The organism is Ruegeria sp. L12 (assembly GCF_056531745.1).
On the sequence record NZ_JBQFMH010000003.1, the window covers coordinates 449,442 to 493,281 of the forward strand.

Here is a 43,840-nt window from a genome sequence, read left to right on the forward strand (position 1 = left end):
TCCACACGCAAAGCGCGTGCCAGACCGATTTTAGCGATTAGCGTGTACATTGCCCACCAATTCACGGATTTAAATCGATTAATGGGTTCAGCTTGCCCTTACGTCAGATGGTTGGTCAACTTTGAATTGAATTCGGTCGGATTGAGGCCGAAATCCGCGCATAGCAGGATGTCGTCTGATCGATATGTTCCCACCGAAACATGCCTGATAACCTGTGGCACCGGCACACACAGGTTGATTTTCCCGGCACCGCCATTTTACGCTGTTTCATAATCCAAAGCCTGCTGAAGACGTATCATTTCCAAGAATGAGATCGCGGAATTCACTGTGGAATCAAAACCCGCCACCACGATAATTGCCGATATCTCGGACAGCACTCCGTTCTACATAGAAATGGGGGACGATCAGGCGCAGAAGTTCATACAACTCGAAATCGACCGCCTGAGAGACGTCGCCACGTCCTTCGGCGGCACCATGGTGGGACAAAAGGGCGACGACGCCCTATGCTACTTTTTTGATCAAGATGCTGCAGTGAGGGCGGCATTGGAAATGATAAGCCGTCCGCATGGCACTTTGTTGTCCGTTCACGCAGGTGTGCACCATGGCCCGATCGTTTTTGCAGAGAATGGCATATTCGGCGAAACCGTTAATCTGACGGCCAGACTGGCGGCTGCCGCGAACCCGGGCGAGGTTTGCATCAGCGAGAGTGTTGCAAACAACCTGAGCGCCGAGTTGAAGCAGATACTTACGCCAATTGGACCGCTTCGCCTGAAAGGGGTGAGCGATCCTGTGAGAGCCTATTCCATGCAGGTGCCCACAGATGGGCTGAGCACCGTTTTGCACCCGCCAACTCAGGTGGGCCGCGGCGCAAACTCGGATGATCAGAGCGATAACTTTGCCCTGATCCTGTATCACGACGACCGTTCGTGGCGTTGCCGTGAGGGAGGTGAGCTTAAAATCGGCAGGTCGAAACAATGCGATGTGGTTTTGCCTCAACCGTGGGTATCGCGGCTGCACGCGGTACTGAGCATGAAAAATGGCAAACTCATGCTGACAGATCGCAGCTCATCGGGGACCTATGTAAAGTTTGAAGACGCAAGGGAAATTCAATTGAAGCGCGAAGCGATTATGTTGGCAGGCAGCGGTCTGATTTCGCTGTCTCTGCCGTGCCAGCACGCAGACGCCCGACCCTTGGAATTTGAAATCGTGCGTCGATAGCTGCTTTTTTGGAAGCAGGTTTCCGGGTTCTGTGGTGAAAGTCTCAGAAAGATATATCCGTTTCGTGCTAGGATCGCCCTGCAGTCTTGATTTCAACAAGTTCAGGAGGGAAGCATGCCATTTGTTTTTTCGAACCAGTTGTGTCGCGGCGGTTTGATCCTGGGGGCGGCCGCGTTGCTATCCGGGGTGGAGGTTGCGGCGCAATCGGATATGCCAAATGCCTGCCCGGTAGATGGGTGCGAAGTTCGTATCGCATCTGTTGTAAAAAATGGGGATGAACTTACAATCACTTATGAGGCAAACTTCAACCCCGATGTCTCGAAGAACCACCTTCATGCGTGGTGGGGCGAAAGCTATGATGTCAAGCAGGTGGGCCGGAATGCTCAGAGTGAGTTTGATGTCGAGCAGGGCCGATGGCACCGGCACGACGATTATCCCACCTATGTGACCAAGGAAGCGGCCTCAACATCCGCGCGGGAGGGGGCTACGACAATGTGCGTCACCGCCGCCGACAGAGACCACAATATTCTGGACGCGACCAAGTATCATTGTGTTGACGTGCAGGAGCATCTCTGAAGCAAGGGTCCTGTCATGAGTTTCCCTGCTTTTATAGGCCGTTATGCCGTAGAACGGGAAATTGCCAGCGGCGGCTTTGCGGCCGTCGTTCTGGCGCGGGACGAAGAACTGGAAGTCCCCGTCACACTCAAGATCTTGCACGCCAATCTTGCTGCCAATGACAAGGTCATAAGTCATTTCCTTGAAGAAGCCCGGTTGCTGAGGCGCATTCGGTCTCCGCGTGTCGTGTCTGTTCACGATGTGGGTAGGCTGGAAGATGGGCGCCCCTATTTTGTCATGGACTATGCGGACAGGGGCACTTTGGCCGAACGCCTCAAACGTCTTGAACCGGCGGTTTTGGCGCGACGCGAAGGCGTGGGTGTTTTGATTGACGCGCTCGCCGATGGTCTGGCCGCGGTCCACGATGCCAATGTCGTGCATCGCGACATCAAGCCCGCCAATGTGCTTTTACAACGTATCAAGCGCCCGGTGGATCATGAGACTACGGACATCTTCACTGCGCTGGTCGAGCAAGACGAAAGAGTGTTTCTGGCCGATCTGGGGATCGCAAAGGACATGGCGATCGGTGTGACCGGGGCAACGATGATGGCCGGGACGCCGCTTTATCAAGCGCCGGAACAGGTTGAAAGCGGACAACCTGTTACTCCGATGACCGATATCTATTCGGCGACGGCGCTGATGTGGCATGTGTTAACGGGCCGCGCGCCGCCGCCATTTCATCGTATTTCCGAGAACCTGCCCGGACTGCCCGAGATGTGGCGCGATTGCATCGAACACGGAATGGCGCTGGACCCCGAAGCGCGGTTTCGGGAAATGGTTTCCTGGCGCGATGCGATGAACGACGCGCTGGACCGGGATCGGCGGGAGGCCGAATCCGAGGCGGTCACGCAGATATCGGAAAACCGGGTCGAGTGCCCCTACAAAGGATTGGCGGCTTTTCAGTCCGAAGACGCGGGCTATTTCTTCGGTCGCGAAGATCTGGTCGAAGAACTTGTCAGCAGGCTTCAACAAAGCAGAATGCTGGTCTTGGGCGGCTCTTCGGGCAGCGGCAAGTCATCGGTTCTGCGCGCCGGGCTGCTTCCTGCCGTGGCCGCAAACGCGATTCCCGGAAGCGAGAACTGGCGTGTTTGCGTATTCACTCCGGGTCGGGATCCGATGACCGATTTGTATTTCCAACTCATCGGGGACAATTCGCATCTTACCGCTCAGGTTTCATTGAATGATTTTATCGCCTATCCCAGCGCCGCGCGTCGTCTTGCCATGGCCAATGAAGGCGAGCTGCTGATTTGCATCGACCAGTTCGAAGAGCTTTTTACGCTGGTCACACAAGAGCGCCGACTGAAATTCATAGAAGCACTGTCCGCCATGACCGATCCGGCGGACAGTCGGGTTCGGACCGTCATCACAATTCGTGCCGATTTTTATGCGTCTTGTGCGGAAATTCCCTGGCTTGCGGACCGGATATCGGAAAACCAACTGTTGGTGGGGCCGATGACGCGTGCGGAACTTCGTCGCGCCATCAGCGAGCCTGCCCGTGCGGTTGGCCTGCATATGGACAGGTCCCTGATCGACGCGATTGTCGACGAGGCGGGGAAAGAGGCCGGTTCGCTGCCTTTGGTGGCGCATTCGCTTTATGAAACTTACATCCGGCGCAAGGGCGCGACCATGTCTCTGGACGGTTACCGTGAAGCAGGTGGCGTGACGGGTGCGATAAGTCAGACAGCGGAAACCCTGTTCTCGAACAGTTTTGACGACGACCAGCAAAACGCCACGCAGCGATTGTTCTTGCGTCTGGTGACCCCCGGAGAAGGCACACCGGATACACGCCGGCTGCTTCCGATAGATGAGGTCGAACAGGACATCGCACCGGATACCACACGGAAGGTTGTCGAGGCGCTGACAGACGCACGGCTGCTGACGGTGGATGAAAACACGGTCCAAATCGCCCATGAGGCCCTTCTTCGCACATGGCCGCGATTGCACTCGTGGATCGAGGACAGCCGGGACGATCTGCGCATGCGCCAGCGCATTCAGCATGACGCCAGCGAGTGGGACAGCGACAACCGAGAGCCCGACCTCTTGTATCGCGGTACGCGGTTGCTGGCGGCAGAGGAGTGGTCGGCCAAAAACGAAAACGTTCTGGGCAAGCTCGAGCGGGAGTTCCTGGGGCAGGCGCGTGATGCGCGCGAAACGGCGCTGGCAGCCTCAGAGCAGCGCAGGCGGCGGCGTCGGCTGTACTATCAGGTTGCTGCCGGGGCGCTGGCGGTGCTGACCATCGGGGCAACGGCGGCTTCATTTCTGGCCATTCGTGCCTCCAATCTTGCCGAGAGCAACCGCAAGATGGCTGTTGCGGCGACCGCCGAAGCGAATGAGCGTTTTGCGCGTGCGCTGGGTGCGGCGGCGCATGGTTTGTCCCAGTCGGACCCGCTGCTTGCACTTTCCCTTAGTGCCGAAGCCATCGTTCGGGCCAAGTCTGCCGGTTCAACCTCGGATGCGCGCTCTGCAATGCTGTTGGCGCGTCAAAGGTTAAGCGAGCCCGGTCTTATCCCATTGGGCAGCCCTCTGACAGTGGGCGACGCCCAGACCATGGACATCGATCCGGCAGGCCAGCGGGTCGCAGTGGGGCTGCGCGACGGGCGAATTGTGATTCACAGTGTCAGGGCGGATGAAGGGATTCTGGCAGAATTGGTCGGCCATTCCGGAGGTATCCGCGATATCGCGTTTTCGCCGGACGGCACCAAATTGTTGTCGGCTGCAACGGACGGGGACATACGATTATGGGATGTTGATCCCACCCGGTATGGTCCGTTGACGACGCTGTTTTCCGGCGACGATCTGGCGTTCGGCGTGGCTTTCGATTCAGTTGGTAAACGCGCCGCTTCGGCGACAGGCGACGGCACCGTTCGCCTGTGGAATCTGTCCGACGGAATGCAGATCGGCCCGCCCCTGGCGGAGCAACCGCTTGGCTTTAAAAGAGTGGCCTTTTCCCCGGTGTTGGAGGGACTGGTCGCAGGCAATGTTGACGGTGGCATTTTCGGCTGGGTGGATCGAGACGCGAGGGCCGCTTTTCCGACAATTCCGGGCGGCCCGCTCGGGCCTGATCCGGACCACCTTTCCTTCAGCCGGGACGGCAGCTTTTTCGCGGTATCTCATACAAACGGAAAGGTTACATCGATCGGTTTCCCCTCGGGCAGCCCGATCGTCGAGCGCTTTGCCAATGCGGATGATGTTGTTGCGGCGACGTATACCCGTACCGACGACATTCTGGTGGGTGCCACAGCGACGGGGGCGCTTCTTCTGGAGGATTCTGATCTGCAGCCTGTTGGATCTGTGGTGCAGGCGCATAGCCAGAGTATCGTGGATATCGATAGCGCAAGTCAGGTTCCCATATTGGCGACACTTGGACGGGATCAGCAGGTCAGGCTGTGGCGGATCGCGGCTGAGCCCAGCGAGGGCGACGCCCTGACCCTTGCGGGTGGGGCCAAGGCCCTTGGAGTTGCATACAGCCCTAATGGGACCAAGGTCGCCGTCGGAGACAGTGATGGCAATGTGTGGGTCTGGAATGTGGGCTCGACCATGAAACCCCTACGGCTGAAGGGGCACAGAAATCAGGTTTGGGCCATAGCGTTCTCGCAAGACGGTCGGCATCTCGTCTCGGGGGACCGGGATGGCGATATCCGGATCTGGGACGCAAGCGCACTGCAGATTGTGGATCAGTTCAATCTGGGGCAGACGCCCGTCTGGAACATTGCTCCGACCGCCTCATCGGTGTTGTTTGCGGCAACGGGGAATGGGGTTCACAGGATTGACGCGGCGGATACAAGCATCGTCCACACGATTGATCTGCCCGAGACGGCCATAAACCGTGTGAGCGTATCCCCTGACGAATCCAGATTGGCGGCAGCGTCCGCCGATGGAAAGGTCTATGTCTGGAGCATTGAAGATAACAGTTTGGAACGAGTCATAGACGCAGACGACAACACACTGTGGAGTGTTGCGTTCTCGGTCGATAATTCAAGACTAGCATCGGCGTCAAGCGACGAGGTGGTGAAAATCTGGGATTTGGAAACCGGCCAGGAACTTGCCTCTTATGGCGGACATAAAGGGGGCGCCACGGATATCGCTTTTCTGGCGGATCAAGCAACTCTGGTCGCGGTGGACAGATCCGGAGAATTGCATTGGTGGGATACGGTGGCCAATCGGCGGCTCATGCCGGTGCAGAAAGTGCATGCCGCCCCAAGCTGGAGAATTGCCCTTGCGCCCGATGGCCAGTCCTTTGCGACCACAAGCGAAGAAGGCGTGACCCGCGTCTGGAACAGGCTGAGCCTGGCGATTGCCTGCATGTTGAGCGCGCCATCATTCGATGCAGAGAGACGTGTTCAGTATCTGGGCAGCGAAAAGCCGACAACCAGCTGTGATCGCTTTCTTGAGTAGCGCCTGTCGCATTGTCAGCCAGCCTGTCGCCGCAATGCCAGTCAGATTGATCGTTCGGACCGCTGGGGACGTCACCAAATGCAGAAATTGCATTTGCCTGCAGTGGAATCGGCCCTCGGCCTAGATTTTCCACTTCGTTTCCGACAGTATATTAGTCACAGCTGCGGTGTGTTTATGGTTTGTAAGACTGCTGCTTATTGATGTGGGGATTTCGAGCGTTTCGACATTGGCTTTCTGCCTTGAAGCCATCAGGCTTGGGTCTTCGAGTTGATGAGGGCCATTGCACTGAACCGTCGGCGTGAACTGCGAGTTTGGGGGTTATGGAAGGCAACAGGGCGCAACCATCAGATTCTTCGGAAAGGGCGACCGTATCGGAACCGTCTGGCGCCATTTATTGGAGCCAGGCGCATGAGCTTGCGCGCGAGCGGCTGAATTTCGCGACGGCCAGCCGGGTTCCCGTGACGCTGTTTGTAGGCCGCACCGGAACCGGGCGGACCCTGTTGGCGCAGGAACTGATCGCGACAAACACTTCGGCCTTCGTCGTTCGGATGCTCGACAGTCTGGATCACTTGTCGGGCGAGGTGTTCTCGGATGTGTTGACCGCGTTCAACCCGAAACGAAGCCCCACCGTGACCCCCGCGCAAAGCCGCGAAAAACTGATCGCTCTGCTCGGCTCGCTGCATGCGGCGCGGAGGTTTCCGGTGCTTGTGGTTGATGACGCCGAGCAATTGTCGAACCTCTATCTCGGGGGGCTTTGTGACCTCTGTGATCAGGCTGTGGAACAGCGCCCACTGATGAAGCTTGTCCTGGTCGGGCGTCCGGATTTGGCCGATATCCTGTCCGGCGTAAGACCGGATCTTGTTGGCCCGGCATTTACTCTGGATTGCATGAGCGAGAAGGACGTTGGCGGTTATGTTCCTGCGCGTCTGGCAAGGATCGGCCTGCAGGATCGTAAATTGGACAAGGGTGCAGTACGCGAATTGTTTGTTCTATCAAATGGTATTCCGGCAAAGTTGAACGCCATTTGCGATGCGCTGAAAGAGCACGGACCAACAGACGGACCAGCAACAATCGACAAGGCTCAGGTGCGCCGGGTCGCCGCTTTGGTCAGAGCTTCCGATTCAGCGGGGCAGGGCAGAGGCGATGCCGAAGGGCAGCGCCACACACCCGCCAACGCCGAGCTTATGGCGCGGGCGAACCAGGTCGCAGGCATTTTGCAGAACGCTTCGGACACCGACCGGAGCGAGCCTGAGGTCTCTGAACAGGGTAAACGCCCGCTTGGCCGCGCTGCAGCGCTTGCAGCAGGGGCGCTGGCGCTGGTCGGGGGCGGGGCCTATCTGTTTGCGACGGGAGGGTTTTTGACTGATCGGGCCGAGGCACCGTTGAGTGAAGTGATCACCGGTACGACCAATGTGAGTGGTAATGTTCCGACACCGCGCAGCTTTTTGCCCGGCACCGCAGCCGAAGCCGAGGCGCGTGTCGCGCGCATTGCCAAAGCGCTGGGCGGGGCCGAGACCACGGCAACGGGTCAGTATCTGGCTGCGCTCGATCTGGCGGAAACCGCACCTGACGCAGCCGCGGTTGGATACGCACGCGCGGCGCTTTCAGGGCATGAGCGATCAGCATATTACCTCGGGCAGATTTATGAGACCGGAGAAGGAGTGCCTGTAGATCATGCTCTTGCGCGGATCTGGTACAACCGGGCCGCCTCTCAGATCGCGGGAGCCGCTGCACGTCTTGAGGACCTGCAGCCTTCGACGGAAGGTGGCGTGATCACCGTGCCGATACCTCTGTTCTCGCAAAAGATGCCGGATGGTACGGTCGAACTGGTCTGGACCAGCGGCGAAGGGGCCGATCCGATGGCCTACCGCGTCGAACTGTCATCTACGTTCAGCGACACCGCCCTCTATTCCGGGCGGGTCAGAACATCGGCCATACGGCTGAGACCTCCGCAAGCGGCGCGCACATGGCGGGTGATCGCATTGGACAGAAACGGCAGGGAAGTCGCCTCGCCCTGGATGGAGATCAGGCTGAGATAACCTCAGCCTGAACTGGTTTCAGCATCCGATAACTGCACAGATACGGGCGCGGTAGGCGGCGTTTGCCTCGCTTTCGATATTGGGTTGAACAGCGGTTTCGACCGGCCCGCACTCAAGCTGATAGTTCTCGCTCAGACCTAAATTCACGCATTGCGAAATATTCCAGCCGGGCGGAATGTCGTTGAGGTCGACATCATTCCACTTGGGGTGGCCCGATTGCTGAAGCGTTTGAAACTCTTTGGCGATCAGATGCGCCACATCGGCCACCGCATTGCAGCTGGCCCGATGATAACCGTTCCGTTCCGGCGTATATTCATAGGTCATCAGAACCGCTTTGACCGCCACAACGTCGATGGTCTCCTGCTGGAACGGATAGGTGCCCGCTTCGATCTTGGACGGGGTATAAACGGCAGACAGGGTCGGGTCGGTCACCGACAGCAGATGCAGCTTTTCCGGGTCGATCTGGTCGGTCTGGAACAGCTTTGTCGGTGCGCCTGCAACATAGAAGAACGCATCGATGCTGCCCTCCTGCAGCATTTGCAGCGATGTATCCGCATTGATTGTCAGACGTTCCGCAGGATTGACACCCGCCAGATCCAGAACCAGAGACGCGGTCAGGAAGGTGCCGCTGTCCTCGACCCCAACGGCGACCTTGCGGCCGGTCAGATCCGCCAGCGAGTTGATGTCGCGCTTGGCGAGAATATGCACCTCTTCGTTATAAAGCGGGAACGCGATGCGAACGCCGTAAATGGCGCGCGCAATTTCCGGGTCTTCGCTGGAATAGGTCTTGAGATATTCCAGCACATCACTTTGTACGATACCCAGCTGGGTGAAACGACGTTGGCGGACGCCCAGGAAATTCTCAAGCGATCCGGCGCTTTCGCGAACGTTCAGGTCGATCCCGCAGGCCGAGGCCAGCCCGCTCAGATCCCCTCCGATCTGGATGTAGGTTCCCGTTGGCCCCCCGGTCAGGATATTCCGCTCGAATGCCGAAGCGGTCGCGGGCAACATAAGGCTCAGGCCCGCCAAAAGGACGGTTCTGGTCAGCAGCTTCCCCAGCCTGAACAAACGCATGTCTTACCTCCCTCTCAAACAACAATAAGACTAACAGAACTCTCCGGACCGCACCAAATGGAGCAGCATGTGACGGTTGACCTCTCCGGTGGCGGTCTGCAGTGCGTCTACGGCGCACGCCCCGCTTGCCAGTTCGGCGGCCAACGTGTCGATGACATCACTTGAAAGACTGCCCAGACCCGGTGCGCCAATCAGCGCCGCGCGCACAACCTCGATTGGTTTTTGCGGCCCTGACACGGAACCGGTTGGCTCATCGGTCGGAGTGACTTGCGGGTCGTCCGCGACGGGCTCTTCCCCGCGCTGGATAACGGACGGGGCAGGTTGCGTCGCCACTTCGACGGACGGGCCTTCCAGCGCCTGAAGGCTTGCGGCAAGGTTCGACAATTGGTTCCGATACAATGCGGCCTGCTCGCGCAGCGCCTCCAACTCGGCCCGGGCTTCTGCCGTCTGCACCTCAGCCTCCTGCAAATCGGTTTTCTGTTGATCAAGCGCCGCTTCCGTTTCCTGCGCCGCTTGCGTTCTGGCCTCGGCCAACTCTTCCAGCTCTGATCGTACCGCGTCGCGTTGCGAGGCCAGTTCGGCGGTTTCCGAGGCAGCGCGATCCAATTCGTCGCGCGCAAGGGCAATCTCATCCAGTACCGCGTTCAACTCGGTCTCGGCTGTTGCCGCCTGTTCAAGCAACTCCAGCGTCCTGTCGCGTTCCTCGGTCGCCGCTGCAGTCTCGGCGGTCAGCGCATCGCGCTGGGCCTCAAGCTCGGCGATCTGAGTGCTGATCGTGTCGCGCTCACTGGTCGTTTCCGCAAGGCTCGCAGTAACGGTCTGCGCTTCGGCGCGCAGGCTTTCAAGCGCGGCGGCCTCTTGCGCGCCCGCCTCCCGGGCGGTCTGGATCGCGGATTGTAGCTGTGCAAGCTCTTCTCCGGTCGCGGCCAGCTCAACGGTCTTTTGCTCGCGCTCCTGACGCAAATCGTTCAGCGAGGCATAGAGGTCCACCTTGCTTTGCTCACCCTCTCTGATCTCTTCCGACAGGGATTGCCGCGATGCGTTCAGCTCGGCCAATGCCGTCTCTTGCCGGGTCAGGTCCTCCTGGGCCGCTGCCGTCTGGGTCTGCAGCGCCGCAAGTCCCTCGGTTGCAGCGGCGCGCTGGGCCTCCGCGTCTTCGATATCGGTCCGAACCGCATCAAGCGCCTGCCGAGCTTGCGTCAGTTCACCTTCGATCACGGATCTGTCGGTCAACAGTTGTTCGGTCGCGGCTTCCTGATCTCTCAACGCAGCAAGTCGACCTTGAACATCGGACAACGCGCTTTCTGCGGCGGCCTGCTGTTCCTGCGCAGTCTGTGCTGCGGTTTCAGCATCCGTACGTGCAGCCTGCAGCGCGGTGATTTCTTCCGACATTGCCGCACGCGAGACGCTGAGTTGGGCATTAGCCTGATCAAGCTCGCCTTGAGTTGCTTCTAGCTGCTGTCGAGCCGTGCTCAGTTCTGCTTCGACGGATGATTTTTCGCTCAGGGCAGCCTGCAGCGCGGCTTCCGTCTCGGCGACACTGGTGCGTAATTCGTCCAGTTGATCGCTGTTGCGCGCAAGTTCGGTATCAAGAGCGGACTTTTCCTCGGCCAGTGTCTGAAGCGCCTGTTCCGCTGATGCGATTTCGGCGGCGTTCTGGATTTTGTCGGTATTCTCCGCAGCCAACGTCTCCAGTTCTCCGCGCAGCGCCGCTTCCTGCTGTTGCAGCGCGCTCAGCGAAGTTTGGAGTTCACTTTCGCGTTCGGTCGCGGTCGCAATGGCGGCGGTCAGGGTTTCTTCCTCGGTGCGCCGGGTATCGACGGCTTCCTGAAGGCGGGTCAGGTCATTTGTTACGCCGGTTATACTCTGCTGCAGCGCTGAAAGGTTGGTCTCGGCCTCACTCAACTCTGCTTGCCGTGCGCTCAATGCTGTTGTGGCTTGATCCAGCTCGCTTTGTTTGGTGGCAATTTCAGCGGTCACGCTGTCCAGGGCCGACCTGTTTTGCGCCAGAGTTTCGTTCAGCGCGTCCAGTTGGGTGTTGGCTTCAAGCTGGCTGCGGGTCAGGTTCTCAACATCTGTGGCAAGCTCGGATGCAAGCATACGATCCGCGTCCATCTTGGTCTGAAGGTCTCGTGTCTCAAGCTTCATTTGCTCAAGATTGCCGACCTCGGCGGCGGCGGTTTCGATCTGCACATTCAGATCCGCAAGCCGAACTTCGGCCTGTTGGGTGGAGGCTTCAAGCCGACCCAGCTCTTGCCGCCGCTCGGCAATCGCAGACTGGCTGGCCTGACTTTCCTGTTCCAGCTGGCCACGTGCTTCTTCGAGCTCGGCAAGGCGCGAGGCGTTATCGCGCCGCTCAGAATCCACCGAGGTGATTTGCGCCTGCAATTCCGAAAGCTCGGTTTCGGCCTTCGCAATATCCGCCACCAGCGTGTCGCGGGTGGATTGTGCGCGGGTTATTTCCTCTTCCAGAAGGGCCAGAATTTTCCGAAGCGTCGCGGCGGTTTGCGGCGGCTCTTCGGTATTGGCTGAGGGATCTTCGGTGTCTTGCGCCAGAATAACCGGCGTCCAGGCTCCAAAAACCAGAACGAATATCATTAAACGAAACAGCCGAAACCGGACCATACACTCACTCTCCAATAGAAAGCTGCAGGGTAAATGTTCCACAGATTTATTAAAAAGTCTAACCCCAGCCCTGATGGCAGCCCGGAATTGAGATCACTGAATTCGTCTTTTTCGCAACGTGAGCATCCGATGGGCAGATTCGCCTGATATGAGAGTATTCGACCAGAGTCGAATAGGTGCCACGGATCGTGAGTTGGCCTGTTGTCGGCAGACGCATATTGGCCTTCTGCTTCGCCATCGTTCGCAAAGGCTTGTCAGTTCGCCGCACCTGCTTGGACAGAAATGGCCCGATCCTCAATATCTCGGCGGTGTCAGCCCTGATTGGAACCAGCTGACAAGCGAGACAATAGAAAAAACCGGCAGTCCCGTCGCCTGCTGAATATCTGCGGCATAGGGGCACATATTGGTGCATTCCAGAACAATCGCGCCCAGTTCGGGATGGTTTGATTGCAACGCAAGCGCGGCCTCGACATTGTCCGCGCGGGCCTTTTCCACGTCCATCGTTATTTCATTGTCGAGGATGGCCCGGGTGAACTCGCGCCCCCCCTCGGTGGTGCCGATAGGTGTGTCCTGCGGCACCTGCGCGCCCAGCAGGTGGTCCTGGGTCAGGGTCGAGGCCGAGATCGTCAGAATCCCTGTGCGTTTGCCTGCCGGAAGGGTGCGGTTCACCATGTCGACCTGCATCAGCGAGGAGGTCACGACCGGAACCGGAACCGCCTCAGACAATTCCTTCTGGAACAGGGACAGGAATCCGCAATTGGTGGTGATCCCGTCCGCCCCGTCTTTGACCAATTCCTGCGCGGCGTCGATGAAGGCCTCCAGCATGCCTTCGGCCTTGTGCCGGACGACCCGGTCGGGCGAGGCATCGCGGACAATGCGATAGAGCACCGGGAATGGCCATGTCAGCGCATTGCCCATATCGCCAGGAATACGGGGAAAGCGCGCATCCAGCATCAGAATGCCAACGGACGCGCCGTAGATGGATTTTCCGCCCCGAACGATCATGCCTGCGCCTCTTCGATGATGCGGGCCGAAATGACGTCGGACCCTTCCATGTAGATGCTGGATATCCCTTGCCGCACGGCCTCTTGCACCTGATCCATGCGCTTGGCGATATGGTTGCCCAAGATATGCGCAGCGTCGTCTGCGTTGCGATCCAGAAGGGCCTGCATGACCTGTTTGTGCTCGTCTTTCGAACGATGAAGCCGATCCATGCTCATCGAGATCCAGCGAATATAGCGGATGCGTTCGTTGATCCGGGTCAGGGTCTGCAACAGCTCGGCGTTGCCGGACAATTTTGCGATACCCAGATGGAAGGCCTCATCCCGGTTGACGGCCTCTGCGACGGTCAGGCCCGTGATGTCGATCCCGGTGGCATAAAGTTCATCTTTCAGCGACCGCAGGTCTTCGTCTGTGGCCTTGGCACAGGCTGCACGGACGGCTGCGACTTCGATGATCTGGCGTAGTTCGAACAGATCAAACACGCCCTGCGCGTCCAATGGGCGGCAGAAAAAACCCTGGCCGGGGCGGAAATCGAACAGCCGCTCGGCCACCAGCCGGTTCAACGCTTCGCGCAGGGGGGTGCGGCTGACGCCCAGCTCTTTTGACAGGGCCACCTCGTTCAGGCGGTCCCCGGGGCGCAGGTGGAAAGAGACCGCCATCGCCTTGACCTGATCATAGATGTCATCGACGCGCGGGCCCGCCATGTTGTCTGTCCTTTCGATTGCGATTCACAGGTGCCACAAGTGGTTCTTGAAATCAATATACAAAACTGTATACAGACATGTGTGCAATTTTGATCTGAAGGAATCGCAGGCCATGACGGGAACGAATTATCTGACCGGGGCAGAGGCAATGGTGCGCATGCTCGAAGCGCATGGCGTGACGCATATGTTCGGGCTGTGCGGTGATACCACGCTGCCATTCTATGACGCGCTGGCGCGTATGGATCATGGCATTCAGCATATTTTGACCCGGGATGAACGGCACGCGGCCTATATGGCGGACGGCTATGCGCGCGTGACCGGCAAGCCGGGCGTGTGCGAGGGCCCGTCCGGTGGTGGGGCGACTTATATTTTGCCGGGGGTGGTAGAGGCGAACGAAAGCTCGGTTCCCATTCTGGCGATCACGTCCGATGTGGCGACGTCCAGCCGAGGCAAATATCCGTTGACCGAACTGGACCAGCCCGCGCTGTTTCAGCCACTGGCGAAGTGGAATACCTCGCTGGATGATGCCACACGACTGCCGGCCATGGTGCGCGCCGCGTTCCGGGCGATGACCACTGGCACGCCGGGGGCAACGCATCTGGCACTGCCGTTTGACACGCAGAAGGCGCAGGTGGACGAGGCCGAGATCTGGGCCGACGCGCGGCATCGCAGCTATCCGGCCGAACGTGCCGGACCCGATCTGGACGCAATCGAAGCTGCGGCAGAGATACTGGTACAGGCAAAAAACGCCGTGGCCGTTTGTGGCGGCGGGCCGGTTCTGTCCGAGGCCGAAGGTGCGCTGCGCCGCGTTGCCGGTTTGCTGGATATGCCGGTTGCCACCACCGTATCGGGGCAGGGGTCCATCGCCGAAACCGATCCGCTGGCCCTTGGTGTGGTCGGATCAAACGGAGGCGTTCCGGCGACACGCGCAGTTGTGGATCAGGCCGATGTAGTCCTGTTCATCGGTTGTCGCGCCGGGTCGGTCACCACCGAACGTTGGCGCAGTCCGGGCCGCGACGCCACCGTCATCCATATCGATAGCGACCCGATGGTGATCGGTGCCAACTATCCCACCGAAGTGGCGATCTGCGCAGATGCCCGGCTGGCGCTGGAAGCTTTGGCAGACGCACTGGAAACACGGCAGGACTTGCCCAGCCTCGGCGGCACCGCCAAGGCGCGTGCAGCGTGGGAGGCTAAGCTGGCCGCGTTCGCGCCACTCGCGGCGAGCCGCGAGACCCCGATCCGCCCCGAGGCGGTCATGGCCGCGCTGATGGACATCCTCGATGATGATGCGATTGTCGTGGCTGATCCCGGTACGCCATGCCCCTACTTCAGCGCGCATTATCGCTGGCGCAAACCGGGGCGCCAGTTCATCACCAACCGGGCGCATGGGGCGTTGGGGTATTCGCTGGGCGCCGCCATGGGGGCGCATATCGGTCGCCCGTCGGTCAAGACTCTGTCCGTCATGGGCGACGGATCCTTCGGGTTCACCTGTGGCGAGTTCGAAACCATGGTCCGGCACAATATGCCGATTACCTCGATTGTGTTTTCGAACTCGGTTTTCGGCTGGATCAAGGCCGGACAGAATGCCGGGTTCGGCCAGCGGTATTATAATGTCGATTTCAACCGCACCGATCACGCGGCGGTGGCGTCGGCCTTTGGCGTGAAGTCATGGACGGTCAAAGACCCCGAGGAACTGCCCAAGGTTCTGAAACAGGCCATCGAACATGACGGCCCGACGCTGGTCGACATCCATTCGCAGCAGCTTCACGATGCGGCAGCGCCAGTTTCGGAATGGGTGGCGTAAGCCGCGATGGATTGGCTCAGCTGGTCCAGAAACGCCTGCGCGATGGTCGATAGGGGCCGCCCCTTGGCGGTGATGATTGCCAAGTCCAGCATGACCGCTGGCCGGAAGGGGCGGGTCTGATATCCGCTCTCTCCGTCGAAAGTGACGGTAAAGGGATCGATCATCGCCACGCCCATGCCCTGTTTGACGAAACTCAACAGGTTTTCGGACAGGTGCGTGTGGATTTGTGTCCTCCACGTGCGACCTGCGGTTTGAAAAATGTCACGAGTCCGGCGGTGGGTCTGGTGCTCGGGGCCCATGACGATGAAGGGTTCGTTTTCCAGAAGGTCCGGCGTCAGAACGTCATGTTTGGCCAGCGGGCTGCCTTCAGGGAAGGTGGCCAGCGTTTCGAACTGAAACACCTGATAGTTCAGTGTGTCGTGCAGGATCGGCATCTCGACAACGCCGATCTCGAACAGGCCCGAGATCACCCATTCTTGAATTTTGGATGAATATTGCGACTGAAAACTGACCGACAGGTTCGGGCGGCTTTTGGCAAAGCGCGCGATTTCTCGCGGCATGAAGCCGAATGACAGCAGATGAGGGGCCGCGACCTGCAACTGTCCGGGATGTTTGTTCTGCAGGTCGGTCACCGCCTGCGCCACATGGTCCAGCCCGCGCACGACCGTGTCGACCTCACGGTAGAGCAGCTCGGCCTCGGGCGTCGGCAGCAGGCGGCCCTTGTTGCGTTCAAACAGCGGCAATCGCGCCTCGCGTTCAAGCTGCGCCAGCAGGTTGCTGATCCCCGGTTGTGAAATGCCAAGAACCGAGGCCGCGCCGGTCACGGTTCCGGTTTCCATAATGGCGTGAAAGGCTTGTAACTGACGAAACCGTAGGGACATCTTTAAGCTATCATTTTTTCTGATGAATTCTCAAAGATATAGTATTTGAAATGATATGGGGGTCAAGGCAGGCTAGCGCTCGGCAACAGAGGGTGAAATGAGCGACCTGGACCAGAAAATCATTGGGTACGATTTGTGGCACCTGAAGCTGCCGGTCACGTCCCGTCGCGATCATGGTATCGGGTCTGTCGAAGGCGCGTGCGAGGTTGTGATCCTGCTGTTGCGGTCCGAAGACGGCACCGAGGGGTTTGGCGAAGCCTCGCCCTGGTCCGTGTTCACCGGCACGCCCGAGGCCACCTATGCCGCGCTGGACCGGTATTTGCGCCCTGTCGTTGTCGGGACCCGTGTCGGGGACCGGGCCGCGATCATGGCGCGCGCAGCCAATGCCGTGGCCCACTGCACCGAGGCCAAGGCGGCGCTGGAGACCGCACTGCTGGATCTGGCGGGCCGTCTCAGCGGTGTTCCTGTCTGGTCTCTTCTTGGCGGAAGATGCCGCGACAGCATCCCGCTGAGCTGTTCCATCGCCAATCCGGATTTTGCGCAGGATATCGATCTGCTGGCGCGGCTGCACGAGGATGGCGTCCGCATCGTCAAGCTCAAGACCGGGTTCCGGGATCATGCCTTTGATATCATGCGGTTGGAATATCTGGCGCAGAACCATCCCGAATTCTCGGTGCGCGTGGACTATAATCAGGGGCTCAGCATCGAGGACGCCCCCGCACAGGTACGCGACGTGGCGCAGTTCGCCCCCGATTTCATCGAACAACCGATAAGGGCGCATCACTTCGCGATGATGGCCCGGCTGCGGCAGATGATCGACGTACCGCTGTTGGCGGATGAGAGCGTGTTTGGCCCCGAAGACATGGAACGCGCGGCGCGTGAAGGGATCTGCGACGGGGTGTCGGTGAAAATCATGAAATCCGGTGGTCTGGCACGTGGTCAGACCGTTGCCCGCATCGCGGCAGCACATGGTCTGACGGCCTATGGTGGCGACATGTTCGAGGCCGGTCTGGCACATTTGGCAGGCACCCACATGATCGCCGCGACCCCTGAGATTACGCTGGGCTGTGAATTCTATCAGGCCTCCTATTTCCTGCACGAAGATATTCTGGAGCAGCCGTTTCGGATCAAAAACGGCCAGGTCATTGTCCCGACTGAACCGGGGTTGGGCGGCAGGCCGGATGTGGGCAAGCTGGACCACTATGCTATTGCCAAGGCGGTGGCGGCATGAGTGACAAGAAGACCATCGCCATCATCGGAGCGGGCATCGTCGGGGTGTCGGCAGCAGTCTGGCTGCAACGCGATGGTCATGATGTGATCCTGATCGACAAGGCCGGGCCGGGCGAAGGCACCTCGCACGGCAATGGCGGCGTTCTGGCCTCGTGTTCCATCGTGCCGGTGACGGTTCCGGGGCTCTTGCGCAAAGCGCCGAAAATGTTGTTGAGCCCGTCACAGCCGTTGTTTCTGAAATGGGGCTATCTACCCAGGCTGATCCCATGGTTGACGCAATATCTGAGCCATGCCAATGCAGACGATGCCGCACGGATTGCGGCGGCCCTGACCCCCATCGTGGGCGACAGTCTGAACGATCACCAAGCGCTGGCCGCCGGTACGGGTGCCGAGAAGTGGATCGTGCCGTCGGATTATCTGTTTCTTTACAATGACCGCGCTCATTTCGAAAGCGACGCCTTCGGCTGGAACCTTCGGCGCAAGCACGGGTTTCAGTGGGAAGAACTGGAAGGCAACGCATTCCATGCATACGATCCGGTGTTCAGCAAAGAGATCGGATTTGCCGCCAGATTGCCGGACCATGGCCGGATCACCGATCCCGGGCGCTATGTGAAAGACCTCGCCGCGCATGTGGAAGCAAACGGAGGCCGGATACTCCGAGCAAGCGTCGAAGATGTCGTGCGCGAAAACGGTCGCGTCATCGGTGTGCGCGCGGCCGGAGAGACCGTGCCTTGCGATACAGCCCTTGTGACCGCAGGGGTCTGGTCCGGGCCATTGGCGAAACGGTTGGGCATTTCTGTCCCGCTTGAAAGCGAACGTGGTTATCATCTTGAATTAGTAGAACCTTCTGCGATGCCGCGCAGTCCGGTCATGGTGGCCTCGGGCAAGTTTGTTGCCACGCCTATGGACGGGCGGATACGCTTGGCGGGAATTGTGGAGTTTGGTGGACTGGAGGCTTCGCCCTCGCGTGCGCCGTTCGAGTTGATGCGCAAGAATGCCCGGGCCGTGTTCCCCGGTATGACATGGAAGGAGGAGGTGGAATGGATGGGGCATAGGCCCGCCCCAACTGACTCGATCCCGATCATTGGCGATATTCCGGGAGTCGACGGGGCGTATATGGGCTTTGGCCACCATCACATCGGCCTGACAGGTGGGCCCAAAACGGGGCGCCTTCTGGCGCAGATGATCGCGGGCAGAACCCCGAATACGAATATGGGCGTCTATGCGCCTTCACGTTTCGCAACATAAAAATGCCGGTGAAAAACACCGTAGTTACGAAATTCAATTGGGAGGAAATGATGAAGAAACTAGCAACACTTCTGGCGGCAACCGCTTTGACGGCAACCGCTGCTGCACCAGCACTGGCCGAAAAATGGGACATGCCGATGGCCTATTCGGCATCGAACTTCCATTCCGCCACGGGTGCGGAATTTGCCAAATGCGTGACCACCGGAACCGGTGGCGAGATCGAGATTGTGACCCACCCGTCGGGTTCACTGTTCAAGGGTGCCGATATCAAACGCGCGATCCAAACCGGGCAGGCGCCAATTGGCGAGCGTCTGCTGTCCGGCCACCAGAACGAAAACGCGCTGTTCGGATTTGACTCAATCCCGTTCCTTGCAACCTCTTTCGATGACAGCGCCAAGCTGTGGGACGCTGCCAAACCGTCTATCGAAAAGCTGCTGGCTGAACAGAATCTGACCCTGCTTTATGCCGTGCCATGGCCGCCGCAGGGACTGTATTTCAAGGACGAAGTGAACTCGGTCGCCGATATGAAAGGTATCAAGTTCCGCTCTTACAACAACGCTACCTCACGTCTTGCTGAGCTGACGGGGATGCTGCCGGTGACCATCGAGGCGGCGGAAATCAGTCAGGCCTTCGCGACGGGCGTGGCGGATTCGATGGTGTCGTCAGGCTCCACCGGGTACGACCGCAAGGTCTGGGAAAGCCTTAACTATTTCTACGAAGTCGACGCTTGGTTGCCGCGCAACTACGTGATGGTCAATTCCGATGTCTGGTCGGGCGTCTCGGATGCCAACAAGAATGTCATCAAGGGCTGCGCCGAGCTGGCCGAATACGCAGGCAACTGGCGCGCCAAAGAGTACACCGGGTTCACGCTGCAAGGTTTGCGTGATGGCGGCATGACTGTCGGTCCGGCGTCCGAGCAGATGACAAACGAGCTGAAAGAGATCGGCGTCACCATGACCAATGAATGGCTTGAGGCCGCCGGGGACGAAGGCAAGGCCATCGTCGATGCGTTCAACGCGTCACAGTAACCTTCCGGATACGGGCGGCGGATCATGCCGCCCGTTCCACATCCAATCATAACACAGCGGGGACGGTATGGCGGTATTGCGAGGGCTTCGGTCCGTACTGGATTTCATCTATCTGGCAGCAGGGGTTCTGGCGGCGCTCAGCCTGATCGCCATTCTGGTGCTGATCGTGGTGCAGATGCTGGCTCGCTGGACCGGCGAGGTGTTTCCGGGTGCCCCGGACTACGCCGGATATGCCATGGCCGCAGCGTCCTTTCTGGCCTTTGCCAATGCCCTGAACCGGGGCAGCCATATCCGGGTCTCGATCCTGCTGAATGCGGTTCCGGACGGGGTGCGGCGCATTCTCGAAGTCTGGTGCTTTGCCATCGCAACCGCCGTCATGTGGTATTTCTGCTGGTACGCCTACCGCTTTGTCTTCTGGAGCTGGAAGTTCAACGATATCAGTCAGGGACAGGACAAAACCGCCCTGTGGATTCCACAATCCGCCATGCTGATCGGCGCGGTCATTCTGGCTATCGCTCTGACCGATCACCTGTTCCACGTCCTGTTCAAAGGCGATCACCGCATCACCCGCGATCTGGCCGATCAGAGCCACGGAGAGTAAGAGCATGGAAAACCTGTCCGTCATCATCCTCTTCCTCTTTGTTCTCTTTACCCTGCTGGGCACTGGCGTCTGGGTTGGGCTGGCCCTGATGGGCGTTGCATGGGTCGGGATGGAACTGTTCACGACCCGCCCCGTCGGCGACGTGATGATCACGACCATCTGGTCGGCCTCCTCATCCTGGACCCTGACCGCGCTGCCGATGTTTATCTGGATGGGTGAGATCCTGTACCGAACGCGATTATCCGAGGACATGTTCAAAGGTCTGTCGCCCTGGATGGCCCCGCTGCCCGGCGGGCTGGTGCATACGAATATCGTGGGCTGCACCGTGTTCGCCGCCGTATCGGGCTCGTCTGCGGCCACATTGACCACGGTCGGCAAGATGTCGATCCCGGAACTGCGCAAACGCAACTACCCCGAGCGTATGATCATCGGCACCCTGACCGGGGCCGCGACGCTGGGCCTGATGATCCCGCCCTCGCTGACGCTGATCGTCTATGGCGTGACGATCAATGAATCGATCACCAAACTGTTCTTTGCGGGCATCCTGCCGGGCCTCGTGCTGGCTGCGATGTTCATGGGCTATGTCGCGATCTATTCGAAGCTGGGCAAAGACTGGAACCCGAATGATGAGGGTAAGCTGAGTTTTTCAGAAAAGGTCAAAAACTCTCGCTTCTTGCTCCCGGTGATCCTGCTGATCGTGGTGGTGATCGGGTCGATGTATCTGGGCTATGCCACAGCGACCGAGGCCGCCGCCTTTGGTGTGATCGGGGGGTTGCTTCTGGCCGCAGGGCAGGGGTCTTTGAACTGGAAGACCTTCACCGAAAGCCTAATGGGTGCGACACGCACCAGCGCCATGATCGCGCTGATACTGGCGGGCGCTGCGTTCCTGTCCCTTTCCATGGGGTTCACCGGCCTGCCGCGCGGTCTGGCCGATCTGATTGCCGGATGGGAACTGACGCGGTTCGAGTTGCTGATGGTCCTGCTGGTGTTCTACGTCATTCTTGGCTGTTTCCTCGATGGCATCTCTTCTGTCGTGCTGACCATGGCGGTGGTCGAGCCGATGATCCGCGATGCCGGAATTGATCTGATCTGGTTTGGCATCTTCATCGTGGTGGTGGTCGAAATGGCGCAGATCACTCCACCCATCGGCTTCAACCTGTTCGTTATGCAGGGCATGACCAATCACGAGATGAGCTATATCGCCCGCGCCGCGATCCCGATGTTCCTGATCATGGTGTTGATGGTTTTTGTCCTGATCTGGTTCCCCGAACTGGCGACATGGCTGCCCGAAAATCTGCGCGGGACCCCGGGCGGGTAGGGCGGCCCTCGTGAGCCCGCTGCTCTGGGCAGCGCGCAACGGCCCTTATGTGCTGGTCTCTGGTCTGGCGGCAGGCTTGCTGCTGCCCGGACTGGCCGAGCCGATGCGGCCCTTGTTGCCGCCGCTTGTCGCCCTGCTGCTGTTCGTGACCATTCTGAGGATGGAGCCCAAAGCCATTCTCGGCTCGCTCGCCGATCTGCGTCAGGTCATGACAACGGTGATCGGGTTTCAGGTCCTCACGCCGCTGGTGGTCATATCGGTGGCATTTGCAGGGGGATGGGCCGGGACTGCGGTTGTGCTGTCTCTGCTGATCATGACGGCGGCGCCGTCGATCTCGGGCAGTCCGAACCTTTGCATGATGATGGGCCATCCCGCCGAACACGCAATGCGTCTGGTCGTGGTCGGGACGGCGTTGTTGCCCTTGACGGCTCTGCCTATCTTCTGGCTCATGCCCGAACTTGGCGATCTGTGGGCGGTTCTGCGGGCTGCAATCAGCTTGTTCCTGACGATCTCTATCGTCACACTTGGCGCGATCACGCTGCGCCAGACGCTGCTGCGCAGCCCGACCGAGACAACATTGCTGAAGCTAGAGGGGCTGGCCTCGATCACGTTGGCGGTCTTTGTCATTGGCCTGATGCCATCGGTCAGTGCTGTGGCGCTGAGCGATCCATGGCGCGCCGGGTTCTGGATCGCCTTTGCCTGTCTGGTGAATTTCGGCGCGCAGATCGTGACCTTCCGGATAACGCGCAAGCGTCTGACGCCCGCGAATGCGACGGCGGTGTCTTTGATCGCAGGGAACCGCAACATCGCGCTGTTCTTCGTGGCCCTGCCGCCAGAGGTCACCGCGCCGATCATGGTATTCATTGGCGCGTATCAGATTCCGATGTACCTGACACCTTTGGTCATGCGCCGGATGTACCGCGCCTGACAGTGGCCCGTGACGCTTCAATACAACAGATTGAGCATGACCAGTGAAACGACGAGAAACAGCAGCGTCATGACCCCGCCAGAGCGGACAAAATCGGTCACCTTGTAACCCGCAGGCCCCATGATCAGCGCATTCACCTGATGGGTCGGAATGATAAAGCTGTTCGAAGTCGAAATCGCAACGGTCAGTGCGAACAGCGCCGGGCTTGCCCCCGCCGCCGCAGCGATTGAAACCGCCAGCGGAACCAGCAGGACTGTCGCACCTACATTCGACATCACCAGCGAAAAGGCGGTGGCGAGAATGGCCACACCGGCCTGCAGCGACCAGATCGGCCAACCGTCCAGAATGGTCATGATCTGCTGGGCGATCCATGCCGCCGTGCCGGTGTTCTGAACCGCCTGACCCAGGGGGATGAGGCAGGCCAGCAGAAAGACCGTATTCCATCCGACGGCGCGATAGGCTTCATCGACGCTCAGCACCTTCGACAGCATCATCCCGGCGGCTCCGGTCAGCAGGCAAAGCGACAGGCGAATATCGGTGAACAGGATCATCGACAGCGAAATGGCAAAGAAGGCCAGCGCCCAGCCCACTTTCTGCGGGCGCAATTCATCCTGCGGAAAATCCGAGGTCACCACGACAAAATCAGGGTCCCGTTTGATCCGCATCAGGTTGTCCCAGCGGGTATGAGCGACCAGCATGTCGCCCGCCTGAAACTTCTCAAGCCCGATCTGCGTGGACACGTGATCCTCGGTCTCGACATGGCTCAGCGTTTCTTCGCCCCGGTGGATGGCCAGAAGGGACATTCCATAGGTCTTGCGAAACAACAGCTCGCGCGGGCATTTCCCGATCAGTTTGCTGTCCGGCGTCACGACAACTTCGGCGATACCGGCATTTGTAGGGGCGAATTCTTCGACAAAGATGTCCAGATCCGGCAGCACCGTCAGCCCGTATTTCTGGGCAAACTGCTCGACCACCCAGCGGCTGCCAACAATCGCAAGCCGGCAAGGGGCCGCAATTTCGGCGGTCAGAACCTGCACCATCGAGGTTTTGCCGCGATAGAAGGTCGAAATGATATAAAGGTGATCTTCGTGATTGATATCGGCCAGAATATGACCGACCAACGGGCTATCCGCCGGGACCACCACCTCAAAAACATCCGCTTTCAGCCCATAGACCCGCTGCAGATACTCCTGCGTTCCCTGGCCCGTGCCGGTACTTTCCGAGCCCGCATCGCCGGGCAGAACCCAGCGCCCCAGCAACAGGAAATACGCGATACCTGTCAGGATCAAAGCAGCCCCGATCGGTGTGACCGAGAACAATCCGAATGGCTGCATTTTCAGATCGTCCGGCAGGCCGTCATTGGCCGTCAGGATCAGGTCGTTCAGCAGAATCAACGGCGACGATCCAACCATCGTCATGGTGCCACCAAGGATCGCACAGAACCCCATTGGCATCAGCAAGCGCGACAGAGGTATGCCCGAGCGCGACGATATCCGGCTGACGACCGGCAGGAACAACGCCGCCGCACCCACGTTCTGCATGAAGGACGAAATCACACCCACGGTGCCCGAAATAATCGGCAGCACCCGGTTTTCAGCCGTGCCGCCATATTTCAGAATAACCGCAGCGACTTTGTTCATGATCCCGGTCTTGTCCAGACCAGCGCCAACAATCATCACAGCGATGATCGAAATAACCGCGTTCGACGCAAACCCGTCAAACAAATGCGGGACATCCGCCAGATTGCCCAATCCGGGCAAATAGCTGAGCAGGCCGATCAGAACGAGAACAAGAATGGCCGAGAGGTCTATCCTGACAACTTCCGAAACGAAGAGAAAAACGGTGAACGCCAACAAGGCGCAAACAACGCCCATTTCGTAAGTAAAAGTCAGTTGTTCCACGCGGTCCCCTAAATCCTTTCGTCCAGAGCGTAACTTGTATTTCTAGGTGATGACCGGCAACTTGTCATGGATTTTCGGAATCGTCCGCAGCTGCGAACGACTGGCACTTCGCATGTCACCCACGTGCGAATGGCGATACTACATCGTCGAATGTAGCCGGAGAACGATCCAAGAGATGCACGAGGGAGCTAAGTATTTGAAAACAAGTGGAGGCGAGTACCGGAATCGAACCGGTGTACACGGATTTGCAATCCGCTGCGTCACCACTCCGCCAACTCGCCTTTCTTAGTGAAATCAATCACTTGTCGTGGTGTGGTCGGCGTTCTAACAGCTTTCAATATGAAGGTCCAGAGGTTAACGCGCGATTCTGGGGTCTTTGGCTGGAAAATTGACGCCTGGCAGGCAGGACTTTTTTGCCGCGGACGGAATTGCACTCTGGCCCGTTGCCGCAGGGGGGCGGATGTGGCACAAGCCCGGTAACTGAGCGAAAAAGAATGAGCGATCACATGACAGATTTCGCGGCCCGACGCCTTACGATGGTTGATACGCAGGTCAGACCCTCGGACGTGACCAAATTTCCCATCATCGACGCTATGCTGACTGTGAAGCGCGAGAATTTCGTGCCGGATTCCCAGCGCGAGGCTGCCTATGCCGACGATTTGATCGATCTCGGTACGGGACGTTGCCTGCTTGAGCCGCGCACGCTGGCTAAGATGCTGGATGCGGTGAATATTTCAAATGACGAGGTGGTGCTCGATATCGCACCGGCATTTGGGTATTCGACTGCGGTGGCCGCGCGTATGGCGGAACTGGTGGTTGCGGTCGAAGCGGATGAAGATCTGGCGGCAGAGGCGCAGACCCTGCTGATGGAGTCGGATGCCGACAATGCGATCGTGCACACCGGCCCGTTGGAGCAGGGCGCGGCTGAGCACGGGCCTTATGATGTGATCATGATCCAGGGCGGGGTCGAGCAGGTGCCGGACGCTTTGCTGGATCAGCTGAAGGATCAGGGTCGGATCGTCTGCCTGTTCATGGACGGTGATTTGGGTACTGTCCGCATCGGCCATAAATCATCGGGCCGCGTGTCCTGGCGCTTTGCTTTCAACGCCAGTGCTCCGGTTTTGCCTGCCTTTTGCGCTGAGTGTGCATTTTCGCTATAGTTGAGAAACAGAAGTTTTTTGACGCCTTGATTACTTGAAAACAACGGCGCAAACTGCCTTGGTGGTTGCGTAATTTCGATTTGAGAGGATTTGGTGATGCGCGGGACAGCAACAGGAAAGCTGGTCAAAGGATTGGCTTTGGCGGCTGGCATTGCATTCAGTGCGGTGCCCGAAAGACCGGTTTGGGCTGACAATCTGACCGATGCGTTCATCGGTGCATACAACACCAGCGGCCTGCTTGAACAGAACCGTGCCCTGTTGCGTGCGGCTGATGAAGATGTCGCGATTGCCCTGTCTGCATTGCGTCCGATCATCAACTGGACGGTGCGGGTGAGCCAGGATTACACGCGGTCCCGTACCAGTGGCATTGTCACCACGAATGAGCCTTCAAACTTTTTCAGCGGTCTGACCCTGAACCAGTTGATCTATGACGGTGGTGCCTCGGTTCTGGGCAAACAGTCTGCGCAGGAAACCGTCCTGTCCACACGCCAGTCACTGATTGATATCGAACAGCAAGTCCTGATCCGTGCGACAAATGCCTATCTGGGCGTGTTGCTGCAGGAGGAAACCGTCGCGATTCGCGAGAACAACGTCGAAGTATCGGCTGAGGAACTGCGCGCCTCGCAGGATCGTTTCGAAGTTGGTGAGGTCACCCGGACCGACGTCGCGCTGTCCGAAGCGCAGCTTGCCAGCTCGCAAGCGGATCTGGCGGTTGCGCGTGGTAACCTGAGCATTGCGCAGGCCGAATATGTGAATGCAGTCGGCAAGGCGCCGGGGCGCACTGCGGGGCAGCCGAGATTGCCAAACCTTCCGCGCTCGGAAGGAGATGCGATCAATCTGGCGCAACGCAACCACCCTGCCATTCTGTCCGCGCAGCATCAGGTGCGCGCTTTGGACCTGATCGTCCAGCAGCAACGCGCCAATCTGGGCCCGAATGTCAGCCTGAATGCGGATGCGGGCATCACCGAAAGCTATGACAACGACAATTATATCAACGACGCCACGATTTCACTGAACTTCAATCAGCCGATCTATTCTGGTGGCGGTCTGGCCGCAGCCGTGCGTCGGGCGATGGCCACACGCGATGCATCGCGCGCCAATCTGCTGAACGTCCAGAAGGACATCACTCAAGGTGTGACCGACCGCTACGCGGCTTTCCAGGCCGCCTCTGCCAGTTTGCGTGCATCGACCGAGCGGGTTCGCGCCTCGCAGGTGGCGTTCGACGGTATCCGGGAAGAGGCGACACTGGGCGCACGGACCACATTGGATGTCCTGAACGCACAGCAGGATTTGCTGGATGCCCAACTGGCCGAGGTTGCGTCACGCACAGAACGGTCTCGTGCCGCGTATGAGCTGCTTCAGGCACAGGGCCTACTGACGGCCGAGCGGTTGGGGCTGGCGGTGCAGATCTATGATCCGACCCTGTATTACAACCTGGTAAAGAAAGCCCCGGCGCGGGTCAGCAAGCAAAGCCGGGATCTGGATCGGGTGCTCAAGGCGTTGCGCCGCGACTGAGTGACATCACTATCGGTTGTGGTGTGGGTCCGGATTGGCTACAATCGGACCCAAGGTTAGAGCGGTAGTGAATTATGTCAGATAGTGTTGTAAATACCGGTTCTCAGGACGTTCTTTCGTCGGTCAAGCGATTGGTCAAGGAAGAAACCCACGAGGAATCAGAGTTTATTTTTATCCCGACCGCTCCGGCGCCCAAGCCGGGTCGGCTGGTTTTGACCGATGCGCTGCGGGTAAGCGACGAACCGCTGAGACCGGAAAAGCTTGCACCTCTCAAACTGACGCCGCAGCACAGCGCCCGCGATAGTGCACCTGCGGTGGCGGCGAATGCACCCAAGTCCCCTGACGAACCGATGCGCCTGCAACCCAGTGACGCGGTGCGTCCAGAGGGTGCTAAGGCGGAGACACCCAAGCGCGATCTGGCCGGCAGTTTGAGCGCCAAGATCGAAGCGCTTGAGGCCGCGATCGCGCGGACCGAGGATCAATGGGAACCCGATGGCGAAAGCGACGACGCATATTCGGGAACCAAGACAAAGGCCGTGGAGTGGCCGGTAGAGAACGGGTTCACCCAGGCTAAATCTTCCGAGCCCGAAGCAGAGCCGGTCGCGACCTTCGTGCGCGACCCGGCAGTTGCCGGTGGTCAGGCCAGTTCGTCCGCAGCGCTGAACCTGAGCGAAGACGAGTTGCGCGAGCTTGTGGCCCAGATCGTTCGGGAAGAGTTGCAGGGCGCGCTCGGGGAACGGATTACGCGGAACCTGCGGAAAATGGTCCGGCGCGAAATCGCCCGTGCGCTGGCAGGGCAGGGAACCAGATAACCGCTAGCCGCGCCGGGGTTCCTGTGCCAGCGCCAGCAGCAGATCCAGATCCATGTGCTGTTCCAGGTGATCGGCTAGGTCGTCCAGAACCTGATCGACCCCGTCCTCGTATGCGTTCTCCACGGTCACGCCCAATTGCGCCAGATAGCTGGCGCGAAACGCATCCGATGCAAAAATTCCGTGCAGATAGCTGCCGCGTATCCGGCCATTGGGGCTGGCCGCACCCTCGGGGCGTCCTTCGACCTGCAGCCAGGCGCGGGCACAATCCGGCCCGTCGGTGCGCCCCATGTGGATTTCATAACCGCTTACCGGTTCACCATTTGGCAGGGCGGTCGCGCTGCGCAGCGTAACCTGTTTCTGACCGGCCATGGTGGTGCTGACATCCAGCAGACCCAGCCCTTCGACGGTTCCAGGGCGACCGTCCACGCCATCGGGGTCCGAGATCGTTTTGCCCAGCATCTGATATCCGCCACACAGCCCCAGCACATGACCACCCCGGCGCACGTGGGCATAGAGGTCGATATCCCAGCCCTGAGCGCGGAAATAGCCGAGATCACCGATAGTCGACTTGCTGCCCGGAAGCAGCACCAGATCCGCGTCGCCGGGCAGGGGGCGACCGGCGGGGATGATCTCGACGGTGATGCCCGGTTCTGCCGAAAGCGGATCGAGATCGTCGAAATTCGCCATACGCTCCAGCTGCGGCACTGCGATTTTGCAGTCACCGCCTGCATGTGAGCGGATATCCATCATGTCCTCGGCGGGCAGTTTCCACGCGTCATGGAACCACGGCACCACTCCAAGGCAGGGCCAACCGGTCCGGTTGGCAATGTCGTCCCGCCCTTCATCGAACAGCGAGACATCCCCTTTGAATCGATTGACGGCAAAACCCCGGATCATGGCCAGATCATCATCCTCCAGCACGGCCTGAGTGCCGACGATCTGCGCAATCACACCCCCGCGATGAATATCGCCAATCAGCACCACGGGTACGTTCGCGGCGCAGGCAAAGCCCATATTGGCGATGTCGCCCTTGCGCAGATTGGTCTCGGCAGGGCTTCCGGCGCCTTCGATCAGAACCAGATCGGCATCTGCGCAGAGGCGGTCAAAGCTCTCCAGCGCGGCGCCCAGCAATTTGGATTTGTCCTTGCGATAATCCCCTGCCTTCATCGTGCCTGCGCGCTGGCCCTGCACGATGATCTGCGCGCCCGTGTCGGTTTCGGGTTTCAGCAGGATCGGGTTCATGTCCGTATGGGTTGGCCGTTTCGCGGCCCGCGCCTGCAGCGCCTGCGCGCGGCCGATCTCACCCGCGTTTTCGGTGACGGCGGCATTGTTCGACATGTTCTGCGGCTTGAACGGCGCCACCCGCAGCCCGCGCCGCGTATAGGCGCGCGCCAGCCCGGCAACCAGAACCGATTTTCCGACATTGCTGCCGGTGCCCTGAATCATGATGGACCGCACCATGGTCACTCTCCTATGTTGACGCGCACATGACCTGATTTGAGGGCAAAGGAAAAGCCCAGATGAACACCCCCGCGCATCTTTTGATCGGTGCCGCCGCCTTTGCCCGCCCGGCCAAAGGGCCTGTCCTGTGGGCCGCAGTTGCGGGATCGCTGCTGCCCGACCTGTCGTTGTATCTGATGGCGGGCGTCTCACTGTTTCTGCTCAACATCCCCGAGCAGGTTGTGTTTGGACAACTCTACTACTCAGAGGCCTGGCAGACGGTGTTTGCCATCGACAATTCCTTTTTCTTCTGGGGGATCGGTCTGGCCCTGGGGCTGTGGCGCGGCTGGCACCTGCTAAGTATTGCAGCGTCTGCGGGTTTGCTGCACCTGACGCTGGATTTCGTTCTGCACGCCGGGGACGGGCGGCCACAGTTCTGGCCGCTCAGCGATTGGGTCTTCCACAGTCCGGTCAGTTATTGGGACAGCGGGCACCACGCACTGTGGATCGCGCCGATCTCGATTGTCATCTGCATCGCGTCCTATGGGGTGCTCTGGCGACGGGGATTGTCGATCTCGGCCAAGCTGACATTTGCGCTGATGCTCGCCGCCGAGCTTTGGGTCGCAAGGCAATGGCTGCTGTTTTTTTGACCCGCGTCTGCGGGCAAAGAAAAAGCGCGCCCGTTGAAGGGGCGCGCTTTTTTCACGAAACCTCCAGCTTGATCAGGCGGCTTCGGCCTGTTGCGCTGCATTCCGGCGTTCGCTTTCCTCGCGCGACAGCGCGACCGAGGTCCGCACTCCGCGGCCTACGAAATCCATCAGGCCATCGACAACACGTTCGTTCGGGTCGATACCGGCGCAGGACAGCACCTCGCGCCCATCGCGCGAGCGGGCCCAGCGGGCGATTTGTTCGGGACCATTGCCGTATTTCTTGTCATCAGCGATGGCATCATCCAGAGCAGCCAGTACGACGGCTGCGAAAAGTTTGCGTGCACGATTGCCTTGCTCGTTGTTAAAGGCAGTGCCGTCAACGAAATCTCTCATCTCGTCTTCCTTGTTTTTCTTGCTCTTGCATTTCTCGGCGTGGCGGTCCTTATGACCGATAAAGTGCGATTCGGATACACCTAAAATGCATAGTTGCGTTGCGTCATTTGCATGGCTCGCTGCGCGTGCAGCACTAGGTCTCGTTGTCTTGTCAGGTGGTGTCCCGCCAGATATAGGGACGGCAACTGACGCATCAACCGTTTGTGAAGGATTTAAGTCATGCCCAAGATAAATGGGAACGAAATTCGCCCCGGCAATGTGCTTGAGCATAACGATGGGCTGTGGGCCGCGGTTAAGGTTGACCACGTAAAGCCCGGCAAAGGCGGTGCTTTTGCACAGGTCGAACTGCGCAACCTGCGCAACGGATCAAAGCTGAACGAACGATTCCGGTCGGCTGACAAGGTCGAGCGTGTGCGCCTTGAGCAGAAGGATCAGCAGTTCCTGTACGAATCCGATGGCATGTTGGTGTTCATGGACGCCGAGACCTATGAGCAGATCGAGCTGCCCGCTGAACTGCTGGGCGAGCGTCGCCCGTTTCTGCAGGACGGCATGACCATCGTGGTCGAATTCTACGAGGCCGAAGCGCTGAACGCCACGCTGCCCCAGAAAGTGACCTGCAAGATTGTCGAGACCGAGCCGGTGGTCAAAGGTCAGACCGCTGCGAACTCGTTCAAGCCTGCGGTTCTGGACAATGGCGTCAAGGTCATGGTTCCGCCCTTCATCGGTCAGGATGAGATGATCGTGGTGAACACCGAGACCATGGAATATTCGGAACGCGCCTAAATCTGCGCTCTACCATCGCGAAGAAAGACCGCGTGGCACTGGCCGATGCGGTCTTTTTTATTGGTGGCGTCGGATGTGGCGATATTGTTCAGGGTTGGGGCCGAACAGCTCAAGCATCAGTTCGTATTTGATGCGATTGGCGCTGACCTGCCGGTAAAACGCGATCAGGAACGCAGTTGGTCCCTGAATGCGGGCCAGCCCGCTTGTGGCTGCAACGACCGTGCCGACATCGGTTCTGCCCTCAAGCACCAGATAACCGCCCAGCATCAGTACCCCGACAGTGCCCGCCCCGTTGATCACGCTGAGCAGAAACTTGGCCGAGAGCTTCCAGATGAACATCCTGCGCCGCGTTTCGTAGATGTCGTCGAACAACGCCTCGACCTCCTGCGAGATCTGGTCGATCTGCTCGATGGTCAGCTTGTCCGTCGCGCCACGCAGAATGCGGACGCGTTCGGCCACGAACACATTCACTTTCCGCTGTGACATCAGCACAATGATGATTTGCGGCAGGATCATTGAAAAAGCGATCAGCCCCAGTCCCGGCTGCGTGGATGAAATATAGCCGATGACGCTGATCAACGTGCCGATCTGCACCACCGGGTCGGAAAAGGCACCACCCGCGAATTTCCCCAACTCTTCCGCCTCGGCCGAGATTGCCGTGGTCATTGTCCCCTTGCGCAGCGTTTCGCCCGTTTCGCTGAGGTCCGTGGCGCGGACCAGCAACCGCTGCCGGATCATGCGGATCAGGTCCTCTCCCAGCGTTCCGGCGCGGTATCCCAGCAGCCACTTCAGCGCCAGACTCAGCACGATGACGGCCATCATCCCGCCGCCCAACAGGGCAAGGCGATCGGAGCTGATGTTGTCAGAGGTCAGGTGGTTCACGATATCGCGCTGGAATTCCAGCGGAACGGCGGCAAGGGCGGCGACTGCAATCGACAACACGATCAGAATGATTTGCCGCCCGGCGCTGGCCCGCCAGATCGCACGATAGAGTTGGAACATGTCTGCGCCTGTATGACTGAACTGGCTCCAGTCTGACAGCACAGCCCGACATATTCAAACCTTTGCCGGGGCTTAGTCGGACGACGTCATTCGGCCAGTCGCAGCGTGGCCCCTGCGGCCTGCATCTCTCCGCCAGCCCGATCAAAACGCAAATAGGCGATGGCCCTGTCACCGGATTGCGTGAAAAGCGTGCCAACCGGTTTCCCTGCCGCTGTAATCTCGGTGCCCGCAGGCGCAGTGCCTGAGATATCGACCACACGCAGCCCTTTGCGCAACTCGGTTTTATGTTTCATGCGGGCGGTGACTTCCTGACCGACATAACAACCCTTCTTGAAATCCAGACCGTTCAGGGTCTCGAAACCGGATTCCAGAATGTAGCTGTCGGGCGTCAACTCGATCCCGGATTCGGGGATGCAGTGCCGCACCCGGATCGCATCCCAATCGGTGCCATCATCGCCCTCGGCGGCGGCGGAATAGGCGCGCCAACCCAGATCCGGGTGGCGCGGGTCGGGCAGGGCGCCTTCGGGGGCGGGGCCGGTGCCGCGTTGCAGGTTCAGGCCCGTACCTTCGATCACCACGTCTGCGCGCAATTTGTACATGGTCAGGCGTTTCTGAAGCCCATCGGCCAATTCATCCGCAACGTCCAGAAGGACCGCATCACCGTCCCGTTTCAAAAAGAAATCGGCCAGATATTTTCCCTGCGGGGTCAGCAGCGCGGTATAGACAAGCCCGTCCTTCAACCGCTGCACATCATTGGTGATCAGGCCCTGCAAAAAGCTGTCGGTGTCCTTGCCGGACAGGCGCAGAATGCGGCGATTGGGCATGGGTTGATCCTCGTCATCTGGTCTGGCCTCGTGATATAGGAGATCGCGCTGCCATGACCAGAGGGTTTCAGACGTGTCCGCCCCGATCTCTATCTTGATACCCACACTGAACGCGGGGCAGGAGCTGCCCGCAACGCTGCAGGCCTTGATGGAGGGGTTGCACGCTGGTCTGATCCGCGAGCTGATCGTGACCGATGGCGGGTCCGAGGATGCGACCTTGCAAATGGCCGAAGAGGCCGGGGCACAGATCGTCACCGGCCCGCCCTCGCGCGGGGGGCAGTTGCGGCGCGGTTGCCATACCGCCAAGGGTGAGTGGCTGCTGATCCTGCACGCTGATACCACATTGCAGGCGGGGTGGAGCGAACATGTCGCCGATCATCTGCCCTCGGGCCAACCGGCTGCCTTCCGGCTGCGGTTTCGCACGGGCGGCTTTGGCGCGCGCTGGGTTGCGGGCTGGGCCAATCTGCGCAGCCGCCTGTTTGGATTGCCCTATGGCGATCAGGGGTTGCTGGTCCGCAGGGCCGACTATGAAACGGCAGGTGGCTATCCCGACCAGCCGCTGATGGAGGATGTCGCCCTGATCCGCGCCTTGCCTTCGGTGAAGCTGCTGAAAGCTGACGCGGTTACGAGTGCGGAACGCTATACCCGTCAGGGCTGGATTCGTCGCGGCGCTCGGAATCTCTGGACTCTGGCGCGCTATTTTCTTGGGGCTGATCCAGAGCAGCTGGCGCAGGCGTATCGGCGTTGAACGCGGTGCGCAGTTCGACAATGGATTTGCCAAGCCGGAAGGGCGCGGCAAAGCTGACCAGACACAAGGCGATGATCTGCAAAACCAGAATATGCGCGTTGGCCTGCAGATACTCCCATTCATCCTTGAGCTTGCCAACCTGTTCGATCAGGTCGTCATAGCTCTGCGCAAGGATCAGGTAGTCGCCGGCAATCGCCGGCACCTTGCGCCGCATGTTGTCAATCGCGGTTTGTGTTGCCTCATCCAATGAAGTGAAGACCAGAAACTGATCGATGCTGAACGCATCGGCCTTTGCCGCCATCTCGCGCGCCTCTTCCATGTCGTCTTTGTCGCCGCTGCCGAACAGGAAATGCAATCCCTGAAGCGGTGCAACCTCATTGGTTACGGCGATAAACAAGGGCAGCTCGGAATTGCTGGCGGTTGAGGCCGAGAGGAATTCGACCTTTTCGCATAAGACAGCGGTATCGGGGTCATAGGCGGGGTCGCAGAACCGCAAGCGGAACCGCGCGGCGTCCCGGTCGAAGGCCAGCGTGGCGGCATAGGCAACATCGATTTGCCGGTCGAGCCGCGAACTGTCCGAGGTGTAAAGCCCGGCCATGACCGCCACCAGCGCACCGATCCCACCCAGCACGACCCAGACCAGATCGGCCAGTTTCCAGGCCCGGTGCCCGGCAGGCTTGCGAAACAGAAATCCGGTGCCGACCAATCCGATCAGAAAGAACAGGATTAGCAGCGGCAATTGATTTTCGGCAATAAATGTCATGCCCGGAGTGTACTTGCTGCGGGCGGACAGGCAACAGGCCTCACGTGCAGTTGTAGCTACTGCAATTTTGTTACGAACCCGAGCTTTGGCCGAACTTACGGAACAATTTCGTGCGGTCGAATGCCTGCTCCAGCTCTTCGGTGCGCTGTTTGACGCTGTCCCAAAGACGCTCTTGTATCTCGGCGATGACGCATTCCAGCAGCACCATCAGCGACGCCATCGAATCCCAGGCCGAGGGCACCGCGATCCGGGCGGCAAAGGTGTGCTTTGCAAGCCGGTGGATGGGTGAACGCCACTGATCTGTCAGCAGGACAACCTCGGCCCCGCGTTCATGGCAAAGCTGCCCGATCAGCAGGGTGGTGTTTTCATACCGCCGTACATCCAGCGCCACCAAGACGTCGCCTTCGCGCACTTCCAGTAGGTCGTGAGTCCATGAAGAGGCGTCAGACAGCAGTTTCACATCGGGGCGGATCATCTGCAGGTGAAGATACAGGTATTGCGCAAGCGTCCCGGTGATGCGTCCGCCGGTGATGAACACGCGCCGGTTGGGGTCACACAAAAGCCGGCAGAAACTGTCAAATTCCTCCGGATCGATTTCATCGATTGATCGCCGCTGGTTTTCCAGCGCCTGACGCGAGTAGCGGTTGAGGATATGTTCCTCGGGCAGGTCGTTCTGCCAGACATCCCGCTTGGCGACGGGCCCCGAGATCATCTCTTTCACTTCGCTGCGGATTGCGGACTGAAACTGCGGATAGCCGTCAAACCCGGTCTTCTGAAGCATCCGTGCAACCGTGGTGGTGGACACTGACGCTTGGCTGGCCAACTCGGTTATGCTGCCAAGGCCCGCCATCGGGTAATCGTCCAGCAGCACATTCACCAATTGCCGCTCGGATGGTGTCAGCGTTTCGCGATGCGCAAGGAGTCTCTCAGTTACCCGCACGGAATACTCCTGATTATTTTCACGCCTGTTCTTGTGGAAATTTTGACAGGGCAAGCTTGTGTGTGGGATTTTGTACAGGAAAATTATTGACAGGTGAAGATTGTCCGTGGAAATTTTTCCACATGGAATCACGCACCACCCCTGCAACTACCGCTCATGCGGAATTCGGTCCCGTCGTTCACGTCGATGAGGCGCCGGTTGATCCTGCGGTTGTCGTGGTGTGCGAACACGCCTCGCGCCGTATCCCGGATTGGCTGGGAGATATGGGGCTGAGCCCCGAGGCGCTGCGCAGCCATATTGCCTGGGACCCGGGTGCATTGCGGGTCGCGCAGGCCCTTTCCAGGCAGTTGTCGGGCGTGCTGGTGCATGGCGGGGTGTCTCGGCTGGTCTATGACTGCAACCGCCCGCCGGACGCCAAGGACGCCATGCCGGAACGGAGCGAGGATATCACGATCCCCGCCAATGCCGATCTGAGCGCGGAGGCCCGTCAGGCGCGCGTAGAGGGGATCTATCTGCCATTCTCGGAGGCACTGAGTGATACCCTGTCACGGCATCAGTCTACGCTGCAGCTGATGGTGACAGTTCATAGTTTCACGCCCGTCTATCGCGGCAAGCCGCGCGATGTCGAACTGGGCCTGTTGCATGGCAAGGACGCGCGGTTCGCCACCGAGATGCTGGCAAGCGCGGCCCCTGATCTGCCCTTTGTCACGCGTCTGAACGAACCCTATTCGGCAGCGGATGGTGTGGCCCACACTCTGGATCACCACGCGGCCCCCCTTGGGTTGCTGAATGTCATGATCGAGGTGCGAAACGACCTTATTCAAACCCCCGAGCAGCAAAAAGTGATGGCCGATTTCCTGACCCCCTGGATTCGCCGAACATTGACAAGCCTTCAGGGCAGAGGTGTCGCGTGATTAAGGCGATGGCGACATATGTGCGGGTTATCGATGCGGTGAACTACCGGATCGGGCGGATCATGATGTGGGGCCTGTTCGTGATGATGGGCATCCTGCTGTGGTCCTCGATCTCGAAGACGTTCTTTCTGCCGTCGCTCTGGACACTTGAAATGGCGCAGTTCGCGATGGTGACCTATTACATCATGGGTGGGCCATACTCGATCCAGCTGGGCTCGAACGTGCGGATGGACCTGTTCTATCACAATTGGAGCCCGCGCCGGAAAGCCTGGTTCGACGCCTTCACCGTGCTGCTGCTGATCCTCTATCTGGGCGTGCTGTTTTATGGCGGGCTCGGTTCCACCGCCTACAGCCTGGGCTATTGGGGCGATGAACCGGTTTCCTATTTCACAGGTCTTGTGACTGGCAGTGAAGAGATCGGGCGGCTGGAGCGATCTTCCACCGCGTGGCGGCCCTATATCTGGCCAGTCAAGGCGATCATGGTATTCGGCTTCTTCCTGATGTTGCTGCAGGCGATATCGGAGTTCTTCAAAGACATTGCGCGGATCAACGGGCAAGAGATCGGGGCAGCGCGGGCATGAGCCAGGAATTTATCGCCATCTTCATGTTCGCCTCGATGATGCTGATGCTGTTCACCGGGCAGCGCGTCTTTGGCGCCATCGGTGCGGTTGCGGCCATCGCGGCGCTGGCGCTGTGGGGGACAGGCGGGCAGGATATTCCGTTTTCAGCGGCGATGAAGCTGATGAAATGGTATCCGCTGCTGACCCTGCCGATGTTCATCTTCATGGGCTATGTCCTCAGCGAAAGCCGTCTGGCCGATGACCTTTATCGCATGTTCCATGTCTGGATGGGGCCGGTGAATGGCGGGCTTGCAATCGGCACCATCGGCCTGATGGTTCTGGTTTCGGCGATGAACGGGCTCAGCGTGGCCGGTATGGCCATCGGGGCGACGATTGCGCTGCCCGAGCTGCTGCGGCGTGGCTATGACAAGACCATGGTAACCGGCGTCATTCAGGCCGGGTCCAGCTTGGGTATCCTTGTGCCGCCATCCGTGGTTCTGGTGCTGTATGCCATGATCGCGCGCCAGCCGGTGGGGCAGTTGTGGCTTGCGGGGATTGTGCCGGGTCTGCTGATGGCGTCGCTGTTCATCCTCTACATCTGGATCCGCTGCCGCCTTCAGCCACATCTGGGCCCAGCCATGGAAGACGCGCATGAGGTCCCGAGGGCCGAGAAGTTGCGTCTGCTCTGGGCCGGGGCTCTGCCGTTGATGATTTTCGCTGCGATGATGCTGCCATTCGTGAACGGCTGGACCTCGCTGGTGGAAAGCTCGGCCATCGGGGCGCTAGCGGCGCTTGTTGCGTCGGTCCTTAAGCGCCGGATGACGTGGAAGATATTCGAGGACTGCACCAAGCAGACGCTGGCCATCTCGTGCATGTTCATGTGGATCATTCTGGCGGCGCTGGGCTTCGGCGCGGTGTTCGATGGGCTGGGCGCGGTCAAAGCGATCGAGAACCTGTTCACCGAGCAGCTGGGCCTGTCGCCCTGGATGATCCTGATCCTGATGCAGCTGAGTTTTATCGTCATGGGCACGTTCCTTGACGACACGGCGATGCTGGTGATCGTGGCCCCGCTCTATGTGCCGCTGGTCGGGGCGATGGGGTTCGATCTGATCTGGTACGGCGTGCTGTATACGATCACCACCCAGATCGCCTATATGACGCCGCCCTTCGGCTATAACCTGTTCCTGATGCGCGCGATGGCACCACCCGAGATCAGCCTGAAAGACATCTATCGCTCGATCGTGCCCTTTGTCGGGGTGATGGTCCTGGCGCTGGCGATCATCATGATATTCCCGGAAATCGCCCTGTGGCTGCCCGGATATGTTTACGGAAATTAACCAGAAGGTCCGGCGAACGGACACCCAAACCTAATCGGAGAGGAAATAGACATGACGACAAGACGTAAGTTTTTGAAAACCGCAGGGGTGGGGGTTGCGGCTGCGCCTCTGGCGGCACCGGCGCTGGCGCAGAGCACGATCACTTGGCGGATGCAGACCTATGCGGGCCCTGCGCTGGCGGCGCATGTAATCGATCCGGCTATCGAGATGTTCAACAAGATTGCAGGCGACCGGATGCAGATCGAGCTGTTCTATGCCGATCAGCTGGTCCCGACCGGAGAGCTGTTCCGCGCCATGCAAAAGGGCACAATCGATGCGGTTCAGTCCGACGATGACTCGATGGCGTCGCCCACCGAAGTCACCGTATTCGGTGGCTACTTCCCGTTTGCTTCGCGCTATTCGCTGGATGTGCCGGTTCTGTTCAACCAATACGGCCTGAACGAGATCTGGGATGAGGAATATTCCAAGGTTGGCGTCAAGCATATCAGCGCCGGTGCGTGGGACCCGTGCCATTTCGCCACCAAGGACCCGATCAACAGCCTGGCCGATCTGCAGGGCAAGCGGGTCTTCACCTTCCCCACCGCAGGCCGGTTCCTGGCTCAGTTCGGCGTCGTCCCCGTAACACTGCCATGGGAAGATATCGAGGTCGCGGTGCAAACCGGTGAGTTGGACGGCATCGCATGGTCGGGCATCACCGAGGATTACACCGTCGGCTGGGCGGATGTGACCAACTATTTCCTGACCAACAACATCTCGGGCGCCTGGGCGGGGTCGTTCTTTGCCAACATGGACCGCTGGAACGAGTTGCCGGAAGATCTGCAGACCCTGTTCCGTGTCTGCTGTGATCAGTCGCATTACTACCGTCAGTGGTGGTATTGGGGCGGCGAGGCCAGCCTGCGCGTCAATGGCGACAAGATGCAACTCACCTCGATTCCGGATGCCGAATGGGCACAGGTCGAAGAGGCCGCCGTGGCGTTCTGGGATGAAATCGCAGCTGAATCCGAGACCAAGGCGAAGGTTGTCGAAATCTTCAAGCAATATAACGCAGATATGCTCAAGGCTGGACGGCCCTATCGCTACAGCTAAAATATCGATCCCGACGCAAAGGGCTGCCTTTGCGTCGGGATCGGATGACGGGGATGGGCGACATTCATGCTGACATCTGATTTGAATGCACAGATCAAAGACCGGGCAGGCACGATCCTGACCCGGACGCATGGAGCTTAGACTATGGCCATCGCCGGTTTCCTGATCGAGATTTTCGCAGCAACCATGTTGCTGCTGTTTGCCGTGCGCCTTGTGCGCACCGGGATCGAGCGGCGGTTCGGGGCCCTGTTTCAATCCATCCTGACGCAGCATTCCAACAGCTTTGTTGCCGGGGGTGCCGGTATGGTGCTGGCGACGATTCTGCAAAGCTCGGCCGCGGTTGCAGTGTTGCTGACCGGATTTGCCGCGGCGGGGATGGTCAGTTTTGGCATCGCGCTGGCCGGGGTGCTGGGCGCGGATCTGGGATCGGCGCTGATCATTCAGGTGCTGTCCTATGATCTGGGATGGCTGCAGCCCGTCCTGCTGGCACTAGGGGGCTGGCTTTATCTGAAATCCGACCGTGCCAATGTCCGGCTGATGGGGCGCATCATTCTGGGTGTGGCGTTCATTCTAGTGTCGTTGCAGTTCCTGCGCGATGCGGTGGAGCCGATCCGCGAAAGCGCCTTTTTGCCCGCCATCGCGGGTTATCTGGAAACCGACTATTTCAGCGCCTTCATCGTGGGCGCAGTTCTGGCCTTTGTCATGCACAGCTCGGTCGCGACGATCCTGATGTGCGTCACACTGGTGCAGATCGGCGCGATTCCGTTTGCCGCGGGCCTGTCGCTGGTGCTGGGCGCCAATCTGGGTTCAGCCTTCATCCCGATCTGGCTGACGCGCGATCTGACGGTTTCGGCGCGGCGCATCCCGATGGCCAACCTGATGCTGCGCGGCAGTGCTGCACTTATACTGCTGTTCGCGGTCAATATCACCGGCGCGCACGAGATGCTGATGATTGCTGGCGCGGGTCAGTCGCTGATCTTCGCGCATATCGGGTTCAACTTTGTCGTCTTTGCTCTGGCAACCGGTTTTGTGAGCTGGATGGAACGGCCCCTGACCGTGCTCATGCCCGAAGCGAAAGTCGAGACAAACGTCATGGACCACTTCTCGGGCGCAATCGGCCCGCTGAGCGATCCGGGCGCGACCGAGGCGAATGTGGCGATGTCTTCGGTGCGGCACGAGTTGTTGCAGATGGTCACGCAGGTCGAACGCATGTTCCGCCCGGTGCTGGATGTCTATGAACAGGATGACAGCGACGCCATTGCGGCGCTGTGGAAACAGGATGAACGGGTGAATGCGCAACTGACCGAGATCCGCCGCTTTGTCGCCCGGATGCCGCGTCAGAACATGAGCAAGGGACAGATCAAGACGGCGCGCGGGTTGGTGGAATACGCCATCCGGCTGGAGGCTGCGGGCGATGTGGTGTCAAACCGGATGACACGCACCGCGCAGATCAAACATACAGAACACAGCGAGTTTTCCGTGCAGGGCTGGAAAGAGCTGAAGGACCTGCATGGTGCGATCCTTGAGAGTTTCTCGCTGGCGCGGCATGTGTTGCTGGTGGACGACATGGACTGCGCGCGCCGTCTGGTTCTGGAAAAGGCCGAGATCAAGCGCCTGTCGCGCGACAGCCGCAAGGCGCATCTGAAACGGCTGGAGCGGGGGCAGACCGAAAGCTTCCAGTCCAGCGATCTGCATCTCGAAACCTTGCGCGCGATGCGTGACCTGCACGGACACATCGCTGCCATTGCCTATCCGATCCTCTACAAGAGCGGACAGGTTCTGGAGACGCGTCTGGTGATGGATATGGAAAAGGACCCGGCCGACGATTGATGGCCGCGAACGCGAGCAAGAGACCGGGGTCTCGGATGGTGACAAAGGATAAGTGGGATGGGCAGTGACGCACGATTGGACGACCTGAAAGCCAAGGTTTCAGCCGGTTCGGTTGATACGGTTTTGGTTTGTTTTGTTGACATGCAGGGTCGTTTGATGGGGAAGCGGTTTCATGCGGGTCATTTTGTGGCGGGTGCGTGGGAGGAGACGCATTGTTGCAATTATCTTCTGGCGACGGATCTTGAGATGGGCACGCCGGATGGTTATGCGGCCACGAGCTGGGAGCGGGGCTATGGCGATTATGTGATGAAGCCGGACCTGAGCACTTTGCGCCCGGTGCCGTGGCTTGAGGGCACGGTGATGGTGATGTGCGATGTGCTGGATCATCACACGCATGAAGAGGTGCCGCACGCGCCGCGCTCGATCCTGAAGCGGCAGGTGAACCGCCTGAAAGCCATGGGTTATGAGGCGATGTGCGCCACCGAGCTGGAGTTCTTTCTGTTCGAGAAAAGCTTTGATGCGATCCGCAAGGAGGGGTTCCGCGATCTGGAGCCGATTTCGGGGTATAATGAGGATTACCACATCCTGCAGACCACCAAGGAAGAGCATGTGATGCGCCCGATCCGCAACCATCTGTGGAATGCGGGCATCCCGGTGGAGAATACGAAGGGTGAGGCCGAGACCGGGCAGGAAGAGCTGAACATCAAATATGCGCCTGCGATGGAGACGGCCGAGTATCACTCGATTGCCAAGAACGCGGTGAAAGAGATCGCGTGGCAGCATGGCCATGCCGCGACGTTTTTGCCGAAATGGCATCATGAGAAGGTGGGCAGCTCCAGCCATGTGCATCAGTCGCTGTGGGCGGATGGCAAGCCCGCGTTTTATGACGCTGAGGATGAGCTGGGCATGTCGGCGCTGATGAAAAGCTATATGGCCGGGCTGTTGAAATACGCCGGTGATTATACGTACTTCATGGCGCCTTACATCAACAGCTACAAGCGGTTCATGAAGGGCACCTTTGCGCCGACGCGGATCATCTGGTCGGTGGACAACCGCACCGCCGGGTTCCGCCTGTGTGGGGATGGCACCAGGGCGGTGCGGGTCGAATGCCGCATACCCGGCTCGGACATGAACCCTTATCTGGCGATGGCCGGGATGCTGGCCGCCGGGATTGCGGGCATCGAAGAGGGGTTGGAGCTGCAAGCGCCCACCAAAGGCGACGTATATCAGGGTGAAAGTGGCATGATCCCGGGCAATTTGCGCGCGGCGCGGGATGCTCTGCATGGCTCGGCCATGTTGCGGGCGGCGATGGGGGATGAGGTGGTCGATCACTATGCGCGCGCGGCGGAGGTCGAGATCGAGGAATTCGAGCGGGTGGTGACCGATTGGGAAATTGCCCGCGGGTTTGAACGGGCTTGAGGTGGAGGGGGCGAGGGGCTCTGCCCGCCGCCATCGGCGCTCGAACCAACGGCGGCCCCCGGAATATTTATGGCCAGATGAAGCAGGGATCCTGCTTTCTTTCGAAATGGAGTGACTATGGGGCAGATGTTGCAATGTGTCTCGCCGATTGATGGATCGGTTTTTGCGGAACGTGAGGTGCTGTCGCGTGATACCGCGTTTGAGGTTGCGGGTCGGGCGCGGGCCGCACAGGCGGGCTGGGCGGCGCGGCCGTTGCAGGAGCGTATCGATCTGGTGATGGCGGGTGTCGCGGCAGTTGGCGCGATGAATGATGAGATCGTGCCGGAACTGGCGCATATGATGGGGCGTCCCGTACGCTATGGCGGTGAGTTTGGCGGCTTCAACGAGCGTGCCGGCCATATGGCGCAGATTGCCGAGACGGCGCTGGCCGATATTGCCGTGGGTGAGGATGAGACGTTCAAACGCTATATCAAGCGCATTCCGCATGGGGTGGTGTTTGTGGTGGCGCCCTGGAACTATCCTTACATGACGGCGATCAACACGGTTGCCCCGGCGCTGATCGCGGGCAATACGGTGGTGCTGAAACACGCCACGCAGACCTTGCTGGTGGGCGAGCGGATGGCGCGGGCCTTCCATGCGGCGGGTGTGCCTGAAGATGTGTTCCAGAACGTGTTCCTGAGCCATGACGTGACCAATGATCTGATTGCGGGCAAGGCGTTCGACTTCGTGAACTTCACCGGCTCGGTCGGTGGTGGTCAGGCGATGGAGCGGGCGGCGGCGGGGACCTTTACCGGCGTTGGCACCGAGTTGGGCGGCAAGGATCCGGGCTATGTCATGGAGGACGCCGATCTGGGTGCCGCCGTTGAGACGCTGATCGACGGGGCGATGTTCAACGCGGGCCAGTGCTGCTGTGGGATCGAACGGATTTATGTGCATGAGAGCCTCTATGACGATTTTGCCGCCAAGGCGGTGGAGATCGTGAAGGGCTATAAGCTGGGCAATCCGCTGGACACTGAGACGACGCTGGGTCCGATGGCCAATGTGCGCTTT

35 protein-coding genes and 1 tRNA gene are annotated in these 43,840 nt (G+C 59.4%); 24 read left to right on the plus strand and 12 right to left on the minus strand.

The window, feature by feature from the left end; translation table 11 throughout:
- Positions 1-327: 327 nt before the first annotated feature.
- From ACR0K9_RS07600 to ACR0K9_RS07615, 4 genes are all read left to right on the plus strand, one after another.
- Positions 328-1,218, plus strand: coding sequence for an adenylate/guanylate cyclase domain-containing protein (locus ACR0K9_RS07600; RefSeq protein WP_480822015.1), 891 nt, complete (start codon positions 328-330; stop codon positions 1,216-1,218).
- Positions 1,219-1,332: 114 nt separating this feature from the next.
- Positions 1,333-1,794 carry a hypothetical protein gene (locus ACR0K9_RS07605; RefSeq protein WP_480822017.1) on the plus strand — a complete coding sequence of 154 codons (462 nt, stop codon included), beginning with the start codon at positions 1,333-1,335 and terminating at the stop codon, positions 1,792-1,794.
- 15 nt (positions 1,795-1,809) lie between these two features.
- Positions 1,810-6,228, plus strand: a complete 4,419-nt coding sequence (locus tag ACR0K9_RS07610) for a WD40 repeat domain-containing serine/threonine protein kinase (protein WP_480822019.1) — start codon at positions 1,810-1,812, stop codon at positions 6,226-6,228.
- Between the two features lie 458 nt (positions 6,229-6,686).
- Positions 6,687-8,267, plus strand: a complete 1,581-nt coding sequence (locus tag ACR0K9_RS07615; protein WP_480822021.1) for an AAA family ATPase — start codon at positions 6,687-6,689, stop codon at positions 8,265-8,267.
- Between the two features lie 18 nt (positions 8,268-8,285).
- Here the strand turns inward: ACR0K9_RS07615 and ACR0K9_RS07620 are convergent, their stop codons facing one another.
- The 4 genes from ACR0K9_RS07620 to ACR0K9_RS07635 form a co-directional block, all read right to left on the minus strand.
- Positions 8,286-9,341: a TAXI family TRAP transporter solute-binding subunit gene (locus tag ACR0K9_RS07620; RefSeq protein ID WP_480529812.1), complete on the minus strand. Its 1,056-nt coding sequence runs from the start codon at positions 9,339-9,341 to the stop codon at positions 8,286-8,288.
- 30 nt (positions 9,342-9,371) lie between these two features.
- The gene (locus tag ACR0K9_RS07625; RefSeq protein WP_480822023.1) at positions 9,372-11,966 is read right to left on the minus strand and encodes a coiled-coil domain-containing protein; all 2,595 of its coding nucleotides are present in this window, start codon (positions 11,964-11,966) and stop codon (positions 9,372-9,374) included.
- Between the two features lie 294 nt (positions 11,967-12,260).
- A complete protein-coding gene (locus ACR0K9_RS07630; RefSeq protein WP_480822025.1) occupies positions 12,261-12,971 on the minus strand; it encodes an aspartate/glutamate racemase family protein in 711 nt (236 codons plus the stop codon).
- Entirely contained in the window at positions 12,968-13,672 is a 705-nt protein-coding gene (locus ACR0K9_RS07635; protein ID WP_480822027.1) for a GntR family transcriptional regulator, read from the minus strand. Before ACR0K9_RS07635 ends, ACR0K9_RS07630 begins: the two co-directional genes overlap by 4 nt.
- Before the next feature lie 112 nt (positions 13,673-13,784).
- Between ACR0K9_RS07635 and ACR0K9_RS07640 the strand changes: the two genes are divergently transcribed.
- Positions 13,785-15,479, plus strand: a complete 1,695-nt coding sequence (locus ACR0K9_RS07640) for a thiamine pyrophosphate-binding protein (protein WP_480822029.1) — start codon at positions 13,785-13,787, stop codon at positions 15,477-15,479.
- Here the strand turns inward: ACR0K9_RS07640 and ACR0K9_RS07645 are convergent.
- Positions 15,440-16,360, minus strand: coding sequence for a LysR family transcriptional regulator (locus tag ACR0K9_RS07645; protein ID WP_480822031.1), 921 nt, complete (start codon positions 16,358-16,360; stop codon positions 15,440-15,442). The genes ACR0K9_RS07640 and ACR0K9_RS07645 overlap by 40 nt on opposite strands.
- Before the next feature lie 97 nt (positions 16,361-16,457).
- Between ACR0K9_RS07645 and ACR0K9_RS07650 the strand changes: the two genes are divergently transcribed.
- From ACR0K9_RS07650 to ACR0K9_RS07675, 6 genes are all read left to right on the plus strand, one after another.
- Positions 16,458-17,591, plus strand: coding sequence for an enolase C-terminal domain-like protein (locus ACR0K9_RS07650; protein ID WP_480822033.1), 1,134 nt, complete (start codon positions 16,458-16,460; stop codon positions 17,589-17,591).
- Positions 17,588-18,838, plus strand: coding sequence for an NAD(P)/FAD-dependent oxidoreductase (locus ACR0K9_RS07655; protein WP_480822035.1), 1,251 nt, complete (start codon positions 17,588-17,590; stop codon positions 18,836-18,838). The genes ACR0K9_RS07650 and ACR0K9_RS07655 overlap by 4 nt, the downstream gene beginning before the upstream one ends.
- Positions 18,839-18,888: 50 nt before the next feature.
- Positions 18,889-19,866, plus strand: coding sequence for a TRAP transporter substrate-binding protein (locus tag ACR0K9_RS07660; RefSeq protein WP_480822037.1), 978 nt, complete (start codon positions 18,889-18,891; stop codon positions 19,864-19,866).
- Between the two features lie 67 nt (positions 19,867-19,933).
- Positions 19,934-20,467, plus strand: a complete 534-nt coding sequence (locus ACR0K9_RS07665; RefSeq protein WP_480822039.1) for a TRAP transporter small permease — start codon at positions 19,934-19,936, stop codon at positions 20,465-20,467.
- A gap of 4 nt (positions 20,468-20,471) precedes the next feature.
- A complete protein-coding gene (locus tag ACR0K9_RS07670; RefSeq protein WP_480529792.1) occupies positions 20,472-21,785 on the plus strand; it encodes a TRAP transporter large permease in 1,314 nt (437 codons plus the stop codon).
- Between the two features lie 10 nt (positions 21,786-21,795).
- On the plus strand, positions 21,796-22,713 hold the full coding sequence (locus ACR0K9_RS07675; RefSeq protein ID WP_480822041.1) for a hypothetical protein: 918 nt from the start codon (positions 21,796-21,798) through the stop codon (positions 22,711-22,713).
- A 17-nt stretch (positions 22,714-22,730) separates the two neighbouring features.
- Here ACR0K9_RS07675 and ACR0K9_RS07680 read toward each other — a convergent pair whose 3' ends face one another.
- Positions 22,731-24,587 carry an SLC13 family permease gene (locus ACR0K9_RS07680; protein ID WP_480822087.1) on the minus strand — a complete coding sequence of 619 codons (1,857 nt, stop codon included), beginning with the start codon at positions 24,585-24,587 and terminating at the stop codon, positions 22,731-22,733.
- 234 nt (positions 24,588-24,821) lie between these two features.
- Positions 24,822-24,895, minus strand: a tRNA-Cys gene (locus ACR0K9_RS07685).
- Between the two features lie 225 nt (positions 24,896-25,120).
- On the opposite strand from ACR0K9_RS07685, the gene ACR0K9_RS07690 reads away from it, so the two are divergent.
- From ACR0K9_RS07690 to ACR0K9_RS07700, 3 genes are all read left to right on the plus strand, one after another.
- Complete coding sequence (locus ACR0K9_RS07690) at positions 25,121-25,774, plus strand: protein-L-isoaspartate O-methyltransferase family protein (RefSeq protein WP_480822043.1); 654 nt, start codon at positions 25,121-25,123, stop codon at positions 25,772-25,774.
- Positions 25,775-25,870: 96 nt separating this feature from the next.
- Positions 25,871-27,289 carry a TolC family outer membrane protein gene (locus ACR0K9_RS07695; protein ID WP_480822045.1) on the plus strand — a complete coding sequence of 473 codons (1,419 nt, stop codon included), beginning with the start codon at positions 25,871-25,873 and terminating at the stop codon, positions 27,287-27,289.
- A 74-nt stretch (positions 27,290-27,363) separates the two neighbouring features.
- The gene (locus tag ACR0K9_RS07700) at positions 27,364-28,101 is read left to right on the plus strand and encodes a hypothetical protein (protein ID WP_480822047.1); all 738 of its coding nucleotides are present in this window, start codon (positions 27,364-27,366) and stop codon (positions 28,099-28,101) included.
- Positions 28,102-28,104: 3 nt separating this feature from the next.
- Here ACR0K9_RS07700 and ACR0K9_RS07705 read toward each other — a convergent pair whose 3' ends face one another.
- Positions 28,105-29,562 carry a cobyric acid synthase gene (locus tag ACR0K9_RS07705; RefSeq protein ID WP_480822049.1) on the minus strand — a complete coding sequence of 486 codons (1,458 nt, stop codon included), beginning with the start codon at positions 29,560-29,562 and terminating at the stop codon, positions 28,105-28,107.
- Positions 29,563-29,621: 59 nt separating this feature from the next.
- Here ACR0K9_RS07705 and ACR0K9_RS07710 point away from each other — a divergent pair, with 59 nt between their 5' ends.
- The gene (locus tag ACR0K9_RS07710) at positions 29,622-30,191 is read left to right on the plus strand and encodes a cobalamin biosynthesis protein CobQ (protein ID WP_480822051.1); all 570 of its coding nucleotides are present in this window, start codon (positions 29,622-29,624) and stop codon (positions 30,189-30,191) included.
- Positions 30,192-30,263: 72 nt separating this feature from the next.
- Here ACR0K9_RS07710 and ACR0K9_RS07715 read toward each other — a convergent pair whose 3' ends face one another.
- Positions 30,264-30,584, minus strand: a complete 321-nt coding sequence (locus tag ACR0K9_RS07715) for a DUF6280 family protein (protein ID WP_298847297.1) — start codon at positions 30,582-30,584, stop codon at positions 30,264-30,266.
- Between the two features lie 219 nt (positions 30,585-30,803).
- Here ACR0K9_RS07715 and efp point away from each other — a divergent pair, with 219 nt between their 5' ends.
- Complete coding sequence (gene efp, locus ACR0K9_RS07720) at positions 30,804-31,367, plus strand: elongation factor P (protein ID WP_480529688.1); 564 nt, start codon at positions 30,804-30,806, stop codon at positions 31,365-31,367.
- A gap of 57 nt (positions 31,368-31,424) precedes the next feature.
- Here the strand turns inward: efp and ACR0K9_RS07725 are convergent, their stop codons facing one another.
- Positions 31,425-32,369, minus strand: a complete 945-nt coding sequence (locus tag ACR0K9_RS07725) for an ABC transporter transmembrane domain-containing protein (protein ID WP_480822053.1) — start codon at positions 32,367-32,369, stop codon at positions 31,425-31,427.
- Positions 32,370-32,455: 86 nt separating this feature from the next.
- Entirely contained in the window at positions 32,456-33,193 is a 738-nt protein-coding gene (gene ygfZ, locus ACR0K9_RS07730; RefSeq protein WP_480822055.1) for a CAF17-like 4Fe-4S cluster assembly/insertion protein YgfZ, read from the minus strand.
- A 73-nt stretch (positions 33,194-33,266) separates the two neighbouring features.
- On the opposite strand from ygfZ, the gene ACR0K9_RS07735 reads away from it, so the two are divergent.
- A complete protein-coding gene (locus ACR0K9_RS07735; protein WP_480822057.1) occupies positions 33,267-33,941 on the plus strand; it encodes a TIGR04283 family arsenosugar biosynthesis glycosyltransferase in 675 nt (224 codons plus the stop codon).
- Between the two features lie 833 nt (positions 33,942-34,774).
- Here the strand turns inward: ACR0K9_RS07735 and ACR0K9_RS07740 are convergent.
- On the minus strand, positions 34,775-35,644 hold the full coding sequence (locus ACR0K9_RS07740) for a MurR/RpiR family transcriptional regulator (protein WP_480822059.1): 870 nt from the start codon (positions 35,642-35,644) through the stop codon (positions 34,775-34,777).
- Positions 35,645-35,766: 122 nt separating this feature from the next.
- Between ACR0K9_RS07740 and ACR0K9_RS07745 the strand changes: the two genes are divergently transcribed.
- From ACR0K9_RS07745 to ACR0K9_RS07775, 7 genes are all read left to right on the plus strand, one after another.
- Positions 35,767-36,558 carry an N-formylglutamate amidohydrolase gene (locus ACR0K9_RS07745; protein WP_480822061.1) on the plus strand — a complete coding sequence of 264 codons (792 nt, stop codon included), beginning with the start codon at positions 35,767-35,769 and terminating at the stop codon, positions 36,556-36,558.
- An 8-nt stretch (positions 36,559-36,566) separates the two neighbouring features.
- A complete protein-coding gene (locus ACR0K9_RS07750; RefSeq protein ID WP_480822063.1) occupies positions 36,567-37,139 on the plus strand; it encodes a TRAP transporter small permease subunit in 573 nt (190 codons plus the stop codon).
- The gene (locus ACR0K9_RS07755) at positions 37,136-38,455 is read left to right on the plus strand and encodes a TRAP transporter large permease (RefSeq protein WP_480529674.1); all 1,320 of its coding nucleotides are present in this window, start codon (positions 37,136-37,138) and stop codon (positions 38,453-38,455) included. The genes ACR0K9_RS07750 and ACR0K9_RS07755 overlap by 4 nt, the downstream gene beginning before the upstream one ends.
- A 51-nt stretch (positions 38,456-38,506) precedes the next feature.
- Positions 38,507-39,541, plus strand: a complete 1,035-nt coding sequence (locus tag ACR0K9_RS07760) for a TRAP transporter substrate-binding protein (RefSeq protein ID WP_480529672.1) — start codon at positions 38,507-38,509, stop codon at positions 39,539-39,541.
- Positions 39,542-39,685: 144 nt separating this feature from the next.
- Positions 39,686-41,371 (plus strand): Na/Pi cotransporter family protein, encoded by a 1,686-nt coding sequence (locus ACR0K9_RS07765; protein WP_480822065.1) that lies wholly within the window; start codon positions 39,686-39,688, stop codon positions 41,369-41,371.
- A gap of 57 nt (positions 41,372-41,428) precedes the next feature.
- Positions 41,429-42,790, plus strand: coding sequence for a glutamine synthetase family protein (locus ACR0K9_RS07770; protein ID WP_480822067.1), 1,362 nt, complete (start codon positions 41,429-41,431; stop codon positions 42,788-42,790).
- A gap of 117 nt (positions 42,791-42,907) precedes the next feature.
- Positions 42,908-43,840, plus strand: a 933-nt coding sequence (locus ACR0K9_RS07775; RefSeq protein ID WP_480822069.1) for an aldehyde dehydrogenase family protein, incomplete at its 3' end; no start/stop codon positions are given.

Coding starts and splice junctions, on each gene's coding strand:
- ACR0K9_RS07655 (WP_480822035.1), top strand. CDS start 17,588: ATGAGTGACAAGAAGACCATCGCCATCATCGGAGCGGGCATCGTCGGG.
- ACR0K9_RS07755 (WP_480529674.1), top strand. CDS start 37,136: ATGAGCCAGGAATTTATCGCCATCTTCATGTTCGCCTCGATGATGCTG.
- ACR0K9_RS07725 (WP_480822053.1), bottom strand. CDS start 32,369: ATGTTCCAACTCTATCGTGCGATCTGGCGGGCCAGCGCCGGGCGGCAA.
- ACR0K9_RS07665 (WP_480822039.1), top strand. CDS start 19,934: ATGGCGGTATTGCGAGGGCTTCGGTCCGTACTGGATTTCATCTATCTG.
- ACR0K9_RS07710 (WP_480822051.1), top strand. CDS start 29,622: ATGAACACCCCCGCGCATCTTTTGATCGGTGCCGCCGCCTTTGCCCGC.
- ACR0K9_RS07760 (WP_480529672.1), top strand. CDS start 38,507: ATGACGACAAGACGTAAGTTTTTGAAAACCGCAGGGGTGGGGGTTGCG.
- ACR0K9_RS07745 (WP_480822061.1), top strand. CDS start 35,767: ATGGAATCACGCACCACCCCTGCAACTACCGCTCATGCGGAATTCGGT.
- ACR0K9_RS07715 (WP_298847297.1), bottom strand. CDS start 30,584: ATGAGAGATTTCGTTGACGGCACTGCCTTTAACAACGAGCAAGGCAAT.
- ACR0K9_RS07635 (WP_480822027.1), bottom strand. CDS start 13,672: ATGGCGGGCCCGCGCGTCGATGACATCTATGATCAGGTCAAGGCGATG.
- ACR0K9_RS07660 (WP_480822037.1), top strand. CDS start 18,889: ATGAAGAAACTAGCAACACTTCTGGCGGCAACCGCTTTGACGGCAACC.
- ACR0K9_RS07650 (WP_480822033.1), top strand. CDS start 16,458: ATGAGCGACCTGGACCAGAAAATCATTGGGTACGATTTGTGGCACCTG.
- ACR0K9_RS07620 (WP_480529812.1), bottom strand. CDS start 9,341: ATGCGTTTGTTCAGGCTGGGGAAGCTGCTGACCAGAACCGTCCTTTTG.
- ACR0K9_RS07640 (WP_480822029.1), top strand. CDS start 13,785: ATGACGGGAACGAATTATCTGACCGGGGCAGAGGCAATGGTGCGCATG.
- ACR0K9_RS07765 (WP_480822065.1), top strand. CDS start 39,686: ATGGCCATCGCCGGTTTCCTGATCGAGATTTTCGCAGCAACCATGTTG.
- ACR0K9_RS07680 (WP_480822087.1), bottom strand. CDS start 24,587: ATGGGCGTTGTTTGCGCCTTGTTGGCGTTCACCGTTTTTCTCTTCGTT.
- ACR0K9_RS07770 (WP_480822067.1), top strand. CDS start 41,429: ATGGGCAGTGACGCACGATTGGACGACCTGAAAGCCAAGGTTTCAGCC.
- ACR0K9_RS07605 (WP_480822017.1), top strand. CDS start 1,333: ATGCCATTTGTTTTTTCGAACCAGTTGTGTCGCGGCGGTTTGATCCTG.
- ACR0K9_RS07625 (WP_480822023.1), bottom strand. CDS start 11,966: ATGGTCCGGTTTCGGCTGTTTCGTTTAATGATATTCGTTCTGGTTTTT.
- ACR0K9_RS07750 (WP_480822063.1), top strand. CDS start 36,567: ATGGCGACATATGTGCGGGTTATCGATGCGGTGAACTACCGGATCGGG.
- ACR0K9_RS07645 (WP_480822031.1), bottom strand. CDS start 16,360: ATGTCCCTACGGTTTCGTCAGTTACAAGCCTTTCACGCCATTATGGAA.
- ACR0K9_RS07705 (WP_480822049.1), bottom strand. CDS start 29,562: ATGGTGCGGTCCATCATGATTCAGGGCACCGGCAGCAATGTCGGAAAA.
- ACR0K9_RS07695 (WP_480822045.1), top strand. CDS start 25,871: ATGCGCGGGACAGCAACAGGAAAGCTGGTCAAAGGATTGGCTTTGGCG.
- efp (WP_480529688.1), top strand. CDS start 30,804: ATGCCCAAGATAAATGGGAACGAAATTCGCCCCGGCAATGTGCTTGAG.
- ygfZ (WP_480822055.1), bottom strand. CDS start 33,193: ATGCCCAATCGCCGCATTCTGCGCCTGTCCGGCAAGGACACCGACAGC.
- ACR0K9_RS07690 (WP_480822043.1), top strand. CDS start 25,121: ATGACAGATTTCGCGGCCCGACGCCTTACGATGGTTGATACGCAGGTC.
- ACR0K9_RS07670 (WP_480529792.1), top strand. CDS start 20,472: ATGGAAAACCTGTCCGTCATCATCCTCTTCCTCTTTGTTCTCTTTACC.
- ACR0K9_RS07610 (WP_480822019.1), top strand. CDS start 1,810: ATGAGTTTCCCTGCTTTTATAGGCCGTTATGCCGTAGAACGGGAAATT.
- ACR0K9_RS07630 (WP_480822025.1), bottom strand. CDS start 12,971: ATGATCGTTCGGGGCGGAAAATCCATCTACGGCGCGTCCGTTGGCATT.
- ACR0K9_RS07700 (WP_480822047.1), top strand. CDS start 27,364: ATGTCAGATAGTGTTGTAAATACCGGTTCTCAGGACGTTCTTTCGTCG.